Below are 55835 nucleotides of genomic sequence, written 5' to 3'. Positions count from 1 at the left end.
AGCCCGAGCAGGACGTACGCGGCGAGGACGGAAACCAGCCGGGCGGTCCAGCCGGACTGGGCGCCGCCCGGGCCGGCCGGGGCGAGCAGCAGGTGGACGCCGATGTCGCCGGGGCGGACGTCGTAGCACTCGCTGACGCGGTCGGCCTCCGGCTCGTAGGTCTGCAGGAGCGCGACCGGCTCGCCGTCCCGGACCACGAGGTGGGCGTGGTGGGTGTCGAGAGTGGCCATGTGGGCGTAGACCGCGGCGACCTGGCGTTCGGTCAGCTCGGTCATGCCCCAGAAGGCGGCCCGCTCCTCGCCGGCCCAGCGGTGGATCACGGCGGCGTCGGCCCCGGGGTCCAGCGGCAGGACGCGGACGGTGCCGAAGCCGTCGACCACCTGTTCGTGGACGGGCGTGCGGGAGGCGTAGGGGTCAGACATCGCGTTCCTTCTTCATCTTGGTCCAGTCGGTGACGACCGGGACGAGGTCTCCCACGAGCCACAGGGGGAGCTGGTCACGGTGGTGGGGCGAGCCGGGGACGCCCGAGGCGCCGAGCGGGACGACCCAGCGGCTGTCCTCGCGCCGGGCCAGGTCCCAGACGTACCGGGCGGCCGGGCCCCGGGCGGCGCGGTCGGTGAGGCCCGGCACGCCCGAGGTGCACAGCACGCAGTCGTGGTCACCGGACAGCCCCGGTTCGTCGTACGGCTGCTCCGGTTCCAGCGCACGCCAGGGGGCGAGGCGGTGGGTGTCGCCCCAGACACCGGCCGGCGGGAGCAGGGCCACTTCCTCGATCGCCGCGCGGACGGCCGCCGGACGGTCGATGCCGAACAGGTCCTCGGCCCGCAGCAGGTGTTCGAGTGCGAAGCCGACCCGCGGGACGAGGGCCAGCCAGGGCTGGAACACCTCCGGATACACCGGCGGTGTGGTGAGCGCGGCGAACGCCGGGTGCGCCGCGAGCCGCCGTACGACCGCTGCGCGCACGGCCGCGTAGAGGGCCGCGTCGGCGCTGCCGGCGTCCATGCGGCGGTCCCAGCCGAGGAGGCGGTCCTTCAGGGCGGCGGCCTCGGGGGTGAGGTCGTCCAGGGCGTCGAGGCGGTCCAGGAGGGTGGACGCGGAGGCCAGGTGGGTGTCCGTGTGGATCGCGGGCATGCCGGCGGCGGACCAGCGCTCCTTGCCCGCGAGCAGCTCGGTGATGCGGTCGGCGCGGTGCGGCGGGGCGAACTCGACGCCGAGGGGTGCGGCCGGACCGCGCTGGTTGGCCATGACGGCGACGCCGCCGGTGAGCCCGGCGCGCGGTGTCGCGTGCCAGCCCTGCCACTCGTGCCCGGGCTCCCACGCGGGCACCACCCGCAGGGAGTTGGCCCCGGCGCGCAGCGGCACCCGCCCGGCCACGCGGTGCAGGACGCCGCCCTCGGTGTCGGCGGCCTGGACGACGTTGACCGGCTCGGCCCAGCGGTCGAAGGCCCGGTCCACGTCGGCGACCCGGCGAGCCCGCAGCAGCGGCAGCAGGGCGGCGAAGCCGAGGTCGCCGGTCACGCGGGGCGGGTAGCGCAGGCTGATCGCCACGGGCACGCCGGAGGGGTCCGACGGGTCGGCCGGGTCGCCGTCGAGCCCTTCGGGGCCACCGATGATCACCGGCCCGCGGCCGGTCTCGATCACCTCCACCTCGACCGGGTCCTCGCCCGCCAGCTCGACGGTCTCCGTGTGCCGGGCCGCCCGCCGCCAGAGCCCGTCCGGGTCGAGGGCCTCCACCCCGGCGCCGGTGCGCCGCAGCCGCTCGCGGTAGAGGTCCTGGTAGTCGGACATGGCGTTGGTGATGGCCCAGGCGACCGTGCCGGTGTGCCCGAAGTGGGCGATGCCGGGGACACCGGGGACGGCCAGGCCCACGACGTCGAACTCCGGGCAGGACAGGTGGATCTGCTGGTAGACGCCCGGGTCCTCGATCCAGCGGTGGGGGTCGCCGGCGATGACCGCCTGCCCGGTGACAGTCCGCTCGCCACCGACCAGCCAGCCGTTGCTGCCGGAAGTGCCGGGGCCGTCGGCGGCGAAGAGACCGACGGCGTCCGCGCCGAGGTGGGCGGCGACCTGCTCGCGCCAGAGCTTGGCCGGGAACCCGGCGAAGAGGATGTGGGTGGCGAGCCAGACGCCGAGGGGGGTCCAGGGTTCCCAGCGGCCGGGGGTGAGGCCGGTGCGGGCGAACTCGGGTGCGGTGGCGTCGGCCAGTGACGCGTTGACCCCGTCGACGTACGCGCTCACCCACCGCGCCGTCCCGGGGTCGCGTCTCTCCAGGTCCGCGAAGCAGCGTCTGGCGGTGTCGGCGAGTCGGGCCCGTCTCGCGAACCGGTCCCAGGCCAGGGCGCTACCGCCGAGGAAGGACGCCGTGGTGCCCTGCGCCCGGTGGCGCTCGACCTCCAGCTGCCAGGCCCGGTCGCTTGCGGTGACGAGGCCCTGTGCGCGGGCGAGTTCGGCCGCGCTGCCCGCGCGCAGATGCGGGATGCCCCAGGCGTCACGGTAGATCTCGGTGGCCACGCGGGACCCTCTCATTCCTTTAGGTTAGCCTTGCCTAAGTCACAACAGTGGCCGGAATCGTACGCGAAGGGGCGGAAAAGCGATGGGGCAGGGGCGGGGTTGGGAGGGCGCGGTCCTCAAACTGCTGCGCGGCAAGGACTTCGAGTTCACGGTGACGGACGTGGAGGACGTCACCCCGGACTACCGGCGGCTGCGCTTCACCGACGGCGGTCTCCTGGCCGCGACCGGAGTCCACCCCACCATGTGGGTACGGCTGTGGTTCGACAACGCGGGCAAGCCGCACCAGCGGGCCTACACCCTGGTCGACCCGGACGCCGAGACCGGCACCTTCCAACTGGAGTTCGCCCTGCACGAGGGGTGCGCCAGCGACTGGGCCAGGGCGGCGAAGCCGGGCGACACCATCGGGGCGACCGTCCAGGGCACCGGCTTCGAGCACCCGAGCCCCGCGCCCTCGCACGTCTTCGCCGTCGGCGACCCGGCCTCGCTCCCGGCCATCAACTCCCTCCTGGACGCCCTGGGCTCCGCCCCGGCCACCGTCTGGTTCGAGGGCGGCGACGACGACCTGCCGTTCCGCACCGACCCGGACCGGCACGAGGTGCACAAGGTGCCGCGCCAGGACTCCGGCGCGCACCTCGTCGAACGGGTGAAGTCGGACCTGCCCGGCCTGCTCCAGGGCACGGCCGACCCGTACGTCTGGATCGCGTGCGACACGGCGACGACCCGGGCCCTGACGGCGTACGTCCGCAAGGAACTGGGCCTGCCCAAGCAGCGGGTGCACGCGCTGGGGTACTGGCGGGCCACCTGAGCAGCGGCCGGGCCCGCCCCGGGGGATGATCGAGGCATGGACGTCACTCTTCACCTCGCCCAGGATCCCGAGGCCGACGCGTTGCTCGGCCGCAGCCCGCTCGCCGCGCTGGTCGGCATGCTGCTGGACCAGCAGGTCCCGATGGAGTGGGCGTTCAAGGGCCCGGCGACGATCGCCCAGCGGCTCGGCGGCGACGACCTGGACGCCCACGAGATCGCCGCGCACGAGCCGGAGGCCTTCGCCGCGCTGCTCTCGCAGAAGCCGGCGGTGCACCGCTACCCGGGCTCCATGGCCAAGCGGATCCAGCAGCTGTGCCAGTACCTCGTCGAGCACTACGACGGCGACGCCGAGGCCGTCTGGAAGGACGCCGGCACCGGCAGGGAACTGCTGAAGCGGCTCGCGGAACTCCCCGGCTTCGGCAAGCAGAAGGCCCAGATCTTCCTCGCCCTGCTCGGCAAGCAGCTCGGGGTGCGGCCCACGGGCTGGCGCGAGGCGGCGGGCTCCTACGGCGAGCCGGACTCGTTCCGCTCGGTCGCCGACATCACCGGCCCCGAGTCCCTGGTCAGGGTGCGGGCGCACAAGCAGGAGATGAAGGCGGCAGCCAAGGCGTCGAAGGCCACCGGAAAGTAGCCGCGCCCACGCGCCTTCGGCGGGTAGGACGCGAGCACAGCGTCAGTCGCCTGGCCCGGCTCAGGTGGCGGCTGCCTGCGGGGCGATCCCAGCATGAACCATGAGCGAGCCACCTGGCGGCTCCCCCTGGGACCCGGAGCACGACGCCTCCGACGCACGCCCCGCGCCCTCGGCCCCGCGTCTCGCGAGAGCGCTGGGCATACGGTCCTGTCGTCGCGGCATCACCGCCCGGACCGCGGCCCCGTCCCGGGCCGGCAGGGGCCGGGCGAGCGGATCTCACAGCCGGCGGGAGAAGCGGCGCGGACGGCGGGCGGACAGCGGGGGGAATGACGTCCCGTGACCCCCGAACCGCAGCAGGAACCCCGCGGTCCCCGCCGGCACGTCTGGCCGCGGGTGCTCGTCCTGCTGCTCGCCCTGCTCCTGCCGGGCACCCACGCCGAGGCCCTGACAGGGCCGACGGCGACCGTCCCCGGGGAGAACACCACCGTCGAGTACGACCTCTTCGACACCGCCCCGCGCCCACCGGCCCGGGCCGTCCGCCGCACCGCAGCCCCGCCGGGTCCCGCCCCGCTGCCGGAGCCCGTGTACGCCCCACGGCGCCCCGTGCCCGTACCGGCGAAACCGTACGACCCTCGTCCCCTGTGCTCCGAGGTCCTCCGCTGCTGACAGGACCGGCCCGCCACCGGTCCGTCCGTCTCGCACGGAACCAGAACGACGAGGAACGACGAGGAACCCAGCCATGCTCCAAGACCCGTACGCGGTCATGCGCGCCCTCCTGCGGGCGGAAGCCGCCCGCAACGCCCCCAAGCCCCACTCCCAGCCGGACACCCGGAAGCCGCCGCAACCCTCGAAGGGGCGAGGGCAGGGAGAGGGCGAGGGACGAGATCGCGGCTGACCGGACCGCGCGGCGGAGGCCCCCACGCCTCCGCCGTCCCCACCGCCTGCGCTTCCGCCGCCCCCACCGCCTACGCCTCCGCCCTTCCCCACCGCCTGCGCCTCGGCCTCCCACCGCCTACGCCTCCGCCCTCCCCACCGCCTGCGCCTCCGCCCTTCCCCACCGCCTACGCCTCCGCCCTCCCCACCGCCTACGCCTGGCCCTCCCCACCGCCTACGCCTCCGCCCTCCCCACCGCCTACGCCTGGGCCTTCCCTACCGCCTGCGGCGCCCCGAACGCCGTGCCGTGCCGAACAGCGACCGTGTGATCTCCCGCCCGATCTGCTTCCCCACCGACCGGGCCAGCGACCCGAAGACGCCGCTCTCGACCACCCGCTCCGCCCTGGACGGCTGTTCTTCCGCCCGCTCACCCCGCCCCTGGGCGGCGTCCCGCATCTCGTCGGGCCCCTTCGCCCCGCGCCCCCGCTCCAGCCGCTCGTACGCCGACTCCCGGTCCACGGCCGGCGCGTACCGCTCGTACAGCGGCGACCGGGCCACGGCCCGTTCCAAGGCCTCCTGGCCGAGCGGCCCCATCAACGACTCGGGCGCCCGCAGCCGGGTCGCGGCGACAGGGGTCGGCGCGCCCTTCTCGCTCAGCACCGTCACCACCGCCTCGCCGGTCCCGAGGCCGGTCAGCACCTCTTCGAGGTCGTAGGGCGACTTCGGGAAGGTCTTCACCGTGGCGTTCAGGGCCTTCTGGTCGTCGGGGGTGAAGGCGCGCAGCGCGTGCTGGACGCGGTTGCCGAGCTGGGCGAGGACATCGGCGGGCACGTCCTCGGGAGACTGCGTCACGAAGAAGACCCCGACCCCTTTCGACCGAATCAGGCGCACGGTCTGCGTGATCGACTCCAGGAACGCCTCGGAGGCGTCGTCGAAGAGCAGGTGCGCCTCGTCCAGGAAGAACACCAGGCGCGGCTTGTCGACGTCGCCCAGCTCGGGCAGGTCGTGGAAGAGATCGGCGAGCAGCCACATCAGGAAGGTCGAGAACAGCTGCGGCCGATCCTGCACGGCGCTCAGCTCCAGGACGGAGACCACGCCCCGCCCGTCCTCCGCCGTGCGCAGCAGCTCACCCGTGTCGAACTCCGGCTCCCCGAAGAAGCCGGACGCGCCCTGCGCCTCGAAGGCGGTCAGGGACCGCAGGATCACCCCGGCCGTGGCCGCCGACACACCGCCCACCGTCTTCAGCTCCGACTTGCCCTCGTCCGAGGTCAGGAAGGTCACGACCGCCCTGAGGTCCTTGAGGTCGATCAGCTCCAGGCCCTTGCTGTCGGCGTAGTGGAAGACCAGCGCGAGGGACTGCTCCTGCGTGCGGTTCAGCCGCAGCACCTTGGCCAGCAGCACCGGACCGAATCCGGTGACCGTGGCCCGGACCGGAATGCCGCGGCCGATGCCGCCGAGGGCGTAGTACTCGGCCGGGAACCCGCTCGCCGTCCACCGCTGGTCGACGTCCGCGGCCCGGCCCTCGACCCGGGCGTCCGGGCGGCCCGGCGCGGCGATTCCGGACAGGTCGCCCTTGATGTCGGCGAGGAAGACCGGCACTCCCTGGGCGGACAGCTGCTCGGCGATCAGCTGAAGCGTCTTGGTCTTGCCGGTGCCCGTGGCGCCGGCGACCAGCCCGTGGCGGTTGAGCATCGCCAACGGCACCCGGACCTGCGCGTCCGGCAGGCACTGCCCGTCCCACAGCAGGGCACCCAGATGGAGTACGGGACCGGGGAAGGCGTAGCCGGAGGCGATCCGCAGGGCCTCCTGGGGAAGAGCGGCGGCACGTGCGGACACCTCCGGGGAGGAGGCCGACGGCATGGTCTCGCGGTCCGGCATATTCACGCACCTTTTTCCGGTTCATACCGCCTTGTGGGGTTTTTTTCAGCGTCGCACTGGGCCGCCATGGCTGCGCCCGGAAGGTCTTGACCGGTAGGCTTTCCGTGTGATCTTCAAGCGCATCGGAAACGGCCGGCCGTACCCCGACCACGGCCGGGAAAGCACCCGGCAGTGGGCGGACGTCGCACCGCGCCCGGTCCGCCTCGATCAGCTCGTGACGACCAAGGGTCAGCTCGATCTGGAAACACTGCTCGCCGAGGACTCGACGTTCTACGGCGACCTCTTCGCGCACGTCGTGAAGTGGCAGGGCGACCTCTACCTGGAGGACGGGCTGCACCGTGCGGTGCGGGCGGCACTCCAGCAGCGCCAGGTGCTGCACGCGCGCGTGCTCGAACTCGACTGATCCCGCCGGTCGCGGGTTGGCCCTTTCGGGTTCCGCTGGGCGACGTCGAATGATCATCTAGTAGGCATCGTCGCCCGAGCGCACTACGCTGCGCTCATGAGCATGCTGACTCCCCCCGGCATGGGCCGCAAGTACCGCATCAAGGGCAACAAGTACCCCCGGATGCGCCGGCCCCGGCGGCGCGGCAGGCTCGTCGTCCTGACCGTCGCGTCCGTCGTCGTCCTCGGCGTGGGCGGCTGGGGCACGCTGCAGCTCATCGACGTCTTCACCGGCGGCGGCAGAAAGGCTTCGGCGGCCGGCGACGGGACGGACTGCGGCAACACGACCAAGGCGAGCCCCTCGCCCAGCGCCAAGCCCCTGCCCGAACCGCGCACGATCACCGTGAACGTCCTCAACGCCACCACTCGCGCCGGTCTGGCGAAGAAGACCGCCGACGAACTCAAGAAGCGCGGCTTCACGATCGGCGACGTGGGCAACGCGACCAAGCAGTACGACAAGAAGGTCAAGGGCACCGGACTGCTGCTCGGCCCCACCGCCGCGCTCGACACCTCACTGCCCGTGCTCGGCACCCAGCTCCCGGGCGCCGAACGGCGCACCGAGGCGGCCCGCAAGGGCGCCGCCGTCGACCTCGTCATCGGGGACGGCTTCAAGGAGCTGGCGAAAAAGCCGGACGCCGACCGGGCACTGACCGAACTGGCCAGGCCCGAGCCGGCGCCCACGACGAAGAAGGGCTGCTGAGAGGCCCGTCCGGCCTACTCGGCCGCCCCGTACATCCGGTCCCCCGCGTCGCCGAGGCCCGGCACGATGTAGCCGTGCTCGTTCAGGTGTTCGTCGACCGAGGCGGTCACGACCGTCACCGGCGTGCCCGCGAGCTCGCGCTCCATGATCTCGACGCCCTCCGGGGCGGCCAGCAGGACCACGGCGGTGACGTCGTCGGCTCCGCGCCGGATCAGTTCCCGGATCGCCGCGACCAGTGTGCCGCCGGTGGCGAGCATCGGGTCGAGCACGTACACCTGACGCCCCGACAGGTCTTCGGGCATGCGCGTCGCGTACGTGGAGGCCTGCAGCGTCTCCTCGTTGCGGATCATGCCGAGGAAACCCACCTCGGCGGTCGGCAGCAGCCGGACCATGCCGTCCAGCATGCCGAGCCCGGCCCGCAGGATCGGCACCACCAGCGGCCGCGGGTGGGACAGCTTGACGCCCGTGGTCCGCGCGACCGGCGTCTGGAGGTCGACCTGTTCGGTGCGCACGTCCCGCGTGGCCTCGTAGGCGAGCAGGGTGACCAGCTCGTCGGCGAGACGGCGGAAGGTCGCGGAGTCGGTGCGCTGGTCGCGCAGCGTGGTGAGCTTGTGAGCGACCAGAGGGTGGTCGACGACGTGGAGACGCATGTCCACAACATTAACCGGGCGGGGTACCACCGACGGCACGGCAAGCCCGCCGTCCGGCCCTCGCCCGGTCACTGGCGTCAAACCGCCCGTCCGGGGGAAAGCGGAAAGGACGGACTGGGGGTGGTGAACCTGATGCCCGACCGGACATTCCGAAACGATCCGCCGCCGCGCACGCGGCCGGGGGCCGGCCCGGAGCCCGGCCTGACGAACGGGACCGACGAGTCCGACGCCGAGCGCCGCCGTCGTCGCGCCCGGTTCCTGCGCGATCTGGCCGAGGCCCGGGAGCTGCGCGACCGCGTCCAGCCGCGCCGCGCCAAGACGGCCCGGCTGCGGCACGCGATGCGCATGCGCACCTTCCGCTGGTAGGAAACGGGCGGGAGAACCCCCGGCGAAGATCACGAACCGCGCGGAGATTCGTCGCGGGTGACCGTGCGTGGAACGGGGCAAAGCCGCGTACGATCCGCAGGTGGCGGCAACGAGCGTGCGAGCAGAACTGCCGGACACAGGGAGCGGAAGACGTCCCCTGAACGCCTTGTTTCTGCCACGATTCCGAGTGGGTGGGGCTCGGACGAGCACTCCCCGCCCGTAACCTCCGCCGGGGGGACCCCCAACCGGCACGCCTAAGACCAGTGGGAGAGTCACGGTGTACTTCGCCGCACTGCTCGCGCGCACCGAAGACGGGTGGGAAGCGAGCGATACAGAGCTCGACGATGTGGAAACCCTGTCTGATCTGGCCGACCTGGCCCGTGAAGCCACCCCGGACGAGGACACGGTGCTCGTGCTCATCGAGCAGGAGGACGCCTGGTTCGGCGTCGTCCGCGTGGACGGCGAGGAGGACCCTCGCATCTACGTCTCGGACGCCGCCGCCGCTGCCCGCAGCAGCTACGGCGAGATCCTGCTCACCGACGAGTTGCTCGGCCGCGATCCGGACGACGACGTCCTCGCCGCCCTCGACCTCGACGGCACCGAGGACGGTGAATCCGACGAGGACGACGATGACGATGACGCCGAGGACGGCGCCGGGCCCACCGGCTCCGCCGAGTCCGTGCCGCACGGCCCGGTCGGCGACGCGCTGATCCTCGACGACCTCGGCGTGAGCGAGAAGGAACTGCGCCTGATGTCGACGGACGCCGTCACCGAGATCGCCGAGTCCCTGGGCGCCTCGGAGACCCTGGAGACCGTCCGCTGACCGGTCGTACCACCGCGGGGCCGCCGGATCCGGTCCGGGACCCCTGGCGGCCCACGATGCGACTCGCCCTGGACGAAGCCGCCGAGGCCGTCCGGGGCGGGGACGTGCCCGTCGGCGCCGTCGTCCTGGCCCCGGACGGTGCGACCGTGCTCGCGGCCGGGCACAACGAACGCGAGGCCGGCGGCGATCCGACGGCCCACGCGGAGCTCCTCGCCCTGCGGCGGGCCGCGGCCGCCCTCGGCACGTGGCGGCTCGCCGGCTGCACCCTCGTGGTGACGCTGGAGCCCTGCACGATGTGCGCGGGCGCGATCCAGCAGTCACGCGTCGACCGGCTCGTCTACGGCGCCCGCGACGAGAAGGCCGGCGCGGCCGGATCCCTCTGGGACCTGGTCCGCGACCGGCGGCTCAATCACCGGCCCGAGGTGATCGAGGGAGTGCTCGCGGAGGAGTGCGCCGGGCTGCTCACGGCGTTCTTCCGGGACCGCTGAACCGTCGCCGAATCCGATTTCAAAGCACGCGGCACCTTGCTGTAAGGTCTCCCTCGGTAGCGTGTCCGAGCGGCCGAAGGAGCTCGCCTCGAAAGCGAGTGTGGCGCAAGTCACCGAGGGTTCAAATCCCTCCGCTACCGCTTGAGAAGGGCCCCGTCGTCAGACGGGGCCCTTCGTGCGATCAGCCTCTTCGTGTGATCGGTCCTTCGTGCGATCATGTGCGCTGTTTGAGACACCAGTGACAGGGGAGGCCGCGATGGCGGTGAATGCGAAGAAGGTCGCCGTCTATGCCCTCGTGGTCTTCGCGCTGTACGTGATCATCACGGACCCGAAGAAGGCCTCCGACTACGTTCTCATAGGATTCCAGGGTGTATCGGACGCCGCCGGGGCCCTCGGCGACTTCGCCACGTGGGTTGCGAACGGAGCAAAGTGATGATCCGCCACCTGGTGCTCTTCAAGCTCAACGAGGGCGTCGAGCGCGACGACGCCCGGGTCGCCAAGGGCGTCGAGGCCTTTCGCGCGCTCGAGGGCACGATCCCCGGGATCCGCTTCTGGGAGCTCGGCTGGAACGTCAGCGACCGCCCCATCGCGTACGACTTCGCCATCAACTCCGCCTTCGACGACGCGGACGCGCTGCGGCGGTACGTGGAGCACCCGGACCACCAGGCGGGTGTCGCGCTGTGGCGGGAATTCGCCACGTGGGTGATCGCGGACTACGACTTCTGAGACCGGTTCCGAGACCGGCCGCTTCACGCCCCCTGTCCCTGGGACAGGGGGCTCCTGCTTTGCGTGGGTTGATTTGTGCGGCTTTCATCCCTCAACACGTAGTTATGGGGTGCTTGCACACAGTGCACATGTCTTGTGATGCTATGACCGCTTTTGATGGAAGAGTTGACGGATGAGTTGACGATGACGAGGTGGAGTTGACCGTGCTGGCCAGTACCGCACCTCAGGCACCGTCCCCACCAGCCTCGTCCGCCCAGTCACCGCCCCCTCGGACTCAAGCCGAGCCGGCTCCGGCCGCGTCGCCGGAAACCGCCCCGGCCCCAGTGCCGGAAACCGCTCCCGCCGCGGCCCAGCGGAGCAGCCGTGGCGCGGACACCCGGGCGCTCACCCAGGTTCTCTTCGCGCAGCTCAAGGAGCTCCAGCCGGGCACCGCGGAGCACGACCGCGTACGCGGGGCGCTCATCGAGGCCAACCTCCCACTCGTGCGCTACGCGGCCGCCCGGTTCCGCTCCCGCAACGAGCCGATGGAGGACGTCGTCCAGGTCGGCACCATCGGTCTCATCAACGCCATCGACCGCTTCGACCCGGACCGGGGCGTGCAGTTCCCGACGTTCGCGATGCCGACGGTCGTCGGCGAGATCAAGCGGTACTTCCGCGACAACGTCCGCACGGTCCATGTGCCGCGCCGGCTGCACGAGCTGTGGGTGCAGGTCAACAGCGCGACGGAGGACCTGACGACCTCCTTCGGGCGCACCCCGACGACCTCGGAGATCGCCGCGCGCCTGCGCATCACCGAGGGCGAGGTGCTGTCCTGCATCGAGGCGGGGCGGTCCTACCACGCGACCTCCCTGGAGGCCGCGCAGGAGGGCGACGGGCTGCCGGGGCTACTGGACCGGCTCGGTTACGAGGACCCCGCGCTGGACGGCGTGGAGCACCGGGATCTCGTACGGCACCTGCTCGTTCAGCTGCCCGAGCGGGAGCAGCGGATCCTGCTGCTGCGGTACTACAGCAATCTCACGCAGTCCCAGATCTCCGCGGAGCTCGGCGTCTCACAGATGCACGTGTCGCGGCTACTCGCGCGTAGCTTCCAGAGGTTGCGGTCTGCGAACCGCATCGACGCGTAACCGCAAACGCGAGCGAGAGGTCACCGCGAGGAGCGAATCGCTCATCAGGGCGGTTGCCGACAGTTGAGAGCCGAAAAGCCGTCAGACCCCTTGTTTGCAGGGCGTATTCGCGTCTCAGATGTCGACATGTCACTACAGCGTGTTGCCGACATGTGACATTCTCCGGGAAGCGCGTTTGCCGAAGCTCCGGCGCCGGTATTCAGGTGAAGGCTGCGTTCCTCAGACGGGGGCGTTCGCCGCGACCGTCCGCGACCCAAAGGGGGTGGCATGTCCGTAGAACAGGGCAGCTCGAAGGTGCTCACGCTCGCGGAGAGCGAGACAGCTCCCCATGCTCTCGACTCACTCGGCCCCATCGATGACGTACCGGCCCTCCCGGCCGAGCCCGTCCCGGTCCTTCCGGCTGCGGGCGCCATCGACACCCGCACCTTGTCCCGCTCCCTGTTCCTGCGGCTGGCCGCGCTCGACGAGGACAGCCCCGAGCGTGCGTACGTCCGTGACACGCTCATCGAGCTCAACCTCCCGCTCGTGCGGTACGCCGCCGCGCGGTTCCGGTCCCGGAACGAGCCGATGGAGGACATCGTCCAGGTCGGCACGATCGGGCTGATCAAGGCGATCGACCGGTTCGACTGCGAACGGGGCGTCGAGTTCCCGACATTCGCGATGCCGACGGTGGTCGGGGAGATCAAGCGGTTCTTCCGGGACACCTCGTGGTCGGTGCGGGTGCCGCGCAGACTGCAGGAGCTGCGGCTCGCTCTGACCAAGGCCAGTGACGAGCTCTCACAGAAGCTGGACCGGTCGCCGACCGTGCCCGAACTCGCGGCCGTCCTCGGGGTGTCCGAGGAGGACGTCGTCGACGGGCTGGCGGTGGGGAACGCCTACACGGCGTCCTCGCTGGACTCGCCGGCGCCGGAGGACGACGGTGGCGAGGGGTCACTGGCGGACCGGCTGGGGTACGAGGACACCGCGCTGGAGGGTGTCGAGTACCGGGAGTCCCTGAAGCCGCTGCTGGCGAAGCTGCCGCCCCGTGAGCGGCGGATCATCATGCTGCGGTTCTTCGCGAACATGACGCAGTCGCAGATCGGCGAGGAGGTCGGCATCTCGCAGATGCACGTCTCCCGGCTGCTGACCCGGACGCTGGCGCAGCTCCGGGAAGGTCTGATCTCGGACTGACCGAGGGCAGACCGAGGGCTGGCCGAGGGCTGCGACGCACGTGCGGCGCGAGGGCTGCGACGCACGTGCGGCTGGGCGGGGGCTTGTGCCGCGCCCAGCCGCGAGTGGTCGGTCGGGGCCGCGCCGGGGGGTGTCCGTCCTCGGAACGGCGCGATGGACCTCCATACCGACTGACCGGCGTTGACGCACCAACCGCTGCGGGCGGACAACCCCGACACGGCCCCTTGCGTACGACGGCGACTGCGGGCCGCCCCAGCTGCGGGCATGGACCCCTAAGGGCGATGGGGGTCCCCTGCTCGAGCGGAGCCGAGAGCTTCGGGGAGGGTGGGCGCTGGGGTCCCCCCTGCTCGGAGAGCTTGGGGAGGCACCTCGTCGCGCCGACTTGCGCACGCGCCCGGCCTCAGCACCAACGCCGGGCACCTGCAAAGGACAGCCAGGCGCCAAGTGGAGTTACGCCAGCGCCAGCCAGGCCACCGCCGCGATGACCGCTACGGCGACTACGACGCCGAGGATGAGACCGGTGCGCGGCCCGCCGCCGGACGGGGCCGCCGCCTGACGGCCCTGCGGGGCCTCGTCGACGAACGCGCGGAACATCTGGGTGCTGCCGGCGGGGTCGTGATTGCCCTGCGGGGCCTGGTTGTTAGCCATGGCCCGAGACCCTAGCGAAAACGCCGGGACTCCCCAAGTGGGGGTTGCGGTTCCGTTTGGTCCGAGCGACCCCCTACCGCCGGGCTCGCCACCAGCACATTTACTCCCGCAATACTTGCCTTTGCCAACTTTTTGTTCCGCACCCCCCTCTTTTATTTGCCTTCAGCAACCAACAGATCCTACGGTTGCCCTAAGCAACGAAAGCGGGAGGTGTCATGGCCGAACAGGCGCAGTACGAAGAGCTGGTCCGTCAGTTCAGCGCCTTCGGCGCCGTGAAGCGGGAGCTCGGCCGGATCATGCCCGCCGAGTGCCCCGGCGGGTCGGCAGCCGTCCTGACGCTGCTGGGACGACACGGCGACATGCGCATGAGCAAGCTCGCCGAGCTGCTGGCGGTGGACATGTCGGTCACCAGCCGCCATGTCGCGCACGTCGTGGCCCGGGGCTGGATCGAGCGCTCCCCCGACCCCGCGGACAAACGCTCACGCATTCTGCGGCTCACCCCCGCGGGCCAAACACAGCTCGACGAGCTGTCGCGGCGGACCACCGAGGTTCTCGCCGAGCGCCTGAGCGACTGGTCCGACGACGACGTCGGCCGGCTCACCAGCCTCATGGCGCGGCTGAGGGAGAGCTTCGACTGCCGGCCCGGAGGCCGGGCCGCACCGGCCGCTCTCGACGAGACCACCCGTACACCCGTAAGCACGTAAGAGAAGGAAGCCCATGGCAACGACCACACCAGCCGGTGTGCGGGCTCATGCCAAGCACGGGGGAGGCTCCCACGGCTCCTCCGGTGACGGCGCTCCGATGACGCACCGGCAGATCATGGAAGCCCTCACCGGCCTCCTGCTCGGCATGTTCGTCGCGATCCTGTCGTCGACGATCGTCTCCAACGCCCTGCCCCGGATCATCAGCGACCTCGGCGGCGGCCAGAGCGCCTACACCTGGGTCGTGACCGCGTCCCTGCTGACGATGACCGCGTCCACCCCGCTGTGGGGCAAGCTCGCCGACCTGTTCTCCAAGAAGCTGCTGATCCAGGTCGCGCTGGTCATCTTCGTGCTGGGTTCGGCGGCGGCCGGCATGTCCCAGAACCCGGGCACGCTCATCACCTTCCGCGCGGTCCAGGGCATCGGCATGGGCGGTCTGTCCGCACTGGCCCAGATCATCATGGCGGCGATGATCTCGCCGCGTGAGCGCGGCCGCTACAACGGCTACCTCGGCGCCACCTTCGCCACCGCCATGGTCGGCGGCCCGCTGGTCGGCGGTGTCATCACCGACACCGACTGGCTCGGCTGGCGCTGGTGCTTCTACGTCGGCGTGCCCTTCGCCGTGATCGCCCTGATCGTGCTGCAGAAGACCCTGCACCTGCCCGTCGTCAAGCGGAAGGTCAAGGTCGACTGGGCCGGCGCCTTCTTCATCACCGCGGCGGTGTGCCTGCTGCTGGTCTGGGTCACCTTCGCGGGTGACAAGTACGACTGGGTGTCCTGGCAGACGTACGCGATGGTCGGCGGTTCCCTGGTGCTGCTGGCGCTGTTCGTCCTCGTCGAGGCGAAGGCGAGCGAGCCGATCATCCCGCTGCGGCTGTTCCGCAACCGCACCATCGCGCTGGCCTCGCTGGCCTCGCTGTTCGTCGGTGTCGCGATGTTCGCGGGGACCGTCTTCTTCAGCCAGTACTTCCAGCTGGCCCGCGACAAGTCGCCGACGATGTCCGGCGTCATGACGATCCCGATGATCGCGGGTCTGTTCATCTCCTCCACCGTCTCGGGCCAGGTCATCACCCGGACCGGGCGCTGGAAGGGCTGGCTGGTCGGCGGCGGTGTGCTGGTGACCGCGGGCATGGGCCTGCTGGGCACGATCCGCTACGACACCGAGTACTGGCACATAGCGATCTTCATGGCGCTGCTGGGTCTCGGCATCGGCATGATGATGCAGAACCTGGTGCTGTGCACGCAGAACCAGGTGGCGCCCGGCGACCTGGGCGCGGCCAGCTCCACGGTGACGTTCTTCCGGTCCCTCGGCGGTGCGGTGGGCGTCTCCGCCCTCGGCGCGGTCCTGGCCACCCGTATCACCGACTACGTCAAGGACGGCCTCACCGACCTCGGCCCGAAGGGCGCGGCCCTCGGCCACGCCGGCACGGGCGAGGGCAACATCCCCGACCTGAGCGCGATGCCCGCGCCGATCCGCACCGTCGTGGAGAGCGCCTACGGCCACGGTGTCGCGGACGTGTTCCTCTACGCGGCCCCGCTGGCGCTGCTCGCGCTGCTGGTGTCGCTGTTCATCAAGGAGGTCCCGTTGAAGACGAAGGGCGGGCTGGCGCAGGCCACCGACCCGGAGACGCCTGCCACGGTTCCGGCCGAGGCCGCCGCCGAGGCGCCCGAAGGGGAGAAGGCCGTGCCGAACTGGGCCGTGGCCGAGGCATCCGACGGGGCCGGGCCGGAGGGGACGCAGCGGCTCGCCGCCGTCGCGACCGTGGCCCGTGCCGCCGAGCCGGCCTCCGGTGGGGGCGGTGTTCCGGTCCGCGGTTTCGTCCGCGGGAACGAGTCCGCGCCCGTGCCGCAGGCCGCCGTCACGCTGATCTCTCTGGCCGGGCGTCAGCTGGGCCGGTCCGTGGCGCAGGCCGACGGATCGTACGCGGTGGACGCCCCGGGCTCCGGTTCGTACGTGCTGATCGCCTCCGCCGACGGCTTCCAGCCGCAGGCGTCCACGGTCGTGGTGAACGGCGAGCCGGTCGCCTACGACATCCTGCTCAGCGGCACCAGCGGGCTGACGGGCCTGGTGCGGGCCGCCGAGAGCGGGCAGCCGGTCAAGGACGCCATGGTCATCGTGACGGATGTGCGCGGGGACCTGCTGGCCAACGGCACCACGGGTGAGCAGGGCGAGTTCTCCTTCGCCGAGCTGGTGCCGGGGGCGGTGACCGTCGCGGTGAACGCCGCCGGGCACCGGCCGCGCGCCCTGCCCGTCGAGGTGGGCGGCACCGGGGTCACCCGGGTCGAGATCGACCTGGAGTCGGGCGCCCGCGTCCAGGGTGTCGTCCGCGCCCCGCACGGGCCGCTGGCCGACGCCCGGGTGACGCTGGTCGACCAGGCGGGCAACGTCGTCGGCTCGGCCACGACCGGGACGGACGGGGCGTACGCCTTCACCGACCTGGACGGCGGCGAGTACACGGTCATCGCCACGGGCTACCCGCCGGTGGCCACCGCCCTGACGGTCGGGGGCGCGGGCACCGACGCCCACGACATCGAACTCGCCCACCCCGGCGAGTAGCGACGACCCCGGCCCGTGACAGGTGGGCGCGCTCCGAGCGGAGGTGCGCCCCCTGTCGCGGGCCGGTTTCTTTCTGAGGAGCAGTTGAGATGGGACTGACCGCGAGGATCCGCACCCGGGACGGATGGGCCGTGTCACACGCGGTCGTCACGGTGGCGGACATGACCGGTGCGCAGGTGCTGCGGGCCGAGGCCGACGCGGAGGGCGCCGTGCGGGACGCGACGCCGCTGGAACCGGGGGCGTACACCGTCATCGTCACCGCCGTCGGGTACGCGCCAGCGGCCTCCAGCGTGATCGTCACGGCGAGCCGCAGGGCCGAGGTCGGCCAGGTGACGCTGGCGCGGCAGGGCGGCACCGAGCTGCCGCCGCCCGGCCCCTGGACCGTCGACCCGGTTCACTCCAGCGTGGCCGCCGTGGCGCAGCACCTGGGCATCTCCAGCGTGCACGGCCGCTTCACGGAGTTCTCCGGCTCGATCGAGATCGCCCCGGACGACGTCACCAAGTCACGCGTGGATGCGGTCATCCGGGCCGCGTCCGTCGACACCGGCAACGGCATGCGCGACGGGCACCTGAAGTCGCCGGACTTCCTGGACGTCGAGCGCTTCCCGGAGATCACCTTCCGGTCGACGGGTCTGACGGCGACCGGGTCCGACCGGTGGACCGTCCACGGCGAGCTGGGCATGCACGGGGTCGTACGGCCCGTGGACCTGGATCTCGCCTACCTCGGCACGGGGCCGGACCCGTGGGGCGGTACCCGGGCGGCGTTCCGCGCGACGACCGAACTGCACCGCGAGGACTTCGCGATGAACTACAACCAGGTCCTGCAGGCCGGCATCGCGGCCGTCGGCACGACGCTGAAGGTGGAGCTGGACATCCAGGCCGTGCAGGGCGAGTCACTTCCGGCGGCGTGAGTCCGGGGCGGACACCCGCGCCACCAACTGGCTGCACAGGTCCCGGAGCTTGACGTTCCGGTCCTGCGAGACCCGGCGCAGCCGCTCCAGCGCGATCCGTGCGTCGATCCGCTCCCGGGCCATCAGGATGCCGACCGCCTGATCGATGACGCTGCGGGAGAGCAGCGCGGTGCGCACGTCGGCCGCCGACTGGCGCCGGCGTTCGATCCGCAGTGCCACGTCGATCGCGTCCCCGGTCCGGGCCGCGAAGGCCCGGGCCGCGTCCCGGCCCGCGTCCAGCGTCCCGGCCCGCACTCCGTAGAAGTTGAGCGCGGCGCCGCTCTCGCCCTCGACGGCGATCGGCACCGCCAGCACACACCTGACGCCCGCCGCGAGCGCGTACTGCGTGTACGACGGCCAGCGGGACTCCTCGGCGAGATCCGGGGTGTACTGCTCCTCGCCGGTCTCGGCCGCGTCGACGCAGGGCCCGGAGCCGTTCTCGTACTGGCGCAGGTCCAGGCCGCTGGGCAGGCCCTCGCTGCCGGCCAGGGTGAGCAGCCGGTCGGCGCGGCGCACGGTGATGCTGCACGCGTCCGCGCCGGGCACCTCCTGCACCGCGCGGTCGGTCAGGTCGCGCAGCAGGATGTCGAGACCGCTGCTGCGCACCATCGCCTGGTCCAGCGTGTCGGACGCTTCGGAGCTCATGACCGTACGGGTATCCCGTCACCGGCCGGACACGCCTCCGGCGTAATTCACCTCACGTCAGGGGGCGTTGGGCGCACCGACGATCCGGCGGGCGAGGTCGCGCAGTTTCACGTTCTCCCGCTGGGAGGCCCGCACCAGGCTCTCGAAGGCCGCGGACGCGTCGATGCCCTGGCGTTCCATGAGGATGCCGGTGGCCTGGCCGATCAGGTCCCGGGTGTGCATGGCCTCGGTGAGCTGCTCGCGCACGGTCGCCGAGTCCAGGGCGATGCTGACGTGCGCGCTGAACAGCCGGCCGACGCGCGTGGCCTCCTCGTCGAAGACGCCCGGCTTGCGCGCGTACACCGTGAGGACGGTCAGCCGACGACGGTCGGCGCGCAGCCGCAGCGACAGCGCGGAGCGCAGTCCGAGCGCGGCGAGCACGTCCCAGCCGTCGTCCGCCTCGCTGTCCGCTATGCGCGCCACCGGGCTGTTCCACAACTGGTCCCACAGGCCGTGCTGTTCGCGGCCGGTGTGCCGGGACTCGGCGGAGCGCACGACCTCGTCGGTCCAGGCGAGCGTGTTGAGTTTGTTGCCGCGCTCGATCACGGAGATGCCGGCGTGCTCGGCGCCCGGCACCAGATGCACCGCGAGACGGACCGCTGTGCGCAGGGCCTTGTGAGGCGTGAGGGTTTCGTGCAGCTGCTGAGAAGCCACCGTCAAGGCCTCGGCCAGCTCGGCGCCGACCGGAAAACGGGGCAAATCAGGAAACTCGGACGCAGCCACCACGAACCTCTTCGGCATGCACGGCCATGGCCGTGCGCAGGAGAGCTCCGCAGCACATTCCCGACTGCGAGCACAGGACGAACAGCACTCTAACTGTTCGGTTGCCTCCAAGTGACGCCCGGCCGACGCCGCTGCGGGACGCTTCCACCACCGGCCCCCCGCATGGTGGAATGGCCCACGGGTCAGGAAGCGGCCTTACCGGAAACCGGACGAACGTCTGCCAGGTGAGTGCCGTGACCTTCTTCACGAATCCCACAGAACCGCGCGACCTCCCCGGTCGCGTCCACCTCACGATGCCCGCCGAGATCGACTTCTGTAACGCGGCGGAGCTGCTGCCGCTCGTCCTGTCCGCGGCCAGGGCCCGGGGTGACCGGCTGGAGGTCCTCGTCCTCGACCTGAGGACGACCTCCTTCATGGACTCCCAGGGCATCCGCCTCGTCAACGACGTACGGCGCCGGCTGCCGCCCGGGGCCGTGGTGCGTCTGGTGGCCCGGCCGGAGGGGATCACGGGCCGCGTCCTGGAGCTGACCGGCCTGCGCCGGGACGTCCCCGTGTACGACGACCTCACCGAAGCCCTGGCGTCGTAGGCTGCCGCACATGGCACCGAACATCGCGACGAACACCCGCGTCTCCCTGGACGAGTTGCTCGACTTCGTCCGGCCCAGGCACCACGCGATCCTGCTGACCCGCAGGGCCGACGGCGGCCCCCAGGGCTCCCCGCTGACCTGCGGTGTCGACGACTCCGGCCGGATCGTGGTCTCCACCTACCCGGAGCGCGCCAAGACCCGCAACGCCAAGCGGGACCCCCGCGTGAGCCTGCTCGTGCTCAGCGACGACTTCAACGGCCCCTGGGTCCAGATCGACGGCACGGCCGAGGTCGTCGACGCCCCCGACTCCGTCGAACCGCTCGTCGAGTACTACCGGAACATCGCCGGGGAACACCCCGACTGGGACGAGTACCGCGCGGCCATGCGCAAGCAGGGCAAGTCGATCATCCGGATCACGCCGGAGCGGTGGGGGCCGGTGGCGACCGGGGGGTTCCCGGCGCGACTGGTGGAAGGGGAGTAGGTCAGCTCTCCCTGGGGGGTCCGGGAGTTTCGGGGGATCCCGGAGGTCCGGGGGATCCCGGAGGTCCAGGGGTTCCGGGAACCCCTGGAGTCCCGGGAGTTTCTTCCCCTCCGGAGGCTGCTCCCTCGCGGGCGACCATCGCGTCGATGCCCGCGATCAGCAGCTCCAGCGCGAACTCGAAGTCGCGCTCCAGCATCTCGGCGACCGTGTCGCCGCCGCGCGCCGCCATGATCTCCTGGGACTCCTTCACGACATCGGCGGCCTGCGGGGCGGAGGTCACCGTGCTCAGGGCCTGCTGGAAGTACTCGTCCACGCTCATTCCGCCGGCCGCGGCCCGGGAGGCGAGATGCCCCTCCAGGGTGCCGTAGCCGTAGACGAACTGGAAGACGGCCGAGATCGTGCTCGTCATGCGTTTCGCGGGCAGTCCGGTCCTGCGGACGACGCGCTGGACGACCCGGGAGAACGCCAGGTTGTTGGGGCCGATGTTGAGGAAGGCCCCGACCAGCGCGGACACCCAGGAGTGCCGCACGAGCAGCGTCCGGTACTCCCGGGCGAGCGCCCTCACCTGGTCCCGCCAGTCCTCGTCGGCGTCCGGATCGGGCAGCCGCATCCCGCCCATGACCTCGTCCAGGGCGAGTTCGAGCAGGTCGTCCTTGGTGTCGACGTACCAGTAGACGGACATCGCGGTGACGTTCAGCTCGCCGGCGAGCCGCCGCATCGAGAACTTGGCCAGTCCCTCGGCGTCCAGCAGCCGCACGGTGACCTCGATGATGCGCGCCCGGTCCAGCCCCGAGGGCTGCCCCCCGCCGCGCCGCCGGTGCGCCTTGCCCTCCAGCCAGACACTGGACCGCGGCTGATCCTGCCGGGCCGCTCTCGCCATGGCGCACCTTCCTCGATCTTGCGACGCCGCTCATGCTAGACGCGCCGTTTTCAGGAGCGCGGGGCCGTGTCGATGTGCGGCTCCGCCGCGTGGGCGCGATCAACCCCGGCGGACCCGCATTCGCGCGCTACGACCGTCCCGGATTCCTAGGCGGATTCTGCCCGCTCGGCCCGCCGCAGCAACCCGGCCGCGACCAGTCCACCGGCCAGCACCGCAACCGCCCCTACCAGCTGACTGGTCTCCAGGCCGGAGGCGAACGCGTCGGAGATCCTCACCTTCTCCTCGGCCGAGTCGGCGGAGGCCAGCGCGGCCGGCAGCGACGCCGCCGACACGGCCACCAGCGAGGCGAACCGGGAGTTGAGCACGGCACCGAGGACGGCGACGCCCAGACCGTTGCCGAACTCCGCGAGCGTCCCGTTGATGCCGGCTCCCACACCCGCCTTCTCGGGCGGGATCGCACTCATGATCGCGTTGGCCATGGCCGGCATGGACAGCGCCACACCGGCCCCCATCACGACCAGGCCGAGCAGCATGCCCTCGTACCCGTGCCCTCCGAGCAGCGCGATCGCCGCGAGCCCGGCCGACACCAGGGTCATACCGGCCGCGATGGCCCCCGGGGTGCCGATCTTGAGGACCAGCTTCGCCCCGACCCCCGTGAAGTTGAGTGCGACGACGGTCAGCGCCAGCGGCGCCGTCCGCAGCCCGGCGTCCAGCGGCTCGTAGCCGAGGACGAACTGCAGATGCTGGGTGAGCAGGAACAGCGACCCCGTCATGCCGAACGCCACGAGGATCGCGCCCGCGACCGCGCCCACGAACCTCTGGTTGCGGAAGAAGTGCATGTCGAGCATCGGGTGCTCGGTGCGCAGCTCCCACAGCACGAACAGGCCGAGCACGGCCGCGCCGACCAGTGCGGAGACCAGCACCTGCGCGGAGGTCCAGCCGTGCTCGGGTCCGGTGATGATCGCGTACACGACGGCCGTCATGCCGATGGTCGAGAGCACCGCGCCGAGCAGGTCGGGCCGGTCACCGGCCTTGTGCTTCGACTCCGGCACCAGCGCGGCGACCGCGACCAGGCCGAGCAGCGCGACCGGGATGTTGATCAGGAAGATCGCGCCCCACCAGAAGTGGTTCAGCATCACGCCGCCGATCAGCGGGCCGGCCGCGAAGCCGAGCGAACTGACCGTCGACCACAGCGCGATGGCCTTCACCCGCTCCTGGTCGTCGAAGATCTGCACGACGACCGCGAGGATCGTGGTCATCAGCAGCGCGCCGCCGACGCCCATGCCCGCGCGGGCCGCGATCAGCTGGGCGGGGCTCTGGGAGAGCCCGGCCGCCAGCGAGCCCACGCCGAAGATCGCCAGGCCCGACATCAGCAGCAGCTTGCGGCCGTAGCGGTCGGCGGCGTTGCCCGCGGTGAGCAACAGGCCGGACTGCACCAGTGCGTAGGCGTTCATCATCCACTGGACGTCGGCGGTCGTCGCGTCCATCTCGCGGGTGAGCGAGGGGATCGCCACGTTCAGGATCGTGTTGTCGAGCAGCACGGTGAGCTGCGCGAGGCAGATGACACCGAGGATCAGCCAGCGTTGCGGGTGGCTTCCGTGGGCCGTCTGCGGCGGGGCCGTTTCCTGGGGGGACGTCGTCATGCTGTACACCGTAGAACAGTTCCTATACGGCGTACAACAGAGTTTCCGCGGAGACGGTACGGGGCGGTGGCTTTCGGCCACCGCCCCACGTCCGGTCAGGGACGGGTCAGCTGCTCGCCTTCTGGGTGAGGTCGTAGAACGTGGTCGAACCGACCGTGACCTTCGCGAAGGTGGCTTCGACCCAGGAGGTGATCCGGGACGAGGTGCCGTCGCTGCCGCCGCCCATGCCGCCGGAGGCGACGAAGTAGTGGATCTTTCCGTCCGCCACGTACTTCTTGAACTGGGCCAGGGTCGGGGACGGGTCCGTGCCGTTGAAGCCGCCGATCGCCATCACCGGGTCGCCCGTGGCCAGCTGGTAGCTCGCGGCGTTCTGGGCGCCGATGGCCGCCGCGGCCCAGGTGTACTGCTCGGCGTCGGTCTCCAGCAGCTTCTTGGCCTCGGCACTGACGCCGGCGCCGTTGAGCAGGCCTCCGACGCCGCCGCCCATACGGCCGCCTTCGGCGTTCTGCTGGTTCTGGTTCTGGCCCTGGCCCGGTTGGTTCTGGCCTTGGCCCTGCTGGTTCGGGCCGCCGCCGGGGGAGCCGTTGCCGGGGGAGCCGTTGCCCTGCCGGCCCTGGGCGTTGCCGGTGCCGGTGCCGTTCTGCTGGTTCTGGCCCTGCTGGTTCGGGCCCTGGCCCTGCTGGTTCGGGCCGCCGCCCGGTCCCCCGCGGCCGCCCGCGACCGCCGGGCCCGCTGTGACGATCGAGCCGGTGTGTCCCTCGTTCACCGTGGTGAGGGAGTACGCCGCCGGACCCGCCAGCGCGGCGACGAGGCCGAGCCCGGCCACTCCCAGGGCCAGCCGGCGTCCGAGACGGCCGGCGAAGACCAGGCCGAGGGCAGCCGTCAGACCGCCGACCAGGACGAGCCACTTGAGCCAGGGCAGGTAGTCGGAGGAGCGGTTGAGCAGGACGTATCCCCAGGCCGCGGTCGCCGTCATCGCGGCGGCCAGGGTCAGCGACGCCCACGCCTTGCCGCGCTTCTCCCAGAGCAGTGCCGCGCCCATGCCGATCAGCGGGGCGATGTAGGGGGCGAGGGCCACCGTGTAGTATTCGTGGAAGATGCCCTGCATGTAGTTGAAGACCAGCATGGTCGTGAGCAGCGCGCCGCCCCACACCAGGAACGCGCCGCGGGTCGCCGAGGTCCGACGGGCCCTGCCCGTGGCCACCAGCCCGGCGACGAGCAGGATCAGCGCGGCCGGGATCAGCCAGGAGATCTGGCCGCCGACGGACGAGCCGAACAGCCGGTCCCAGCCCGTCTCGCCCCAGTTGCCGCCACCGTTACCGCCACCGCCACCGCCCACACTGCCGGTCTCGTCGCCGTTGAGGCGGCCCAGGCCGTTGTAGCCGAAGGTCAGTTCGAGGAAGCTGTTGTTCTGCGAGCCGCCGATGTACGGACGGGAGGACGCGGGCCAGAGTTCGACGATCGCGACCCACCAGCCACCGCAGACGACGATCGCGGCGAGCCCCGCGGCGAGTTGACCGATCCGCTTCCTCACCGTCACCGGGGCGCACACGCCGTGGACGAGGGCGAGCGGCGGCAGGATCAGGAAGGCCTGGAGCGTCTTCGCGAGGAAGGCGAAGCCGATCGCGGCACCGGCCCACAGCAGCCACTTCGTGCGGCCGTCCTCCAGGGCGCGGATGACGAACCAGCAGGCCGCCGCCATCAGCAATGCCAGCATCGCGTCAGGGTTGTTGAAGCGGAACATCAGCGCCGCGACGGGGGTGAGCGCCAGCACGGCGCCCGCGATCAGGCCGGCCGCGGGGCTGAACCGGCGGCGCACGGCCGCGTAGACGACGGCCACCGTGCCGACGCCCATGAGGACCTCGGGCGCGAGGATCGCCCAGGAGCTGAGGCCGAAGAGCCGCACGGACAGGGCCATCGGCCACAGCGCTGCCGGGGGCTTGTCGACGGTGATGGCGTTCGCCGCGTCCAGCGAGCCGAAGAAGAACGCCTTCCAGGACTGGCTGCCCGCCTGAACGGCCGCGGAGTAGAAGGAGTTGGCGTAGCCGGAGGCGCTCAGGTTGCAGAGGTAGAGCGCGGCCGTCGCCAGCAGGAGGGCGAGGAAGGCCGGGCGGGCCCAGCGGGGGTCCTCGGGCCGGCCGCGCCACAGCCGCTGCGGGAAGGGCCGGCCGGGGGCACCGGCCTGCCCGGCCGGCGCGGGGTCCGGGGGCCGGGTCCACGTGCCGGGGCCCGCGTCTTGGCCGATGGTCTGCTGGTCGTGGTGGACGGTCATCGGAAGTCCCTCGCATCGGTGTCGTGCGGGCGCACCGGCAGCAGCTGCACGGTGGCGTCCCGCCAGGAGTCCGCGACGTCACCGGCGCGGAAGGGGGTGGTGTCGTACGGGGACGGGGACGGGGACCGGGACGAGGACGAGGCGGCGCGCGCCGGGTCGTCCTCGCGCCGGTCCGGGAACACCCACCCCCGGAAGAGCAGGAAGCGCAGCACGGTCGCGGCGAGGTTGGCCGCGATGAGGACGGCCAGTTCGGTCGAGTGGGCGGGCTCGGAGGCCGCCGCGTTCAGGGCCGCGAGCGAACCGCTGGTCAAGGCGAGTCCGATGCCGAAGACGACCAGACCCTGCGCCTGGTGCCGTACGGCCCCGCCGCGCCCGCGCACCCCGAAGGTGAGCCGCCGGTTGGCCGCGGTGTTGGCGACCGCCGAGACCAGCAGGGCCAGGGCGTTGGCGATCTGGGAGCCGGTGAACACCCGGAAGCCGCTGTAGAGCAGCAGGTAGAAGAGGGTGGACAGGGCGCCGACCACGCAGAACCCGACGAGCTGGCGCGCGAGGCCCTTGGGCACGTCCTCGATGTCCCGGTCGCGCGGGTCGTCGCCGAACGGCCGGGCGATCCGGTCGAGCGGCAGTGAGCCGGTGGCCAGGGCCCTGCCGACCCGCCACACGCCCTTGAGGTCGTCGGTCGCGGTCTTCACGATGTGCACGGTCGAGTCGGGGTCGTCGACCCAGTCGACCGGCACCTCGTGGATCCGCAGCCCCGCCCGCTCGGCGAGCACCAGCATCTCGGTGTCGAAGAACCAGCCGGTGTCCTCGACGAGCGGCAGCAGTGCCTGCGCCACGTCCCTGCGGATCGCCTTGAAGCCGCACTGGGCGTCCGAGAACCGCGCCTGGAGCGATCCGCGCAGGATGAGGTTGTAGGCCCGGCTGATGAACTCCCGCTTGGGTCCGCGCACCACCCGGGAACCGCACGCCAGCCGGGAGCCGATCGCGAGGTCGGAGTGGCCGGAGATCAGCGGCGCCACCAGCGGGAGCAGGGCGTTGAGGTCGGTGGACAGGTCCACGTCCATGTAGGCGAGGACCGGGGCGTCCGAGGCGGACCAGACGGCCCGCAGGGCCCGGCCGCGCCCCTTCTGCTCCAGGCGGAAGGTGCTGACCTCGGGGATCCGCGCCGCCAGTTGCCGCGCCACCTGCGGGGTGGTGTCCGTGGAGGCGTTGTCCGCGATCGTGATGCGGAACGCGTAGGGAAACGTCCGGACGAGGTGATCACGCAGTCTGCGGACGCAGGGCTGGAGGTCCTTCTCCTCGTTGTAGACGGGGATCACTACGTCCAGGACAGGCGTTCCGGCTGGTGCGGCCGGGAGGTGCTCCCGCGCCGGCAGCGTGCCGGGATAAGAGTCGGTTCGCATGGAACCGACTTTCGTCAGGCGCCCTGTTGTACCCATGTGGTGAGGCTGTGGCGTGCCTGTGAGTGCCCCTGCCGGCTCGGGTCCGGCCCCGGCTGCGGCGGCAGGGCGGGCAGACGCACGGTGAACACGGTCCGCCCGGGCGCGCTGTCGACGCTCACGGCACCGCCGTGCGCGGTCGCCACGGCCTGCACGATGGCGAGGCCGAGACCGGTCGAGCCGGTGGCACGGGAGCGCGCGGAGTCACCCCGCGCGAACCGCTCGAAGACATGCGGGAGCAACGCGGCCGGGATGCCCTGCCCGTCGTCCTCGACGTCCACGCACAGCCAGGCCCCCCGCCGCTGGACCCGGGCGGTGACGGTCGTGCCGGGCGGGGTGTGGGTGCGGGCGTTGCCGAGCAGGTTGACCAGCACCTGTTGCAGCCGGGCCGCGTCCGCCGACACGAGCGCGGGATCGTCGGGCAGGTCGAGGCGCCAGTTGTGGTCCTGGCCGGCCGCCCGGGCGTCGCTGATGGTGTCCACGACCAGCGGGACGAGGTCGGTCTGCTCGAACTGCAGCGGCCGTCCCGCGTCGAGCCGGGCCAGCAGCAGCAGATCCTCCACGAGGAGGGTCATCCGGCCCGCCTCGGACTCGATCCGGCCCAGCGCGTGCCGGGTGTCGGGCCCGACCTGCTCCCTGCCGCGCCGGGTGAGCTCGGCGTACCCGCGGATGGACGCCAGCGGGGTACGCAGTTCGTGACTGGCGTCGGCGACGAACTGCCTGACGCGCGTCTCGCTCTGCTGCCGCGCGTGCAGCGCCCCGTGGACGTGGTCCAGCATCCGGTTGAGCGCCCCGCCGACCCTGCCGACCTCGGTGTGCGGGTCGGTCTCGGAGTCGGGGACCCGCTCGCTGAGGTTCACCTCGCCCGTGTGCAGGGGCAGTTCGGAGACCCGGGTGGCGGTGGCGGCGACGCGGCGCAGAGGGCGGGTGGCCACGCCGACCAGCACGGAACCCGCGAGACCGGCAGCGGCGAGACCTGCTCCGGTGACGCTGATCTCCACCAGGACGAGTGTGTTGATGGTGTTGGTGACGTCCGTGGTCGGGATGGCCACGTAGTAGCTGCCCTTGTCACCGCTCTTGTACTCGACCCGGTACTCGCCGAGGCCGGGGATGTCGACGGTTCTCGGCGGTCCCTCGGCCTGTGGCACGGAGGCGAGGGCGGCTGCCTGGGCGGAGTTCAGCGCCCGCGCGCTCATCTGGTAGTTGTCTTCGGAGACGCCGTACGCGGACTCCGTGATCCGGCCGCCCTCGATCTTGGCGGCGACCGTACCGCCCGGCTGCGGCCCCTTCGTGACGAAGTCGGTGAGGCTTTCCTCCTTCTTCTCCGCGAGCCCGTCGGCCCTGCCCTCGCCGGGAACCCGGGGTGGGCTGGACGCGGCTCTGGACGCGGCTCCGCCGAGCTGCCCGTCCAACTGCTCGTACAGATGGGAGCTGAGGGCGAGTGTCGTCACGGTCCCGATCACCGCACACACCACGGCGATCAGCACCACGGACGCGACGACGAGCCGTGTCCGCAGCGTGCGCGGCTTGCCTGCCCACCGCCTGCCCGCCCGCTGCTGCGTACCCGGCCGCCGTCGGCCGCTCATGGCGCGGGCTTGATCAGGTACCCGGCACCGCGCCGCGTGTGGATCATCGGCTCGCGCCCGGCGTCGATCTTCCGCCGCAGATAGGAGATGTAGAGCTCGACGACGTTGGCCTGACCGCCGAAGTCGTACGACCACACGCGGTCGAGGATCTGCGCCTTGCTGAGCACGCGCCGGGGATTGCGCATCAGGAACCGCAGCAGCTCGAACTCGGTGGCGGTCAGGTGGATGCCGTCCCCGGCCCGGGTCACCTCGTGGCTGTCCTCGTCGAGGGTGAGGTCGCCGACGACCAGCGTGGAGTCCGAGTGCCGGTCGGCGGCACCGGCACGGCGTATGAGCCCGCGCAGCCGCGCGACGACCTCTTCGAGGCTGAACGGCTTGGTGACGTAGTCGTCACCGCCCGCCGTCAGCCCGGCGATCCGGTCCTCGAGGGCGTCCTTCGCGGTGAGGAAGAGCACCGGCACGTCCGGCAGTTCCCGGCGCAGCCGCCCGAGCACGGCCAGCCCGTCCATGTCGGGCAGCATCATGTCGAGGACGACGGCGTCGGGCCGGAAGTCCCGGGCGGCCTGTATCGCGCCCGTGCCGTCACCGGCACTCCGGATCTGCCATCCCTCGTAGCGCAGCGCCATGGACAGCAGCTCGGTGATCGACATCTCGTCGTCCACCACCAGCACGCGGACGGGGCTCCCGTCCGGCCTGAGCAGTTCGGTGCGCCCCTGGGGCGAGGTCGTGGTCATGTGAACACGATGTCGAGGGGCTCTGAGAACACGCTTTCGGCAACCTGTGATTTCCCTGAGAAACACACAGGCATCTCCCAGGCAGTGCCTGGGAAGCGCCGCCAGGTCAGAACAGCCCGTCCTGCACGCCCGCCGCCTCCTTGAATTGCCTTGTCGGCACGGTCAGTTCACCGGCCGTGGCGGGCACCAGCCCCCAGCCGGTCATCAACCGTGTGTCCAGCACGACGACCCCGCCCCCGGTCGCCAGATGCAGATCGGGCCCGGCGGCCGCGACCAGTTCCCCGCCGACCACGCCCCCGGCGACGAGCTCGCTCACCTGCCCGACGGCGACGGGCAGCCCCCCGAGCCCGAACACGCCCACGTGATCGACGACCCGCAGCGGCTCCCGTACGAGCGACTCCGGCCACGCGGGGAGCGCGACCGCCCGCTCGTGCAGCTCGGCCACCTCACGGCCCCGGTCGGCGGCGGTCTCCGGCAGCGCGGCCCGGACCGCCCGCTTCTCGGCGTACGGAATCCGGTCGGGCACCCGCAGGGCGGCTCGCAGCAGCTCCTCCGTACGCCGAGCGGCCATGAGCGGCCCGACGCCGAGCCAGCTGAAGCAGACGGCCCCCTGTTCCAGCAGCCGCGCGGACCCCCGCGCCTCTCCCGTGATCCCCACCTTGACCATGCCGGGCCCGAACCACGCCAGATAGACGCGGTACGGCCGGGGATCGTCGGCGATGGTGTCCGCCGCCACGGAGTGCGCCCGGTCCAGCCGCGCACACTCCTCGCACCGCGCCCCCGTACTGCGCCCCGGCACGACTCCGCCGACCGGGCACGCATGCCCCCGCGCCCCCACGCAGGTGCGCACACCCCCCTCCGCGACCCCGAAGGCCACGCGTTTCCCCCAGGTCAGCGCACTGCGCCGCCCGCCGTCCCACACCAGCACGGGACCGTCCGCCGACCACCGCAGCCCCGAGCACTTCCACGCCTGTGCCATCTCTGCCGAGAGTAGGGGGCACCACTGACAAGGCGGGGCGGCCGGTGAGGAGCGGCCTCAGCACACGGAGCCGGCGTCAACACGGGGCGACCGCGCAGGAGCGGCCTCAGCGCACGGAGTCGGCCCCGGCGACGACGGTCTCCGGCTCGCTCTCGCGCTGCGCCGGCATGACCGGCACCACCGCACGCGCGCCACGCCCGCGCCCGGCCAGCCGGCACGACAGGCACTCCCCGTGCCCGCCCGGCGCCGCCGAGTCCCGCACCCGCCACCCCCACTCCGCCCGGGGCCGCAGTCCCGGCCCCTTCCCCCACCCGGAGAGATGCAGGGCCCAGGTGACGAGCAGGCTCACGACCCCGATCGCCAGCCCACCGGCGATCAGGAGGCCGGAGACCGTGCAGACTCCCAGCCCGGCCACTCCTGCCCCGACGGTGGCGATGCCGAATCCGACCCACCCCGCGACCGTGTGCCCGTGGTCATACTGATGTGCACTCACGTGTCACTCCCTCGCGCCCAAGGGCTCCTACTCGCCGAACCCTTCATGTGCTAAGACTTTTACGGCCCAAACATCTCACGAACTAAGGGATCTGGGTATGCCAGCCAAGCCGCGTCCGGCCGCCACGCCGGAACAGGCCCTGACGGCGATGGACCGGCTCATCGCGACTCACCTGGTCGGGCAGCACGAGATCGCCCAGCAGGTGGGCCTCAGTGTGACCGACCTCACCTGCTTCGCCTATGTGATCGAGGCCGGCGAGAACCTCCCCACGGCTGGCGACCTCGCGGCCCGCGTCCACGTCACCACCGGCGCGGTCACCGGCATCCTCAACCGCCTGGAGCGCGCCGGCTACATCACCCGCCACCCCGACCCCACGGACCGCCGCCGCATCCGCGTGGCGGCCCAGCCCGACGCGGTCGCCCGCGTCCGAGAGGTCTACGAGCCGTACTACGCCCGCCTCACGCACCTCTTCGCCGACTACACCCCGGACGAGATCGCCGTCCTGAACGACTGGTTCAACCGCGCGAGCACGCTGGCGGCGAACTACCTGGAAGAGCACTGCCGCCCGGACTGAGCGAACGCCCCGGGGCCACGCGACTCGCCTGCGGGACTGCCGCCCCCGCTACCTGGACTGCCGAGAGTGCCGGCTCGACCGTCGGCGCATGGCGAGGACGCAGGCGAGCATGCCGAGAGCCCAGGCGATCAGGAGGGCTCCCCACAGCGGCATGGTCACGACCGGCACGAGAAGGCGGATCTCGACGTCCGAGCGGTTCTCGAAGATGAAGATCAGAGCGACCGCGGTGATCAGAACGAACGGCACGAGGCGGCGAACGCCGGGCCGGGCGAGGAACGGCTGGCGCGCCTTGTGGTCGGGGCCGGTCTGAGCCATGGAGCACCTCTCCCTCACGTCGCCCCCGACTCCAGCGTCCCCTTCCCCGACGCGGCCCGCCACCGACAAGGCGGACGAGGGCAGCGGCAGACGGCAGGGCCCGTGGGGTGACGGGGCGGCGGCCTCTACCGCCACTCCAGGACGTCCCCCACGCTCAGCGCCTTGTCCGCGCCCCCTGCAGCGATCTTCTTCGGGGTTGCGCCGGAGGCGATGGCGGAGATGAAGAACTCGAGCCGGGTGCCCTGGAGCGAGGCGAAGATCAGCTGCTTGCCGTCCGGCGAAATGGCCCGCACCGTGTTCTTCCGATCCGTCGCCGGGATGATCGGATCACCCAGGGCACCCCTCGGGAGATCCGCCGTGCCGTCGAGCCGAGAAGTGTCCAGCGTCCAGAAGGAGTTCTTCCGCTCCGGGTCTTCGGCCTCGCCGAGTCGGGGGCCGCACAGCACGGTCATGTCGTCGACCCAGCCATAGGGCTGGCAGTCGGCGTCGTAGGGGGTGCGAGCCGCCTTCACACGCTCGGCCTTGAGCAGCGCACTGCGCTGTGGCACGTCGGCCACGTTGTAGCCCTGCCAGGTGATGAAAGCCGTCGCCTTACGCCCGTCGGGACTGACCCGGACTTCCTTGCCGAAGAGCCCGCGCACCGGGTCACCCGCGAGCGCGAGGCCGGCCCCGTCCATGTAACTTGCATCACCGTCCGCCTGTTCGGTCACCGCGTGGTCTCCCGCGACGGAGCGGCTGGCGATCCGCACATGCTCCGAGGAGTCCTTCTCGGTGAACCAGACAGCATTGCCGTCCTGGGCGAAGACGGCGTTCTCCTCTCTGGGCGCGTCACCGAAGTCCTCGCTGCGTTCACCGGACAGCTTGGTCAGCTTGCCGCTGGTGTCGACGTAGCCCACCCCTGTCGCCTCGGTCTCTCGATCGATGAGAACGACGGCCATCCGGGAGAAGTCCTTGTCGAAGAGCTGCCGCAGCCGGGTGGCGGCGACAGCGCGGGGCCCGTCCTCGGACGTGCCGGCACCAGGGAAGTTGTCAGCGCACAGCTCCACGAGCGGGGAGGCCACATCGTCGGCCTCCGCGACCACGGCCTCGGCCGGGACGGTGAAGGTCCGGGTGACCGTCCTTTCCCACGTTGTCGGGTCCCAGCCCGTGACCGTCACGACCGCCGGCTTGCTCGCGGGCACGGAACACGCGGCAGTGACGATCACACCGCTGTCCGGGAAGATCCCGCTCCCCTGGTCTGTGTTCTTGCGCCCACCCTGCTGTCCGGCAGTCGCCTTGGCGCCCTTGGTACCGGACCCGGCGTCGTCCTGGCTCCCGCCACACCCCGCGACGAGCGGAAGCAGCACCGTGGCGACAGCCAGCGCAGCCATGCCCCCACCCCGGCGGCTGCCTCCGTGACCCTCGGTTCTCCTCACGCCCGTGTCCCCCTCGCGATGTCCTGCCCGGCAACGGCCACGTGATCGTAGTGCGAACTGACGCGAGTCATGGTGGAGTTGACGGTCGAGAAGCCGTTGGACATGCAGAAGCCCCTGTCCGTCGTGATCAGCGGGGCGAGGCCCGTCAGCAATGCCCGTGTCCACGATGACCTTTGGTTCATCGAAACAGGTCACCCAAGCGTCATTGGGCACAGCACGATCACGATGACGCTCGACACCGATGCGCACGTCACGGCACGACGCTCAGAGCCGCCGACGACCGGATGGACGATGCGTTGGGTGAGGACCCACGAGAGGACGTCTTTCAGTCGGACGCTCCGATGACGTCGTCAGCGCGTCCCCTGTATGCGTTGATGTCAGTGGTTGATGTCAAAGGCCCCCTGGGATGATCCCAGGGGGCCTTCGCTCTGTGTGCACTCGGCAGGATTCGAACCTGCAACCTTCTGATCCGTAGCTCTATGTGGATCGGTCGCTGGCGGTCATACCGGTCGCGGTACGGCTGGGTGAGTACTCAACGGGCCGCACCCGGTTGCTGCGGTTGCTGTACTTCGCTGCTGTACAGCACCAGCTTGGAAGATCGCGTATGTGGATGGCCGCTGACCTGGCAAGAGGGTCACCTGCACGTTGCCCCGGCGGCTCGCCGACGCTCCCCGTTGTTCCCCGCCGCGAACCATCTGACCGGGCACGTTGGGGGCATGGTCAACGGGCACCCTTGCGGTCAGCCTGGTCCGGCATCGGTGAACCTGAGATCATGCCGCGTGCACTGGTGTGGACAACCTGTCCATCTCCGTGGTGCTTTCGACCGCAGACACTCCTGAGGAGAGGCTCTCGTGAAGAAGAACAGTATGACCACTGGCTTACCCCTTGTCATCGGTACCGTGATTGCCGCTGGCGTCCTCGTTCAGGACAACTACGGCGGCGCCGTCTTCGCCGTCGTGGCTGGTGCCGGCGCCTCGCTTGTCCTGCACTTCAGGTCTAGCCGCAACCAGGGGCGCGCTGAGTAGCTGCGAGCCGGGCAGCGCGAAGCCCAGGACAAGGCACGAGGTCGGCGGAACGGCTTTGGGCGGGAGCTGCTTTGGGGCGAGTGATCATGGCCCCGTAAGCTTCCGGCGCGTCGGGCAGTCTGTGGACCTGAACGTGGCCTCGCTCGTGAAGGTGCCGAAGCCTCGTCGCCGTCGGAACAAGCCGTGGTCCGTGGCCGAGGCGAGCCAGTTCCTCACCGATGCCGCCGCCCGGGATGACCACCTCTTCGCGGCCTGGGTCCTGGTGCTCTGCCTCGGCCTGCGCCGCGGTGAGGTCCTGGGTCTCACGTGGAAGTCCGTCGACTTCGAGCGGGGAGAGCTGTACGTCGATCACCAGATCCAGCGCGCGGGGCGGGAGATCCTCCACCGCGAGACCAAGACCGAGGACTCCGACGACTTCCTCCCTCTGCCGGCACTCTGCCTCAAGGCGCTGCGGATGCGTCGCGCTCAGCAGATCGGCGACCGGAAAGCCGCCGGGGAGCTCTGGCAGGGCAGCCATGATCTGATCTTCACCACTAAGTACGGCACGCCGATCGAGCCGGGCAACATGACCCGCATGTTCGCCCTCCGAGCTCGTCGCGCCGGGCTCCGGGTCATCCCGCTACGGAACACGCGACACACGTGCAGCTCGCTCCTGGTCGCGCTCAAGGTCCATCCGAAAGTGGCCCAGCGCATCCTCCGGCACTCGCAGATCGCCATGACCATGGAGGTCTACGCCGAAGCGAGCGAGGATGAAGTGCGCGCCGCGATCGGCCAACTGTCCGACGCCATGGGCGGTACCGGTTGACGCGGTTGCTGTACTTAGCTGCTGTACGCCCCTGAAACGCCGAAGGCCCCGGAGTGATCCGGGGCCTTCGACCTGTGTGCACTCGGCAGGATTCGAACCTGCAACCTTCTGATCCGTAGTCAGATGCTCTATCCGTTAAGCTACGAGTGCTTGTTCTGTTTTTTCGCCGCTCTCGGGCCTTTCGGCTCGCTCGCGGCGACAGGAAGAACATTACATGACTGCCGCCGCCATGTGAAATCCGTTAGCCGCACCCCTTGTGAGCTGCGAAAACGGCACTTCCGGCCACCCTTCCGAAGGGCAACGACAACGAAGCCCCGGTCGGGTGACCGGGGCTTCGTGATCGAGTGCGGAGGCGGAGGGATTTGAACCCTCGATGGGCTTGAAGGCCCAAACCGCATTAGCAGTGCGGCGCCATAGACCGGACTAGGCGACGCCTCCAGCATCACTCCCGCGCGAGCGCGAGCGCTGCGTGCCGATGATGACACAGTCGAGCGTGCTGTCACCAATCGACCCCCACGGTACTAGGCGGGAAGGGCGCAGGGCAAAGGCCTTGTCAGGCCCGTGCGTGCCCCCGCTCGCGTGGCCGCGCGCAACGTCCTGGGCCGCTTCGCGTTAGTCAGGCATGTTGCGTGCCACTCCCCGGGCCACCGCCCGCCCCGTCCTGCGGCGCCTCCTCGTCGGTGCCGCCGCCTCCGTCGCCGCCGCCGGGTCGCTGACCGCGGTCCCCGCTGCCGCGTATGCCCAGGCCGACGGAACCGGTCTGCTGTCCCCGGCCGGGCTCGGCGGCGGCCCGGACCGCGATCACCTCACCGTCACCGTGCGGAACGCCGGCCCCGGAGCCGACGGAACGTTCGAGCTGTACTGCGGCCCCGACGGCGGCAGCCACCCCGACCCGCGCGGGGCCTGTGCCGCCCTGGAGCGGGACACGCGGTGGGGGCAGGACGTCTTCGCACCCGCCCCGGAAGGCGGCTTCTGCACCATGCAGTACGGCGGCCCGGCCACCGCGCACGTCACCGGCACCTGGGAAGGGCGGCCCGTCGACGCCACGTACGACCGCCGTGACGGCTGCCAGATCTCCCGCTGGGACCGGCTCGTGCCGCTCCTGCCAGGTGTGGGCGGCGAACGAGGCGCCAGGGCCTGAGCCGCCCGCCGGCTGGGGTGCGCGCACAGAGGGCGGGCCCGTACCGGCGCCTTCTTCTGCGCCACTCTCCGCCCTCATCACGCCAGTCTGGCCAAAAGGTACAGAAACGCCGTCGTCGTAAAGGTCCCGCGAAGGTCCCGCGACGTCATCGCAGGAGGACGGGCGTTTGGCGGTTACTCGGTCGTCAGTTCGGGGTCACTTCCTCGTGGGACCTCGCTCTCATCCGGCGTCGCGAGCGCAACCGCAGCCCTTAGACTCCCTCGCGTGACACGCCGCGGGACGGTTGGCAAGATGGCCCGAGCGGTCGGCAAGGTGCGGTAACAGGGAGGAAGCGTCTCGTGAGCAGCAGGCCATCCCGAGGCGCTGCTCGCCTCGCAGCCATACTGGACGCGCTTCCGGACGCGTTGGTGCTGGTCAACGCCAACGGCACGGTCGTCAACGCCAACACCATCGCCCTGGAGGCCTTCGAGACTCCGGGGACGGCTCTGGTGGGGCGCGGGCTGCTCGATCTGCTGCCGCAGTTCGACTCCAAGCTCATTCCCGGCTCCATGCGGCGGCCGGAGCACCTCGATCCGCATGCCCGGACCAAGCCGACCCGGATGATCGCGCGCAGGACCGACGGGACCGAGTTCCCCGTCGAGGTCACCAGTGCGAATCTGGAGAACGGGCAGCAGGCCTACGACGGTTACGGGTACAGCGGTGACGAGCTGCTCATGCTCGTCGTGAGGGACCTGACCGGGACCGTGGACACCGAGGCCGAGCTCGCGCGGTCGCAGCGGCAGACCGAGATGATCCTGCGGGCCGCGTCCGAGGGCGTCGTCGGGACCGACACCGACGGGCGGATCGTGCTCGTCAATCCGGCCGCCGCCCAGATACTGGGATTCCGGGCCAGCGATCTCGGCGGGCGCGAACTGCACGATCTCGTGCTGCACTCGCGCGCCGACGGCTCGCCCTTCCCGTACGACGAGTCGGCGCTCGCCGACACCCTCCGCTCCGGGCGCAAGCACCGGGTGCGCAGCCAGGTGCTGTACGCCAAGGACGGCGGCAAGGTACCGGTCGACCTGACGACCGCGCCCGTGCGCGACGGCGACCAGCTCGTCGGCGCCGTGATGACCTTCACCGACCGGCGGCCGTACGACGCCGTCGTCGAGGAGAAGGAGGCGGCGGACAAGCGCCACGCCGAGGAACTGGAGCGGATCGCCGAGGAACACGCCTCCGAGCTCACCGCACTGCGCCAGCAGCACGTCACCGAAGTGGAGGAGCTCACCGAGCGGCACGCCGAGGAGCTCGCCGCCAACGAGGACCGGTACGCCGCCCTCGGGGAACGGGAGAAGGACCGTTTCGAGGCGCTCGCCGCCCGCCACGAGCAGTTGCTGACCCTGCTCGGCCGGTCGCTGCGCGGCCCGCTGGACGAGCTGCGCCGCGAGCTGGCCGCGCTGGCCGCCGACGACGCCGGGCAGCTGTGGCCCGAGGCCAACCAGGTGCTGCACCACCTCTCGGCGGGCTATGCGCGCATCACGACACTGATCGACAACGTCCTCGGGTATCAGCGGCTCGACGCGGGCAGCGAGGACGTGTCCCGTACGAAAGTGATGCTGGACGCCGTCGTCGCCGCCGGGGTGGACGGGGCGGTCGAGCTGATCGGGCCCGGGCGGGTGCAGTTCGCCGTGCACGCGCCGCCCATCGAGGCCGAGGTCGACCCCCGGCTGCTCGCGACCGCTCTCGCGCATCTCGTCGCGGACGTGGCGGGGGTCGACGCGACCGGCAACACACCCGTGTCGGCGGGCGGTTACCTGGACAACACCGTCGTGGTGGCGGCGGCGCAGCGCGGCGAGGTCGTCCGCATCGAGGTGCGCGGGCCGTACGCCGGTGGCGACACCGTGCACGAGCCGATCGTGCGCGGGATCGTGCGGGCCCACGGCGGTGTGCTGCAGACGCACGACGTGCCGGGGATGAGCGGGAACGCGTACGTCCTCGAGGTGCCGATCGGGGGCGGGGCCGGAGCGGTCGCCGTCCAGCCGGTGGACGAGTCCGCCGCGCTCGCTCTCGTCGACCCGGCTCTCGTCGACCCGGCTGCCCTCGACCCCGCTGCCGTCGACCCCGCCGGGCAGACGTCCGGTGGGGGGCGGCGCCGGGCCCGGCGGGCCACCACCGACGCCTTCCTGGACGGAGACGTTCCGGGTGGTGAGGGCGAGGCGGCCGGTGGTCCCGGAGCCGACGGGGCCGCGCCCACCGGGCGGCGCAGGCGCCGGGCCGCCCGGGAGCAGGCAGCCCTTCCGGCGCAGGCGTCCGGTGAGGGCGGCGCGTCGGGCGGTACCGGACGGCGGCGGCGCGCGGCCGAGGACGCCGGTGCGGATGCCGTCGGCAGCGCCGTCCAGGGTGTCGCCGAGGGGGCCGTGATGACGGCCGCCGAGCATGCGGCGGGTGCCGCCGCCTCGAACACAGGGCTCGGCGGGACCGTGCCACCGCAGGGTGTGCCCGGGCCGTCCGGGCAGCGGGGCCGGAGTGAAGCCGGTGAGCAGGCGGCGCTGCCGCCCGGACGGCCCGCGCTGTCGTCCGGTGGTGGGGCCGCCGGTCCGTCCGAAGCGGCTCAGGGGCAGTCCCAGCAGCCGACAGGGCGCCGACGGCGTGCGCTGGCCGCCGCCAACGAGCGGGCGGCGGCGGCTCAGGAGGCGGCCGGGCCGCGGCCGGTGTTCGCGCTGCCGCCGGCAGAGGCGGATCAGGCCCCGGTCCAGGCCTCGGCCCCGGTCCCGGCCCAGGTCCCGGCCCCGGTCCCGGCCCAGGTCCCGGCCCCGGTCCCGGCCCAGGTCCCGGCCCAGGTCCCGGCCCAGGCCCCGGCCCAGGCCCAGGCCCAGGCCCAGCAGGAGGTTCCGGCCGAACCAGGGCAGCAGGTCGCCGACGGGCCCGCGGGTGCGCCGGGTGTGGTGCACGCTCAGGGGCAGGGGCAGGTGCCGGTTCCGGGGCAGGTGCCGGTTCCGGAGCACGGCGTCGTGGCGGTCCCCGGTGCGGCTGCCGCCGGTGCCGGGCCGGTCGAGGAGGGGCGGCACGACGCCGTCCCGCACGACCAGTCCGCCGATCACACACCGCCGCAGCCGCATCCGACCAGCGCGCCGACCGGCCGCCGGCGACGGGCCGTCGCCGCGCCGCAGCCGGCCGAGGGGGCCGGAGCGCAGGTGCCGGTGAGCACCGACCAGACGGGTCCGGTGCCTGGCGGTTCCGTGCCGACGGGTCCCGTACCTGCCGGTTCCGTTCCCACGGGCCCCGTACCTGCCGGTTCCATCCCTACAGGTCCCGTGCCTGCGGGTTCGGTGCCTGCCGGTTCCGTGCCGGGCGCTCTCGCCCAGGCCGGCGTCGCCGCTCCCCCCGGCGCGCCGGGTACGGCCGTGCCGCCGCAGGGAGTGCCGGATCCGGCGCAGGGGGCCGTCCCCCACGTGAACGCCCCGCAGGGCACCCAGCCGCAGGGCGTGTCCGTCCCCGCTCCGGGCGGCCTGGGGCAGAGTGTGCAGGCGGCCCTGCCGGGGCAGGCAGTGCAGCCCGCCGCCCCGGCCCAGCCCGTGCCGCAGCAGGGTGTCGCCGCACCGGGTCAGCAGCCCGCCGCAGGGCCGCTCCCCGCGGAGGCCGCTCCCGGGCAGGGCACGCCGCCCCAGGGCACACCCACTCAGGGAACCGGGGCACCCCAGCCCGACTCCCGGCAGCCCGGTGCCCAGCCCTGGCCCGCCGCCGACGCCACGTCGGGGGCCGGTACCGCACACCCGGCGCCTTCGAACGGCACGCCGCCCCGGGCCCCGCAGCAGCACACGCCCGCGCCGGGCACCCCGCTGCCGCCGGAGGGCTCGCCGCGGGCGGCTCAGCCGTTGCCCGCCGAGGCCGCTGCGCCCGTCGACCCGAACTCGACGCAGGGACGGGCCATCAGCGTGCGGACGCTGGGCCAGGGCGTGCCGTTCAACCGGCAGGCGCTCCAGGTCCAGCAGCCCTCGGCCGTGCCCGCCCCGCAGTCCGTCCCGTACCCGCAGCAGACGGCGACGCCTCCCCCGCACCAGTCGGGTGGATCGGGGCGGCGCCGCAAGCTCGGCACGCCGCCCGACCCGGCGTCGCGTACGGACCAGGCGGGCCGCCCGGAGCAGCAGGGGCAGCCGCGTCAGGCACCCCGGCCGGAGCAGGCGGCGCGGCCGCATCCGACGGCCGAGCACACGCCGCCCCCGGTCGCCGCGCAGGTCCCCGCCCCGGCCACCGCCCCCGTTCCGGCGCAGCCGTCCCTCGCCGGTCAGTCGCGCCTGGCGCAGATGACCGAGGGCGGCGGACGGTCGTACGCCATAGGCGCACCGGACGAGAACGCCGCCGAGGGGCCGGAGCCGCTGGACGGGCCCGGCGGGGCCGTCGAGGTGGCCGATCCGCCGCGGCCGCAGCCGATGGACGACGAACTGCCGCCCGAGCCGCTGGACAACCCGCGGCGGCTGCTGGTGTGGCCGGCGCCGGACGTCAGCACCCAGCAGGCGCTGAGCGACCGCGGCTACCGGCCGGTGATCGTGAACTCGCGCGAGGAGGTCGACGCGCAGATCGCGGCCTTCCCCGCCGCGCTGTTCGTCGACCCGCTGACCGGGCCGATCACGCGGACGGCACTGCAGTCACTGCGGCAGGCCGCCGTGGCCGCGGAGGTGCCCGTCCTCGTCACGGCCGGGCTCGGGCAGGCCTCGCGGGACGCGGCGTACGGCGCCGATCCGGCCGTGCTGCTGAAGGCGCTGGCGCCGCGCGACAGTGAGCAGCACCCGCCGCGGGTGCTGCTGGTCGAGGAGCACGCGGAGATCGCGCTGGCGCTGACGGCGACGCTGGAGCGGCGCGGTATGCAGGTCGCGCGGGCCGCGAGTGACGCGGACGCGGTGACGCTGGCGGGGCAGTTCCGGCCGAACCTGGTCGTGATGGATCTGCTCCAGGTGCACCGGCGGCAGGAGGGATACGCCGGGATCATCGACTGGCTGCGGGCGAACGGGCAGCTCAACCGCACTCCGCTCGTCGTGTACACCGCCGCCGTCGACCAGGCGGACCTGCCGCGGCTGGCGTCCGGGGAAACGGTGCTGTTCCTCGCGGAGCGGTCCACCAGCCCGGAGGTGCAGTCCAGGATCGTCGAGCTGCTCAGCCGGATCGGGACCAACTGAGCACCGGGCAGTAGTCCTACCGAGCCGCAGTCAGCCGGGGTACGTCATACCTGGCCGTGAGCCGGGGCGAGTCCAGCCGGGCCGTCAGACCGGGGCGCGGCCTACCGAGCCGTCTGGCTGGCGCGCGGCCTACCGATCCGTCTGGCTGGCGCGCGGCCTACCGAGCCGTCTGGCTGGCGCGCGGCCTACCGAGCCGTCTGGCTGGCGCGCGGCCTACCGAGCCGTCAGACGGGGCACGTCCAGCCTGTCCGTCAGCCCGCGCGAGTCCTGCCTGTCCGTCAGCCCGCGCGAGTCCTGCCGAGCCGTCAGCCGGCTCGCGGACTACGGGGCCGTCAGCCGGCGCGCGGCCTCCTTCACCGAGGCCCGCAGACGGTCCCGCTCGGGCTCGCCGTCGCCGACCAGGATGCGCCGCATCTGGGGGACGACGGCGGTCCAGTTGGCCAGGGCCGTCAGCAGGAACAGCAGGTCGGCCGCCGGAATGGCGTCCGTGACGGCTCCGCGCCGCTGCCCCTCCCGCAGGGCGGCGACCTTGCGGGCGTAGTGCTCCTGGCGGTCGGACTCGTGGGGCAGCTCGGTGCTGCCGTACTCCAGGCCCTCCCAGAAGAGCAGGCGCAGCAGCTCCGGGTGGGCGGCGTGATAGTCCATCAGGCGGTCGACCCAGCTCTCGATGTCGTCCGGGTCGACGGGGACGGCCTCGGCGAGGTGGAGCATCTTCTTTTCGAGGACGATCGCGAACAGCTCGGCCTTGTTGCCGAAGTAGGCGTAGATGAGCTGTTTGTTGGCCTTCGCCGAGCCGGCGATGCGGTCGATGCGGGCGCCGGCGATCCCGTGCCGGGCGAACTCGGCGACCGCCGCCTCGAAGATCCGGGCCTTGGTGGCCTCGGGGTCCCTTGCTGCCATGGGGGAGAGGGTAGCGCGCCAGGGTAACCAACTGTTTGGTTGACAGTGGAGCGCGGGGCGGCCCAGACTGTTCCCTCATCCGCCAACCAACCAGTTAGTTGCTGGAGCCGACTCCAAGGAGTCCCCCTCCCATGTCGTCAGCGACCACCACCACCGCCCGCGGCACCGAACCCGTACGGCAGGCCCGTACGCCCGCCCCCGGCCTCTTCCTCTCCCTGCTCGCCGTGTGCAGCGCGGTCACCGCCGCCAACATCTACCTCGCCGCGCCACTGCTCCCGCTCATGGCCCGCGACTTCGGCTCGGCGCCCTCGGCCATCGCCTGGATCGCCTCGGTCGCCCAGCTCGGCTACGCGGTCGGGCTGCTGTTCTTCGCCCCGCTGGGCGACCGTGCGAACCGGCGCCGGCTGGTCGCCGGGCTCACACTCGTCACCGCGCTCGCGCTGGGTGCCAGTGCGGCGGCCCCGGGCGCCGCCGCCCTCGCGGCCGCGGTGTTCGTCGCCTCGGCGGCGACCGTGATCCCCCAGCTGCTCGTCCCGCTGGTCGCCGAGCGGGCCCCGGCCGAGCGGCGGGCCCGGCATGTCGCGGCGGTCATCGCGGGCCTGTTCACCGGCATCGTCGCGGCCCGGGTCCTGGGCGGGCTGGCCGGGCAGGCGTTCGGCTGGCGGTGGGTGTTCGCGGGCGCGGCCGTGCTCACGCTCGCCCTGGGTCTCGCGACCGCGGTGGTCCTGCCCTCGGGGCAACGCCGGGCGGGTCCGCTGTTCGCGGGGCTCGTCGCACTGCCGTCGGTGCTGCGGAGCTCGCCGGAGCTGTGGCGGGCGTGCGTGCGACAGGCCGGGATGTTCGGTGCGTGGAGCGCGCTGTGGACCTCACTGGCCCTGCTGCTGACCGGGCCGGAGTACGGCCTGTCCATCGCGACCGCCGGCCTGTTCGGGCTCTTCGGGCTGACCGCGAGTGCGGTGGCGCCGTTGGCGGGCGGGCTGGTGGACCGGTTCGGTGCGGCGCGGGTCGTGCGCTCCGCGTATCTGGTCGCCGCCGTGTCGGTGCCCCTGTTCTGGCTGGGCGGGCACGTGCTCTGGGCGCTGTTCGCCGCCGCGGTCGCCGTGCACGCGGCCTTGGTCGCCTCCCACGTGGCCAACCAGACCCTGGCCCTGACCACGACATCCACCCCCGCCACGGCCAACACCGCCTATGTGGTGGCCGGCTTCGCGGGCGGCGCCGCCGCATCGGCCCTCGCGGGGACCGCCTTCAGCCACTTCGGGTGGGACGGGGTGTGCGGGGTCGCGGGCCTGTGGCTGGTCCTGGGGTGGGGCGTGACCGCCGTACGACGGTGAGGTGCTGCTGCCGTACGGCGGTCCGGGGCGGGTCAGAGGCTGGTGACGTCCAGCTCCCCCTGCGCGTACTGCCTGCGCAGCACCTTCTTGTCGAACTTTCCTACGCTCGTCTTCGGGACCGTCTCGACGATCGTCCAGCGCTCGGGGAGCTGCCACTTGGCGATCCTGCCCTCGTCGGCGAGGAAGGTGCGCAGCGTCTCGAAGGTGGCGGTGGAGCCCTCCTTGAGGACGACCGTGGCCAGGGGGCGCTCGCCCCACTTGTCGTCGGGGACGGCCACGACGGCCGCCTCGGCGACGTCCGGGTGGGACATCAGCGCGTTCTCCAGCTCCACCGACGAGATCCACTCGCCGCCGGACTTGATGACGTCCTTGGCCCGGTCGGTGAGGGTGAGGTAGCCGTCGGCGGAGATGGTGCCGACGTCGCCCGTCTTGAGCCAGCCGTCCTCGCTGAACTTGTCCGCGGGGCGGAGCAGTTCGCCGTCGGGCCCGTTGTAGTAGGCACCGGCGATCCAGGGGCCGCGCACCTCCAGCTCGCCGGCGGACTCCCCGTCCCAGGGGAGGCGTTCGCCGCCGGGGCCGGTCAGGCGGCCCTCGACGCCGGCCGGGAAACGGCCCTGGGTGAGGCGGTAGGCGAACTCCTCCTCCGTGCCGGCCACAGCGGCAGGCGGACGGGCGATCGTGCCCAGCGGGGACGTCTCCGTCATGCCCCAGGCGTGGCAGACCCGCATGCCCAGCTTGTCGAAGGCCTCCATCAGCGAGGGCGGGCAGGCCGAGCCGCCGATGGTGACCTGGCCGAGGGACGAGACGTCGCGGGGGTTCGCGGTCAGCTCGGCGAGCAGGCCCTGCCAGATGGTGGGGACGGCGGCGGCGTGGGTCGGCCGCTCGCTCTCGATCATCGCGGCGAGCGGGGCCGGCTGGAGGAAACGGTCCGGCATCAGCATGTTGACGCCGGTCATGAAGGTCGCGTGCGGCAGGCCCCAGGCGTTCACGTGGAACTGGGGCACCACCACCAGGGAGGTGTCCTCGTCGGTCAGGCCCATCGACTGGGCCATGTTGACCTGCATGGAGTGCAGGTAGACGGAGCGGTGGCTGTAGACCACGCCCTTGGGGTCGCCGGTGGTGCCGGAGGTGTAGCACATGGCGGCGGCCTGGCGTTCGTCCAGCTCGGGCCAGTCGTAGGAGGTGGGCTTGCCGGCGATCAGGTCCTCGTACTCGTGGACGCGGACGGCCGCGCCGGCGAGGAGCGAACGGTCTCCGGGACCCGTGACGACCACGTGCTCGACCGGCTTCAGGTGCGGGAGCAGCGGGGCGAGCAGCGGGAGCAGCGAACCGTTGGCGATGATCACACGGTCGGCGGCGTGGTTGACGATCCAGGCCAGCTGCTCTGGCGGGAGGCGGAGGTTCAGGGTGTGGAGGACCGCGCCCATGGAGGGGATCGCGAAGTACGCCTCGACGTGTTCCGCGTTGTTCCAGGCCAGGGTTGCCACGCGCTCGTCGCCGGTGACGCCGAGGTCGTCCCTCAGCGCGTGGGCCAGCTGGGCCGCGCGGGCGCCGATCTCCGCGAAGGAGCGGCGGTGCGGCTCGTCCTCACCGGTCCAGGTGGTCACCTGCGATGTCCCGTGGATCGTCGACCCGTGGGTCAGGATCCTTGAGATCAACAGCGGTACGTCCTGCATGGTGCTCAGCACGGCGTCCTCCCGGGGGCGACTTTGCCTACGCGGTGGTAAAGGTTGCGCTGATTCTGCGCACATACCGCGTGGTATGTCACTAGAACCGGGTGATCGATCAGATCACGCCATGCGGAAGGGTCGGCTCACAAGCGGGCGGGGCACCGCCTCACTGGCGGACAAGCCCCAGCTCAGCATCCTCGCGGAGCTTGCCGAGCGCCCGGGAGACGGCCGACTTCACCGTGCCCACCGAGACGCCGAGCACCTCGGCTGTCTGGACCTCACTGAGATCCTCGTAGTACCTGAGGACCAGCATCGCCCGCTGCCGGGTGGGCAGCCGCATGATCGCCCGCCACATCGCGTCGCGCAGCGCCTGCTGTTCGGCCGGGTCGGCACCGCCGGGCACCGGGTCCGGCTCGGGCAGCTCGTCGCAGGCGAACTCGTCGACCTTGCGCTTGCGCCACTGCGAGGTCCGGGTGTTCAGCAGCGCCCGGCGCACATAGCCGTCGAGGGCGCGGTGGTCCTCGATGCGCTCCCAGGCGACGTACGTCTTGGTGAGGGCGGTCTGCAGCAGGTCCTCCGCGTCGCTCGGGTTGCCGGTGAGCGAGCGGGCGGTACGCAGCAGCACCGGCTGGCGGGCCCTGACGTACGACGAGAACGACGGGTACGGAAGGGTCTGCGCCGCTGGTCCGGCCGCCTTGGAAGCGCTCGTGCAGACGAGTGTGGTCATGGCTCAACGCTATGAGCGCGAGCAGGGCCGGCGGATCGGCCGCAGGTCCCGAAGCGGGGTCCCCCTCAGGTTGTAGGGGTGGGGCCCGCCGCACCTCCTGTAGGTGGAGCGGTGGGCCCGGGGTACTGCGGGTTCACCCCTGGGGGGCGGCGGTCAGTACGAGTCCCGACGTGGGCACGCCCGTCCCGGCCGTCACCAGGACCCGTTCCGCCCCGGGCACCTGGTTCACCGCCGTGCCCCTGATCTGCCGTACGGCCTCCGCGATGCCGTTCATGCCGTGCAGGTACGCCTCCCCCAGCTGCCCGCCGTGCGTGTTGAGCGGCAGGCGCTCCTCGGCCACGAAGTCCGCCGCCTCGCCGGGTCCGCAGAAGCCGTACTCCTCCAGCTGTGTCAGCACGAATGGCGTGAAGTGGTCGTAGAGGATCCCCACGTCGATGTCGGCGGGCCCGAGCCCCGAGGCGCGCCACAGCTGCCGGGCGACCACCGCGGCCTCGGGCAGGCCGGTCAGGTCGCCGCGGTAGAAGCCGGTCATCTGCTCCTGGGCGCGTCCGGCGCCCTGGGCGGCCGCGGCGATCACGGCGGGTGGATGGGGCAGGTCGCGGGCCCGTTCGACGGAGGTGACGACGAGGGCCTGGCCGCCGTCCGTCTCCTGGCAGCAGTCGAGCAGCCGCAGCGGTTCGGCGATCCAGCGCGAGGCGGCGTGGTCGGCCAGGGTGATGGGCCGGCCGTGGAAGTGGGCCGCCGGGTTGGTCGCCGCGTACTTCCGGCCGACGACCGCCACGTGCCCGAACGCCTCCGGGGTCAGCCCGTGGGTGTGGAGGTAGCGCCGGGCCGCCATCGCCACCCACGAGGCCGGGGTGAGCAGGCCGAACGGCAGGGACCAGCCGAGGGCCGCGCCCTCCGCCGTCGGCTCCCGGTGCCGCACCCCGGAGCCGAAGCGGCGGCCCGAGCGCTCGTTGAACGCCCGGTAGCAGACGACCACGTCCGCCACGCCCGCGGCGATCGCCATGGCCGCCTGCTGCACGGTCGCGCAGGCCGCGCCGCCGCCGTAGTGGACGCGGGAGAAGAAGGACAGCTCCTCGATGCCCGCCGCCTGGGCGACGGTGATCTCGGGGCTGGTGTCCATGGTGAAGGTGACCATCCCGTCGACGTCGGCCGGGGTCAGCCCGGCGTCCGCCAGGGCCGCCCGCACCGCCTCGACGGCGAGGCCCAGTTCGCTGCGGCCCGAGTCCTTGGAGAAGGCCGTGGCCCCCGCACCGACGACGGCCGCGCGCCCCCCGAGACCGCCCTGCTCTCGTGCGCTCATGCCGGGATCCTCACCGTCACCGTGCCCGTGACGTGCGTGCCGACGCCGTTCGCGCCGACGACGACCGCGTGCCCCCCGAAACCGCCCCGCCCTCGCGCGCTCATCCCGGGATCCTCACCGTCACCGTCACCGTCCCCGTGACATGCGTGCCGACGCCGTTCGCGCCGACGACGACCGCGCGCCCCCCGAAACCGTCCCCCGCTCGCGCGCTCATCCCGAGATCCTCACCGTCACCGTGCCCGTGACATGCGTGCCGACGCCGTTCGCGCCGACGACCCGGACGGTCACCGTGTCGCCGTCGGCCGCCTCGACCGTGCCCGTGAGCACCATCGTGTCGCCGGGGTGGTTGGGCGCGCCGAGCCGGATGGCGACCCGGCGCAGCTCCGCCCGCGGGCCGAAGTGGTCGGTGATGTAGCGGCCGACCAGGCCGTTGGTCGTCAGGATGTTCATGAAGATGTCGGGGGAGCCCTTGCGCCGGGCGAGCTCCGGGTCGTGGTGGACGTCCTGGTAGTCCCGGGAGGCGATCGCCCCGGCGACGATCAGGGTCCGGGTGACGGGGACCTCCAGGGGCGGGAGGCGGTCACCGGCCTTCACGGGCGCACCCCCTGGAACACCGGCAGTTCCAGCTCCTGGTCGAACGGCCGGAACACCGGCAGTTCCAGCTCCGCGTCGTACCGCCGGAACTCCAGCCGCACCGGCATGCCGATCCGCACCTGGTCGTACGGCACCCCGACCACGTTGCTGACGATCCGCACTCCCTCCGCGAGTTCGATGAGGCCGACCGCGTAGGGCGGCTCGAAGGCCGGGAAGGGCGGGTGGTGCATGACGACGTACGAGTAGACCGTGCCCGCGCCGCTCGCCGCCACGGTGTCCCAGTCCGGGGAGCCGCACCCGTTGCACCCCGGCAGCCAGGGGAGACGCAGGGTGCGGCAGGCGGTGCAGCGCTGGATGAGAAGCTCGTGGCGGGCCACGCCCTCCCAGAAGCCGGCGTTGTCGCGGTTGACGACCGGGCGGGGGCGGCGTTCCACCGGTTTCGAAGGCCGGTGTGCGGGGGCGTACTTGAGGATGCGGAAGCGGTGGGTGCCGGCGAGTTCGCCCCCGGCCCGGACGTCCGTGCGGGTGGTGACGAAGTAGCCGGTGCCGAGCTTCGTGGTCTTGCGGCCGGACACCGACTCGATCACGGAGTCGAAGGTGACCTGGTCGCCCGGGCGCAGCGGGCGCAGGTACTCCTGTTCGCAGTCGGTGGCGACGACCGCGTCGTGGCCCGACGCGTCGAGCAGCGTGAGGAGTTCGTCGTAGGCGGCCGTGCGTTCCGGGCGGTGGGTGAGGCCGGCCATGGTCCAGGCCTGGAGCATGGTGGGCGGGGCGATGGCGTCCGGTCCCGTGTACGCGGGGTTGGTGTCGCCCATGGCCTCGCACCAGTGCCTGATCATCGGCTCGTTGACCGGGTCGCGGCCGACTCCGGTGGCGGCGGCCGGCCGGCCCTCGTAGGCCCTCAGGCGCGCCTCGAACTCCTCCGCGGGCGGCGGAACGGTCCGGGAGGCGTGCTTCGTCTCCCGGCCTGCGTGGACCTTCGGCTCACCACTCACGATTTCTGACTGTCCGTCAGATCTGACGTTTCGTCAAGACTTGGCAGACGCGAAAACGCCTGCGCGGCGGTACCGGAGTACCGCCGCTCAGACGTTGTGACCCCATGAAGCACACCCCGTCGCACCCGGGCCGATGCCGCCGCACCGGCCCGCTCAGCTCACCACCACAGCGGGGCGAAGCTGATGGCGGTGTTGGCGTTGCCCTGATTGACGGCCGTGAACTCCGAGCCGTTGACCTGGGCGGTGTTGCTCTGGTTCGAGGCGCCGTCACCGACGGCCTGCTGCTGGGTGGTGGCCGCCGTGCCGAAGTTGTCGCCTCCGACGCCGCTGCCGAGGATGCCCTGCTCGGCCTCCGTGACGGACGCGATGGATCCGTCGTCCGCGAAGGCGCCGTTGTCCGCCGTCGCGACACCGGTGAAGAGGGCGGCTGCGAGCGGCAGGGCGGAGACGGCTGCGATGACGCGGGCGGTACGGATGCTTGCCATGTTCTTGTCCCTCCAGGACTGATCGAACCGAGGACGCACCGGCTCTTGGCCGTTTCGTGCGTGAACCACTGCTGTCACCAGGGAGGTTGGCCGACCGCCCCGGTGCGGTGCTCGACGTCGCGCTTCCAGAGTTGCCCACCGAATCCCCGGCGAACCACACCGGAAGCCGCTATTCGCACGCAAGCGTGAGGACAAGTCGATAAACCCCTGTGCGTCACTTCCGTACCGAATGGGAGCGAAAGGGGGCGTTCGAACCCGGGTGCCGCAAGGGACGAAGCGTTACGGCGTCCTTCCCGGCCGCCGTCCGGCCCCGGCGCGTCGCACCCGCTCCCTCTTTCCTTTTTCGAACGTACGTACGAAACTAGAGTCATGGCCACCACCGACCGGCAGGCCACGACGCTGGCCCTCGCACACGCCCTGTCAGCCGCCGAACGCGGGCTGGCCGTCATACCCCTGTCCCGCTCCAAGCTCCCGGCCCTGCGCTCACCGCACCGAGACGACCCCACGCCCTCCCCCTGCCACGGCGCGTGCGGCCGCCTCGGGCACGGCATCTACGACGCCTCCAGCGACCCCGACCGCATCCGGGAACTGTTCGCCGCCGCTCCCCGGGCGACCGGCTACGGCATCGCCTGCGGGCTGCCCCCGCACCACCTGATCGGCCTCGACCTCGACGTGAAGACCGGCACGGACTCCTCGGCCGCCCTGCGTGAGCTGGCACTGCGGCACCTGTTCACGATCCCGCCGACCGTGGTCGTCGTGACACCGTCCGGCGGGCGGCACCTGTGGCTGAGCGGACCGCCCGAGGTCGTCGTCCCCAACTCGGCGGGCCGGCTCGCCCCCGGCATCGACATCCGGGGCGCGGGCGGCTACCTGGTCGGCCCCGGCTCCCGCACGGACCAGGGCGTGTACGCCGCCGCCCCGGGCACCGCACACCTGGCCCCCGCCCCCTGCCCCCGCTCCCTCCTGCGGCTGCTCCTTCCACCGCCCCGCGCCCACCACCCGGTGCCCCCTGCCGCCGCCGGGCACGGCCAGGGCCTGGTCCAGTTCGTCCTGGCCGCGCACGAGGGCCAGCGCAACACCCGCCTGTTCTGGGCCGCCTGCCGCGCCTACGAGGACGGCATCGGCCCGGCGCTCGTCGATCCGCTGACCGACGCGGCCCGGGCCACCGGCCTGTCCGAACGGGAGGCCCGGGCGACGATCGCCTCGGCGGCACGGCTGACGGGGCACCGGCCCTGAACCCGGTTCCGCCCATGACCACCACCGAAAGACCTCGATGCAACTGCACGCGAAAAGGCCGGCCCTGGCGCTCGCCCGCCTCGTCCTGGCCTCCGGCCGCCCGGTGGACCTCGCCGAGCTGCGGTTCTCCTCGACGTACGGCGACCTGCAGGACGGCTACCCCTGCAAGCCGCTGAACGACCTGCGCATCCGCAGCCTCCTGCACGCCGCCGAGCGGTCCCGCCCGGGCACGCCGGTGCACCTCCTCCCGCCCCGGCGCGAGTACCCCGACCAGTACGCGGGCGGCCTCGGGCCGGTCGAGGTGCTGCCCGCCGTGGCCTGCCTCGGCACGTTCCACTCGGCGGCCCTGGACCCGGCCCGCGACCCGGTCGCCTACCGCTCGCGCCTGACCGTCGTCTGGTTCCAGTCCACGGCCCGCCTGCCGTCGGGCTGCGACGCCGAACCCGCGCTGCGGGACCTCGACTGGCCGGTACTGGCCCGGGACGCCACGGCCCCCGTAGGGTCGGCCCGATGAGCGCTTCCCGCACGGAACTGCCGCGTTGGCAGTTCGAGTTCACCTGGTCGCTGTTCGAGTACCACCTGGAACGGCTGGAGCCCGGGGACTTCCTCTGGGAGCCCGCCGAGCTCTGCTGGACGATGCGCCGGGGCCCCGACGGCACCTGGGTCCCGGACTGGGCGGACACCGAGCCCGACCCGGTCCCCGTCCCCACCCTCGGGTGGGTGAGCTGGCACATCGGATGGTGGTGGAGCGTCGCCCTCGACCACACACAGGGCCGCCCGCCCCGCGACCGGTCGGACATCGTCTGGCCCGGCGAGGGCGCCCCGACGGTCGAGTGGCTGCGGGGCCTGCGCACCCAGTGGCTCAAGGTCCTCGACGACCTCACCGACCAGGACTTGGACGCCACGGCCCCGTTCCCCTGGCCGAACGATCCCGAGCACACCGTCGCGCACATGGTGGCCTGGGTGAACGCGGAGCTGATGAAGAACGTGAGCGAGATCGGCCAACTGCGGCTGCTGCGGGCGGCGTCCGTCTAGCCCGTGCCGGGGCCACGAGCACGGCGTTCTCCGGAGCGATCTCTGCTCGGTCAGCTGTGCCGACGAGCGTACCGGTACGTCTACATCACTAACGGCAAGCCTGTGACCTGCTGCGCAGCGGTGCGTTGGAGGATGCAGCGATTCCATCTGCTCTCCCGTGCCGCTGCTCTGCTCGTCGCGCTCGTCGTCCTGCAGGGCGGTTCGTCCGCGCTGGCCGCCGAAGGCGGAGGAGGCGGTGGCGGTGGCGGTGGCGGTGGCGGTGGCGGTGGCGGTGGCAACGGCCCGACAGGGGCGATCGATCCGATCACCCCGTTCGCACAGGGCGCCTCCGTGCTCGCCGGGATGGCCCAGCCGTTCTACGACGCGTTCGCCCAGGCCGTGTCCACGGCTCCCGGGGCGCGGCCGCCCGGGGCGTGACATCGTGGGGGCATGAGCATCGAGGTGCGCCCGGCCACGGACTTCGAGGACGTCCGTGCCGTGCTCGGGCCGAAGTCGCCCGGGGCGAACGTCTGCTGGTGCCTGAGCTACCGGATCCCCTCCCGGCTCAACAACGAACTGCGCGGTCCGGATCGCGGCGCGTACGTCGCCGATCTGTGCCGCGCGGACCCGCCCCCGGGCGTCCTCGCCTACGACGGTGACGAACCGGTCGGCTGGGCCGCCGTCGCCCCGCGCGCGGACACGTCGTTCGCCCGCAACCGCAAGATCCCCCACATCGACGACCTGCCGGTGTGGTCGCTCTGGTGTGTCCGGGTCCGCCCCGGCCATCGCAAGCAGGGCATCTCGCACGCCCTCATCGCCGGCGCGGTCGACTTCGCCCGCGACCGGGGCGCCCCGGCGATCGAGGCGTACCCGCTGGACAACGGCGACGCCAAGGTCGATCTGACGATGGCCTACGCGGGTCTGCGGAAGAACTTCGAACGGGCCGGCTTCGCCCAAGCGGCGGACACGACCTCGGTCCTGGCCGGTCACCCGCGCGTTCTCATGCGCCTCGACCTGCGCTGAAAGGGCTGGGCCTTGCTGAAAGAGGCTCGACCTGCGCCTGAAGAAGGCTCCGCCCTGCGCTGGAAGGCGCTCTGGCCTGCGCTGAAGAAGGCCCCGACCTGCGCTGAAAAAAGGCTCGACCGCTGGCGACGGGGGATGCACCAGCGATCGAGCTATGGCCAAGGGTAACAAGCGCTTGCCCACCCCGAGCCGACTGACCGTCAGGAAAAGCCCGGTTGTGACTGGTATCACTGAACTACCGTGTATGCCGGGCCTGTTGGGCGAGACGGCCTCGTCAGCTGTCGCACGGCGGATCGTAGGAGAGCCGGGGCAGGTACTCCCGCCAGGTGTCCGGCGTCAGCACGCCCCGGGTCATCGAGCAGATACGGCGGACGGCAGTGTCGACGTCGAGATCCCAGAGCCGGATCGTGTCCGCGCCGCTCGACACCCCGAGCATGTGGCTGTTCGGACTGAAGGCCAGGAAGGTGCCGGTCTTGGCGTTGGGGCTCATCGACGGGCCGATCGCGGTGGCGTGCGCGGGCTCGGAGACGTTCCACAGCCGGACGGTGCTGTCGTTGCCGCCGCTGGCCAGGGTGCGGCCGTCCCGGCTGAACGTCAGCGACACGACCGCCTCCGTGTGGCCCGTGAGCCGCGCCTGCTCGGAGGCCTCGGCGGGGTCGGTGATGTCCCAGAGGCGGACCGAGTTGTCGTCGCCCGCGCTGGCCAGGGTGTGGCCGTCGCGGCTGAGGGCGAGCGCGTTGACCGCTCCGAGGTGGCCGCGCAGAGGGGCCCCGATCAGGGTCACCCGGCCGGGGTCGGTCGTGTTCCACAGGCGGATCGTGCCGTCCGCGCTGCCACTGGCGAGGGTCCGGCCGTCCGGGCCGAACACCAGGTGGTTGATGTAGCCCTTGTGGCCCGTGAGGGGGATGCCGAGCGGGCGTGGCCGGGCCGGGTCGCCGATGTTCCACAGCTGGACGGTGCGGTCGTCGTAGGCCGTGGCCAGGATCCGCCCGTCGGGGCTGAAGGCCAGCGGGTCGGCGTACCGCACGCGCAGGCGGGCGGGAGAGCCGTGACGGACCGGGCGTTCGGGGTCGCCGAGGTTCCACAGCTCCACCACCCGGTCGCCCGTCACGATCGCGAGGGTGCGGCCGTCCGGGGAGAAGTGCAGGGAACGCACGTCGCCCTGGCCCGGGCGAAACGGTTCTCCTATCCGGATCGGCCTGCCGGGCGTCCGCACGTCCCACAGCCGGATCCGCCCGTCCCGGGCCGCCGTCGCGAGAAGCCGCCCGTCCGGTCGGAACACTCCGGTCCGGCCGGTCATGTCCGACGTGGGCAGCGACCACAGGCGGACCCTGTTGTCGCCCGCACCGGTGGCGAGCGTGCGCCCGTCGGGGCTGAAGCCGAGCGCGTACATCTCGCCGCTGCTGCCCGCTAGGGGCCCGCCGACCTGCGACGCGTGCTCCGGATCACCGACCTTCCACAGGCTCGCGGTGCTGTCCGCGCTGGCCGCGGCGAGCATGTTCCCGTCCGGACTGAAGGCCACGGACCAGACCGGCCCGGTGTGGCCGGTGAGCGGCGCGCCGACCGCGGCCGGGCGGCCCGGACCGGCCATGTTCCACAGGTGTACGGTGCCGTCCGCGCTGCCGCTGGCGAGCGTGCGCCCGTCGGGGCTGAAGTCCACGGAGTGCACGGTGGCGGTGTGGCCGGTCAGCGGCGCCCCGGCCGGCTGCGGACGCCCCGGGCCGGACACGTCCCACAGCCGGATCGTGCCGTCGTCACCGCCCGCGGCCAGCGTCCCGCCGTCCGGGCCGAACGCCACCGAACGCACGGCTGCCGTGTGTCCGGTCAGGGGCTCGCCCAGGGCCCGCGGCCGGCTCGTGTCGGCCATGTTCCACAGCCGCACGGTGCGGTCGTCGCCGGCGGAGGCCAGCGTGCGGCCGTCCGGACTGAAGGCGATCAGGTAAATCGTGCCGTCGTGGCCGGTCAGGGGCTCGCCGAGCGGCTTCGGGCGGCCGGGGTCGGTCACGTCCCACAGCCGGATCGTGCCGTCGTCGGACGCGCTGGCGAGCGTACGGCCGTCCGGGCTGAAGACCGCGCTGCTCACCCAGCTCGTGTGACCGGTGAGGGGCCTGCCCAGGGCCTTCGGGCGCTTGGGGTCGGCGACGTCCCACAGCCGTACGGTCCGGTCGTAGCTGGCGGTGGCCAGTACCCGTCCGTCCGGGCTGAACGTCGTGAGGTAGACGGCGCCCGTGTGGCCGGTGAGGGGTCTGGAGAGCGGGGCGTTCACGATGGAGATCAGACGGCTGTTCGCGCCCTTGTCGTCGGGCCGCAGACCGTGCGCCACGAGGTCGAGCTGCGCGGACAGCGACGGATCGGTGTGCTGGACGCGGTCGGACTGGGCGAGCACCTGCTCGAAGACGGCTGCGTCCCGCTGCTTCCAGGCCACGACGGCGGACCCGCCGGCCAGCACCGCCAGTACGACCAGCGCCGCCACCGCGCCCCGGCTGATCCAGATGATCCGCCTGCGCAGCCGGACGGACGCGGCCAGGAACTCCACGGCGCTGCGGGTCAGGAACGTGTCCCCGGCGGATCTCGCCCAGCCGTGGGCCTGCTCCAGCCGGGAGCCCCGGTAGAGCAGTGAGGTGTCGTGGTTCGACTCCTCCCACGCCCGGCCGTCCTCCTCCAGGCGCTGGCGCAGCAGATTGCCCTGCCGGTCCTCGTCGATCCAGTCGCGCAGCCGTGGCCAGGCGTGCAGCAGTGCCTCGTGGGTGATCTCCACGGTCTCCGCGTCGAGCGTCACCAGCCGGGCGCGGACCAGCGCTTCGAGGGACTCCTCGGTCTTGCCCGGGTCGGCCGACTCCTGCGCCAGCTGACGCCGGGTCCCGCGGCGCCGCGTGGCCTGGGTGTCCTCGCCGAGGCGGACCAGACGGAGCAGGAGCAGCCGGGCCGCCGTGCGCGCGGCCGGATCGAGACCGGCCCAGGCCCGTTCGGCGGTCGCCGCGACCGCGCCCTGGATGCCGCCGGCCGCGCGGTAGCCGGCCAGCGTGAGCCGGCCCCCCTTCCTGCGCTGCCAGGTGGCGAGCAGGGCGTGCGAGAGGAGCGGCAGCACACCTGCGTCGTGCGCCGGGCGCAGGCCGTCGGCACTGACCTCCCGGACGATCAGCTCCGCGAGGCCCGGTTCCAGCTCCAGGCCGACGGCCTTGGCCGGGCCGGTCACCGCCTCGCGCAGCTCCGTGGTGGTCAGCGGACCGAGCACCATGTGCCGGTGCTGGAGCGCGTCGGGCAGCTCGGGGTACCTCAGGCAGCGGTAGTAGAAGTCGGCGCGTATGCCCAGCACCACGACCGCCGGGGCCGGTTCGCCGGGGCCGCCGGGCGAGCAGGCGGCGTGCAGGACCTCGATGAAGGCGCGCCGCTCCGCTTCGTCGGGGCAGAGCGTGAACGTTTCCTCGAACTGGTCCACGATCACGACCGGACGGGCCCCGGAAGGAGCCACGCGCCGTGCCCAGGCGGCGACGGCGGCGCGGGCGGAAGCGGCGGAGGGCGGGGTGTCGGGGACTCCCCGGGGAGAGGTGCCGGTGCCCGGGGAGGCGGTGGAGGGTGGGGAG

52 protein-coding genes, 3 tRNA genes and 1 pseudogene (1 of these 56 only partly in view) are annotated in these 55835 nt (G+C 72.1%); 29 read left to right on the top strand and 27 right to left on the bottom strand.

Annotated elements, in window-relative coordinates:
* Positions 1–422, bottom strand: partial view of a GNAT family N-acetyltransferase gene (locus ACFY9S_RS07655; protein WP_391124046.1) — the 5' portion only. It extends 187 nt beyond the left edge of the window; the window shows 422 of its 609 coding nt (coding positions 1–422); the start codon lies at positions 420–422; its stop codon lies beyond the left edge, outside the window.
* Positions 415–2511: a penicillin acylase family protein gene (locus ACFY9S_RS07650; RefSeq protein ID WP_391124267.1), complete on the bottom strand. Its 2097-nt coding sequence runs from the start codon at positions 2509–2511 to the stop codon at positions 415–417. Before ACFY9S_RS07650 ends, ACFY9S_RS07655 begins: the two co-directional genes overlap by 8 nt.
* An 82-nt stretch (positions 2512–2593) precedes the next feature.
* Here ACFY9S_RS07650 and ACFY9S_RS07645 point away from each other — a divergent pair, with 82 nt between their 5' ends.
* The 3 genes from ACFY9S_RS07645 (at position 2594) to ACFY9S_RS07635 (ending at position 4612) form a co-directional block, all read left to right on the top strand.
* A complete protein-coding gene (locus ACFY9S_RS07645; RefSeq protein WP_391124044.1) occupies positions 2594–3316 on the top strand; it encodes an SIP domain-containing protein in 723 nt (240 codons plus the stop codon).
* A gap of 36 nt (positions 3317–3352) precedes the next feature.
* Positions 3353–3946: an HhH-GPD-type base excision DNA repair protein gene (locus ACFY9S_RS07640; RefSeq protein WP_391124042.1), complete on the top strand. Its 594-nt coding sequence runs from the start codon at positions 3353–3355 to the stop codon at positions 3944–3946.
* 336 nt (positions 3947–4282) lie between these two features.
* Positions 4283–4612, top strand: a complete 330-nt coding sequence (locus ACFY9S_RS07635; protein WP_391124040.1) for a hypothetical protein — start codon at positions 4283–4285, stop codon at positions 4610–4612.
* 483 nt (positions 4613–5095) lie between these two features.
* Here the strand turns inward: ACFY9S_RS07635 and ACFY9S_RS07630 are convergent, their stop codons facing one another.
* Positions 5096–6697 (bottom strand): helicase HerA-like domain-containing protein, encoded by a 1602-nt coding sequence (locus ACFY9S_RS07630; RefSeq protein WP_391124039.1) that lies wholly within the window; start codon positions 6695–6697, stop codon positions 5096–5098.
* Positions 6698–6803: 106 nt separating this feature from the next.
* Between ACFY9S_RS07630 and ACFY9S_RS07625 the strand changes: the two genes are divergently transcribed.
* Both ACFY9S_RS07625 and ACFY9S_RS07620 read left to right on the top strand, forming a co-directional pair.
* Complete coding sequence (locus ACFY9S_RS07625; protein ID WP_003999914.1) at positions 6804–7100, top strand: type II toxin-antitoxin system VapB family antitoxin; 297 nt, start codon at positions 6804–6806, stop codon at positions 7098–7100.
* Positions 7101–7220: 120 nt separating this feature from the next.
* Positions 7221–7838, top strand: a complete 618-nt coding sequence (locus ACFY9S_RS07620; RefSeq protein WP_391124264.1) for a LytR C-terminal domain-containing protein — start codon at positions 7221–7223, stop codon at positions 7836–7838.
* 14 nt (positions 7839–7852) lie between these two features.
* Here ACFY9S_RS07620 and upp read toward each other — a convergent pair whose 3' ends face one another.
* Positions 7853–8488, bottom strand: a complete 636-nt coding sequence (gene upp, locus ACFY9S_RS07615; protein WP_102910421.1) for a uracil phosphoribosyltransferase — start codon at positions 8486–8488, stop codon at positions 7853–7855.
* A 132-nt stretch (positions 8489–8620) separates the two neighbouring features.
* Between upp and ACFY9S_RS07610 the strand changes: the two genes are divergently transcribed.
* The 8 genes from ACFY9S_RS07610 (at position 8621) to ACFY9S_RS07575 (ending at position 13185) form a co-directional block, all read left to right on the top strand.
* Positions 8621–8854, top strand: a complete 234-nt coding sequence (locus ACFY9S_RS07610) for a hypothetical protein (RefSeq protein WP_391124037.1) — start codon at positions 8621–8623, stop codon at positions 8852–8854.
* A gap of 277 nt (positions 8855–9131) precedes the next feature.
* Positions 9132–9677, top strand: a complete 546-nt coding sequence (locus tag ACFY9S_RS07605) for a hypothetical protein (protein ID WP_391124035.1) — start codon at positions 9132–9134, stop codon at positions 9675–9677.
* A 56-nt stretch (positions 9678–9733) separates the two neighbouring features.
* Positions 9734–10165 (top strand): tRNA adenosine(34) deaminase TadA, encoded by a 432-nt coding sequence (tadA, locus tag ACFY9S_RS07600; protein ID WP_102910419.1) that lies wholly within the window; start codon positions 9734–9736, stop codon positions 10163–10165.
* Between the two features lie 55 nt (positions 10166–10220).
* Positions 10221–10305: transfer RNA gene (locus tag ACFY9S_RS07595), tRNA-Ser, on the top strand.
* A 116-nt stretch (positions 10306–10421) separates the two neighbouring features.
* The gene (locus ACFY9S_RS07590; RefSeq protein ID WP_391124033.1) at positions 10422–10598 is read left to right on the top strand and encodes a hypothetical protein; all 177 of its coding nucleotides are present in this window, start codon (positions 10422–10424) and stop codon (positions 10596–10598) included.
* Entirely contained in the window at positions 10598–10891 is a 294-nt protein-coding gene (locus tag ACFY9S_RS07585; RefSeq protein WP_102910417.1) for a Dabb family protein, read from the top strand. The genes ACFY9S_RS07590 and ACFY9S_RS07585 overlap by 1 nt, the downstream gene beginning before the upstream one ends.
* Before the next feature lie 191 nt (positions 10892–11082).
* Positions 11083–12015 carry a SigB/SigF/SigG family RNA polymerase sigma factor gene (locus tag ACFY9S_RS07580; protein WP_391124031.1) on the top strand — a complete coding sequence of 311 codons (933 nt, stop codon included), beginning with the start codon at positions 11083–11085 and terminating at the stop codon, positions 12013–12015.
* A gap of 267 nt (positions 12016–12282) precedes the next feature.
* Positions 12283–13185, top strand: coding sequence for an RNA polymerase sigma factor SigF (locus tag ACFY9S_RS07575; protein ID WP_102910416.1), 903 nt, complete (start codon positions 12283–12285; stop codon positions 13183–13185).
* Positions 13186–13635: 450 nt separating this feature from the next.
* On the opposite strand, the gene ACFY9S_RS07570 is transcribed toward ACFY9S_RS07575, so the two are convergent.
* Positions 13636–13833: a hypothetical protein gene (locus tag ACFY9S_RS07570; protein ID WP_391124029.1), complete on the bottom strand. Its 198-nt coding sequence runs from the start codon at positions 13831–13833 to the stop codon at positions 13636–13638.
* A gap of 215 nt (positions 13834–14048) precedes the next feature.
* On the opposite strand from ACFY9S_RS07570, the gene ACFY9S_RS07565 reads away from it, so the two are divergent.
* From ACFY9S_RS07565 to ACFY9S_RS07555, 3 genes are all read left to right on the top strand, one after another.
* Positions 14049–14537: a MarR family transcriptional regulator gene (locus ACFY9S_RS07565; protein ID WP_391124027.1), complete on the top strand. Its 489-nt coding sequence runs from the start codon at positions 14049–14051 to the stop codon at positions 14535–14537.
* Between the two features lie 13 nt (positions 14538–14550).
* On the top strand, positions 14551–17091 hold the full coding sequence (locus tag ACFY9S_RS07560) for an MFS transporter (RefSeq protein WP_391124025.1): 2541 nt from the start codon (positions 14551–14553) through the stop codon (positions 17089–17091).
* An 89-nt stretch (positions 17092–17180) separates the two neighbouring features.
* Positions 17181–18002, top strand: coding sequence for a YceI family protein (locus tag ACFY9S_RS07555; RefSeq protein ID WP_391124023.1), 822 nt, complete (start codon positions 17181–17183; stop codon positions 18000–18002).
* On the opposite strand, the gene ACFY9S_RS07550 is transcribed toward ACFY9S_RS07555, so the two are convergent.
* Both ACFY9S_RS07550 and ACFY9S_RS07545 read right to left on the bottom strand, forming a co-directional pair.
* Positions 17985–18686, bottom strand: coding sequence for an ANTAR domain-containing protein (locus ACFY9S_RS07550; RefSeq protein WP_391124021.1), 702 nt, complete (start codon positions 18684–18686; stop codon positions 17985–17987). The genes ACFY9S_RS07555 and ACFY9S_RS07550 overlap by 18 nt on opposite strands.
* Before the next feature lie 57 nt (positions 18687–18743).
* On the bottom strand, positions 18744–19466 hold the full coding sequence (locus ACFY9S_RS07545; RefSeq protein ID WP_391124019.1) for an ANTAR domain-containing protein: 723 nt from the start codon (positions 19464–19466) through the stop codon (positions 18744–18746).
* Positions 19467–19672: 206 nt separating this feature from the next.
* Here ACFY9S_RS07545 and ACFY9S_RS07540 point away from each other — a divergent pair, with 206 nt between their 5' ends.
* Both ACFY9S_RS07540 and ACFY9S_RS07535 read left to right on the top strand, forming a co-directional pair.
* The gene (locus tag ACFY9S_RS07540) at positions 19673–20035 is read left to right on the top strand and encodes an STAS domain-containing protein (protein WP_281262763.1); all 363 of its coding nucleotides are present in this window, start codon (positions 19673–19675) and stop codon (positions 20033–20035) included.
* 10 nt (positions 20036–20045) lie between these two features.
* The gene (locus ACFY9S_RS07535; protein ID WP_102910408.1) at positions 20046–20516 is read left to right on the top strand and encodes a PPOX class F420-dependent oxidoreductase; all 471 of its coding nucleotides are present in this window, start codon (positions 20046–20048) and stop codon (positions 20514–20516) included.
* 1 nt (position 20517) lies between these two features.
* On the opposite strand, the gene ACFY9S_RS07530 is transcribed toward ACFY9S_RS07535, so the two are convergent.
* From ACFY9S_RS07530 to ACFY9S_RS07495, 8 genes are all read right to left on the bottom strand, one after another.
* Positions 20518–21396, bottom strand: coding sequence for a TetR/AcrR family transcriptional regulator C-terminal domain-containing protein (locus ACFY9S_RS07530; protein ID WP_391124017.1), 879 nt, complete (start codon positions 21394–21396; stop codon positions 20518–20520).
* Positions 21397–21542: 146 nt separating this feature from the next.
* Positions 21543–23039 carry an MFS transporter gene (locus ACFY9S_RS07525; protein WP_391124015.1) on the bottom strand — a complete coding sequence of 499 codons (1497 nt, stop codon included), beginning with the start codon at positions 23037–23039 and terminating at the stop codon, positions 21543–21545.
* Between the two features lie 106 nt (positions 23040–23145).
* Positions 23146–25311, bottom strand: coding sequence for a glycosyltransferase family 39 protein (locus tag ACFY9S_RS07520; RefSeq protein WP_391124013.1), 2166 nt, complete (start codon positions 25309–25311; stop codon positions 23146–23148).
* Positions 25308–26714, bottom strand: a complete 1407-nt coding sequence (locus ACFY9S_RS07515; RefSeq protein WP_391124011.1) for a glycosyltransferase — start codon at positions 26712–26714, stop codon at positions 25308–25310. The genes ACFY9S_RS07520 and ACFY9S_RS07515 overlap by 4 nt, the downstream gene beginning before the upstream one ends.
* 14 nt (positions 26715–26728) lie before the next feature.
* Positions 26729–28336, bottom strand: a complete 1608-nt coding sequence (locus ACFY9S_RS07510; RefSeq protein WP_391124009.1) for an ATP-binding protein — start codon at positions 28334–28336, stop codon at positions 26729–26731.
* Complete coding sequence (locus ACFY9S_RS07505; protein WP_102913683.1) at positions 28333–29070, bottom strand: response regulator transcription factor; 738 nt, start codon at positions 29068–29070, stop codon at positions 28333–28335. The genes ACFY9S_RS07510 and ACFY9S_RS07505 overlap by 4 nt, the downstream gene beginning before the upstream one ends.
* Before the next feature lie 106 nt (positions 29071–29176).
* Positions 29177–30049, bottom strand: a complete 873-nt coding sequence (locus tag ACFY9S_RS07500) for a DUF2797 domain-containing protein (RefSeq protein WP_391124007.1) — start codon at positions 30047–30049, stop codon at positions 29177–29179.
* A 106-nt stretch (positions 30050–30155) separates the two neighbouring features.
* Complete coding sequence (locus ACFY9S_RS07495) at positions 30156–30542, bottom strand: HGxxPAAW family protein (RefSeq protein ID WP_391124005.1); 387 nt, start codon at positions 30540–30542, stop codon at positions 30156–30158.
* A gap of 97 nt (positions 30543–30639) precedes the next feature.
* Between ACFY9S_RS07495 and ACFY9S_RS07490 the strand changes: the two genes are divergently transcribed.
* A complete protein-coding gene (locus ACFY9S_RS07490) occupies positions 30640–31116 on the top strand; it encodes a MarR family transcriptional regulator (RefSeq protein ID WP_391124003.1) in 477 nt (158 codons plus the stop codon).
* A 48-nt stretch (positions 31117–31164) separates the two neighbouring features.
* Here the strand turns inward: ACFY9S_RS07490 and ACFY9S_RS07485 are convergent, their stop codons facing one another.
* Both ACFY9S_RS07485 and ACFY9S_RS07480 read right to left on the bottom strand, forming a co-directional pair.
* Positions 31165–31431 carry a hypothetical protein gene (locus tag ACFY9S_RS07485; RefSeq protein WP_391124001.1) on the bottom strand — a complete coding sequence of 89 codons (267 nt, stop codon included), beginning with the start codon at positions 31429–31431 and terminating at the stop codon, positions 31165–31167.
* Positions 31432–31556: 125 nt separating this feature from the next.
* Positions 31557–32801 carry a hypothetical protein gene (locus tag ACFY9S_RS07480; RefSeq protein ID WP_391123999.1) on the bottom strand — a complete coding sequence of 415 codons (1245 nt, stop codon included), beginning with the start codon at positions 32799–32801 and terminating at the stop codon, positions 31557–31559.
* Positions 32802–33697: 896 nt separating this feature from the next.
* Between ACFY9S_RS07480 and ACFY9S_RS07475 the strand changes: the two genes are divergently transcribed.
* Together ACFY9S_RS07475 and ACFY9S_RS07470 are read left to right on the top strand one after the other, a co-directional pair.
* On the top strand, positions 33698–33871 hold the full coding sequence (locus ACFY9S_RS07475) for a hypothetical protein (protein WP_159030674.1): 174 nt from the start codon (positions 33698–33700) through the stop codon (positions 33869–33871).
* Positions 33872–33998: 127 nt separating this feature from the next.
* Positions 33999–34676: pseudogene (locus tag ACFY9S_RS07470) on the top strand (site-specific integrase); the annotation flags it as partial.
* Positions 34677–34753: 77 nt separating this feature from the next.
* On the opposite strand, the gene ACFY9S_RS07465 reads toward ACFY9S_RS07470, so the two are convergent.
* Positions 34754–34826 (bottom strand) — tRNA-Arg (locus tag ACFY9S_RS07465).
* A 197-nt stretch (positions 34827–35023) separates the two neighbouring features.
* A tRNA-Ser gene (locus ACFY9S_RS07460) sits at positions 35024–35114 on the bottom strand.
* Positions 35115–35298: 184 nt separating this feature from the next.
* On the opposite strand from ACFY9S_RS07460, the gene ACFY9S_RS07455 reads away from it, so the two are divergent.
* Positions 35299–35817 (top strand): SSI family serine proteinase inhibitor, encoded by a 519-nt coding sequence (locus tag ACFY9S_RS07455; RefSeq protein ID WP_391123997.1) that lies wholly within the window; start codon positions 35299–35301, stop codon positions 35815–35817.
* 338 nt (positions 35818–36155) lie between these two features.
* On the top strand, positions 36156–40970 hold the full coding sequence (locus tag ACFY9S_RS07450) for a PAS domain-containing protein (RefSeq protein WP_391123995.1): 4815 nt from the start codon (positions 36156–36158) through the stop codon (positions 40968–40970).
* 321 nt (positions 40971–41291) lie between these two features.
* Here ACFY9S_RS07450 and ACFY9S_RS07445 read toward each other — a convergent pair whose 3' ends face one another.
* Entirely contained in the window at positions 41292–41870 is a 579-nt protein-coding gene (locus ACFY9S_RS07445) for a TetR family transcriptional regulator (RefSeq protein ID WP_391123993.1), read from the bottom strand.
* A 131-nt stretch (positions 41871–42001) separates the two neighbouring features.
* Here ACFY9S_RS07445 and ACFY9S_RS07440 point away from each other — a divergent pair, with 131 nt between their 5' ends.
* Positions 42002–43201 (top strand): MFS transporter, encoded by a 1200-nt coding sequence (locus ACFY9S_RS07440; RefSeq protein ID WP_391123992.1) that lies wholly within the window; start codon positions 42002–42004, stop codon positions 43199–43201.
* 32 nt (positions 43202–43233) lie between these two features.
* On the opposite strand, the gene ACFY9S_RS07435 is transcribed toward ACFY9S_RS07440, so the two are convergent.
* The 6 genes from ACFY9S_RS07435 to ACFY9S_RS07410 all read right to left on the bottom strand — a co-directional run bounded on the left by ACFY9S_RS07435 (position 43234) and on the right by ACFY9S_RS07410 (position 48978).
* Complete coding sequence (locus ACFY9S_RS07435; protein ID WP_391124261.1) at positions 43234–44877, bottom strand: long-chain-fatty-acid--CoA ligase; 1644 nt, start codon at positions 44875–44877, stop codon at positions 43234–43236.
* A 160-nt stretch (positions 44878–45037) separates the two neighbouring features.
* Positions 45038–45598, bottom strand: a complete 561-nt coding sequence (locus tag ACFY9S_RS07430) for a SigE family RNA polymerase sigma factor (protein WP_102912780.1) — start codon at positions 45596–45598, stop codon at positions 45038–45040.
* 133 nt (positions 45599–45731) lie between these two features.
* Positions 45732–46904, bottom strand: a complete 1173-nt coding sequence (locus ACFY9S_RS07425; protein WP_391123991.1) for a lipid-transfer protein — start codon at positions 46902–46904, stop codon at positions 45732–45734.
* Between the two features lie 210 nt (positions 46905–47114).
* Positions 47115–47498: a MaoC/PaaZ C-terminal domain-containing protein gene (locus tag ACFY9S_RS07420; RefSeq protein WP_391123990.1), complete on the bottom strand. Its 384-nt coding sequence runs from the start codon at positions 47496–47498 to the stop codon at positions 47115–47117.
* Complete coding sequence (locus tag ACFY9S_RS07415; protein ID WP_391123989.1) at positions 47495–48493, bottom strand: OB-fold domain-containing protein; 999 nt, start codon at positions 48491–48493, stop codon at positions 47495–47497. Before ACFY9S_RS07415 ends, ACFY9S_RS07420 begins: the two co-directional genes overlap by 4 nt.
* Positions 48494–48651: 158 nt before the next feature.
* On the bottom strand, positions 48652–48978 hold the full coding sequence (locus ACFY9S_RS07410; protein WP_391123988.1) for a hypothetical protein: 327 nt from the start codon (positions 48976–48978) through the stop codon (positions 48652–48654).
* A gap of 369 nt (positions 48979–49347) precedes the next feature.
* Here ACFY9S_RS07410 and ACFY9S_RS07405 point away from each other — a divergent pair, with 369 nt between their 5' ends.
* The 5 genes from ACFY9S_RS07405 (at position 49348) to ACFY9S_RS07385 (ending at position 52251) form a co-directional block, all read left to right on the top strand.
* Complete coding sequence (locus tag ACFY9S_RS07405; RefSeq protein WP_391123986.1) at positions 49348–50214, top strand: bifunctional DNA primase/polymerase; 867 nt, start codon at positions 49348–49350, stop codon at positions 50212–50214.
* Between the two features lie 37 nt (positions 50215–50251).
* Positions 50252–50728: a hypothetical protein gene (locus ACFY9S_RS07400; protein ID WP_102913277.1), complete on the top strand. Its 477-nt coding sequence runs from the start codon at positions 50252–50254 to the stop codon at positions 50726–50728.
* Positions 50725–51249, top strand: coding sequence for a DinB family protein (locus ACFY9S_RS07395; protein WP_391123984.1), 525 nt, complete (start codon positions 50725–50727; stop codon positions 51247–51249). The genes ACFY9S_RS07400 and ACFY9S_RS07395 overlap by 4 nt, the downstream gene beginning before the upstream one ends.
* Before the next feature lie 132 nt (positions 51250–51381).
* The gene (locus ACFY9S_RS07390) at positions 51382–51666 is read left to right on the top strand and encodes a hypothetical protein (protein ID WP_391123982.1); all 285 of its coding nucleotides are present in this window, start codon (positions 51382–51384) and stop codon (positions 51664–51666) included.
* A gap of 12 nt (positions 51667–51678) precedes the next feature.
* Entirely contained in the window at positions 51679–52251 is a 573-nt protein-coding gene (locus ACFY9S_RS07385) for a GNAT family N-acetyltransferase (RefSeq protein ID WP_391123980.1), read from the top strand.
* A gap of 274 nt (positions 52252–52525) precedes the next feature.
* On the opposite strand, the gene ACFY9S_RS07380 is transcribed toward ACFY9S_RS07385, so the two are convergent.
* Positions 52526–55835 (bottom strand): hypothetical protein (locus ACFY9S_RS07380; protein WP_391123978.1); only part of this gene is annotated, 3310 nt, incomplete at its 5' end.

The sequence above is a fragment of the Streptomyces sp. NPDC012474 genome, assembly GCF_042955185.1.
Classification (GTDB): Bacteria; Actinomycetota; Actinomycetes; order Streptomycetales; family Streptomycetaceae; genus Streptomyces; species Streptomyces cahuitamycinicus.
This window is presented reverse-complemented; position numbering and strand designations above follow the sequence as displayed.

Bases quoted from the DNA above. Each gene is read 5' to 3' on its own strand.
- ACFY9S_RS07645 (WP_391124044.1), top strand. From the start codon at position 2,594: ATGGGGCAGGGGCGGGGTTGGGAGGGCGCGGTCCTCAAACTGCTGCGC.
- ACFY9S_RS07640 (WP_391124042.1), top strand. From the start codon at position 3,353: ATGGACGTCACTCTTCACCTCGCCCAGGATCCCGAGGCCGACGCGTTG.
- ACFY9S_RS07630 (WP_391124039.1), bottom strand. From the start codon at position 6,697: ATGCCGGACCGCGAGACCATGCCGTCGGCCTCCTCCCCGGAGGTGTCC.
- ACFY9S_RS07620 (WP_391124264.1), top strand. From the start codon at position 7,221: ATGGGCCGCAAGTACCGCATCAAGGGCAACAAGTACCCCCGGATGCGC.
- upp (WP_102910421.1), bottom strand. From the start codon at position 8,488: ATGCGTCTCCACGTCGTCGACCACCCTCTGGTCGCTCACAAGCTCACC.
- ACFY9S_RS07610 (WP_391124037.1), top strand. From the start codon at position 8,621: ATGCCCGACCGGACATTCCGAAACGATCCGCCGCCGCGCACGCGGCCG.
- tadA (WP_102910419.1), top strand. From the start codon at position 9,734: ATGCGACTCGCCCTGGACGAAGCCGCCGAGGCCGTCCGGGGCGGGGAC.
- ACFY9S_RS07590 (WP_391124033.1), top strand. From the start codon at position 10,422: ATGGCGGTGAATGCGAAGAAGGTCGCCGTCTATGCCCTCGTGGTCTTC.
- ACFY9S_RS07585 (WP_102910417.1), top strand. From the start codon at position 10,598: ATGATCCGCCACCTGGTGCTCTTCAAGCTCAACGAGGGCGTCGAGCGC.
- ACFY9S_RS07575 (WP_102910416.1), top strand. From the start codon at position 12,283: ATGTCCGTAGAACAGGGCAGCTCGAAGGTGCTCACGCTCGCGGAGAGC.
- ACFY9S_RS07570 (WP_391124029.1), bottom strand. From the start codon at position 13,833: ATGGCTAACAACCAGGCCCCGCAGGGCAATCACGACCCCGCCGGCAGC.
- ACFY9S_RS07565 (WP_391124027.1), top strand. From the start codon at position 14,049: ATGGCCGAACAGGCGCAGTACGAAGAGCTGGTCCGTCAGTTCAGCGCC.
- ACFY9S_RS07560 (WP_391124025.1), top strand. From the start codon at position 14,551: ATGGCAACGACCACACCAGCCGGTGTGCGGGCTCATGCCAAGCACGGG.
- ACFY9S_RS07555 (WP_391124023.1), top strand. From the start codon at position 17,181: ATGGGACTGACCGCGAGGATCCGCACCCGGGACGGATGGGCCGTGTCA.
- ACFY9S_RS07550 (WP_391124021.1), bottom strand. From the start codon at position 18,686: ATGAGCTCCGAAGCGTCCGACACGCTGGACCAGGCGATGGTGCGCAGC.
- ACFY9S_RS07545 (WP_391124019.1), bottom strand. From the start codon at position 19,466: ATGCCGAAGAGGTTCGTGGTGGCTGCGTCCGAGTTTCCTGATTTGCCC.
- ACFY9S_RS07535 (WP_102910408.1), top strand. From the start codon at position 20,046: ATGGCACCGAACATCGCGACGAACACCCGCGTCTCCCTGGACGAGTTG.
- ACFY9S_RS07530 (WP_391124017.1), bottom strand. From the start codon at position 21,396: ATGGCGAGAGCGGCCCGGCAGGATCAGCCGCGGTCCAGTGTCTGGCTG.
- ACFY9S_RS07525 (WP_391124015.1), bottom strand. From the start codon at position 23,039: ATGACGACGTCCCCCCAGGAAACGGCCCCGCCGCAGACGGCCCACGGA.
- ACFY9S_RS07520 (WP_391124013.1), bottom strand. From the start codon at position 25,311: ATGACCGTCCACCACGACCAGCAGACCATCGGCCAAGACGCGGGCCCC.
- ACFY9S_RS07515 (WP_391124011.1), bottom strand. From the start codon at position 26,714: ATGCGAACCGACTCTTATCCCGGCACGCTGCCGGCGCGGGAGCACCTC.
- ACFY9S_RS07510 (WP_391124009.1), bottom strand. From the start codon at position 28,336: ATGAGCGGCCGACGGCGGCCGGGTACGCAGCAGCGGGCGGGCAGGCGG.
- ACFY9S_RS07505 (WP_102913683.1), bottom strand. From the start codon at position 29,070: ATGACCACGACCTCGCCCCAGGGGCGCACCGAACTGCTCAGGCCGGAC.
- ACFY9S_RS07500 (WP_391124007.1), bottom strand. From the start codon at position 30,049: ATGGCACAGGCGTGGAAGTGCTCGGGGCTGCGGTGGTCGGCGGACGGT.
- ACFY9S_RS07490 (WP_391124003.1), top strand. From the start codon at position 30,640: ATGCCAGCCAAGCCGCGTCCGGCCGCCACGCCGGAACAGGCCCTGACG.
- ACFY9S_RS07485 (WP_391124001.1), bottom strand. From the start codon at position 31,431: ATGGCTCAGACCGGCCCCGACCACAAGGCGCGCCAGCCGTTCCTCGCC.
- ACFY9S_RS07480 (WP_391123999.1), bottom strand. From the start codon at position 32,801: ATGGCTGCGCTGGCTGTCGCCACGGTGCTGCTTCCGCTCGTCGCGGGG.
- ACFY9S_RS07455 (WP_391123997.1), top strand. From the start codon at position 35,299: ATGTTGCGTGCCACTCCCCGGGCCACCGCCCGCCCCGTCCTGCGGCGC.
- ACFY9S_RS07445 (WP_391123993.1), bottom strand. From the start codon at position 41,870: ATGGCAGCAAGGGACCCCGAGGCCACCAAGGCCCGGATCTTCGAGGCG.
- ACFY9S_RS07440 (WP_391123992.1), top strand. From the start codon at position 42,002: ATGTCGTCAGCGACCACCACCACCGCCCGCGGCACCGAACCCGTACGG.
- ACFY9S_RS07435 (WP_391124261.1), bottom strand. From the start codon at position 44,877: ATGCAGGACGTACCGCTGTTGATCTCAAGGATCCTGACCCACGGGTCG.
- ACFY9S_RS07430 (WP_102912780.1), bottom strand. From the start codon at position 45,598: ATGACCACACTCGTCTGCACGAGCGCTTCCAAGGCGGCCGGACCAGCG.
- ACFY9S_RS07425 (WP_391123991.1), bottom strand. From the start codon at position 46,904: ATGAGCGCACGAGAGCAGGGCGGTCTCGGGGGGCGCGCGGCCGTCGTC.
- ACFY9S_RS07410 (WP_391123988.1), bottom strand. From the start codon at position 48,978: ATGGCAAGCATCCGTACCGCCCGCGTCATCGCAGCCGTCTCCGCCCTG.
- ACFY9S_RS07405 (WP_391123986.1), top strand. From the start codon at position 49,348: ATGGCCACCACCGACCGGCAGGCCACGACGCTGGCCCTCGCACACGCC.
- ACFY9S_RS07400 (WP_102913277.1), top strand. From the start codon at position 50,252: ATGCAACTGCACGCGAAAAGGCCGGCCCTGGCGCTCGCCCGCCTCGTC.
- ACFY9S_RS07395 (WP_391123984.1), top strand. From the start codon at position 50,725: ATGAGCGCTTCCCGCACGGAACTGCCGCGTTGGCAGTTCGAGTTCACC.
- ACFY9S_RS07390 (WP_391123982.1), top strand. From the start codon at position 51,382: ATGCAGCGATTCCATCTGCTCTCCCGTGCCGCTGCTCTGCTCGTCGCG.
- ACFY9S_RS07385 (WP_391123980.1), top strand. From the start codon at position 51,679: ATGAGCATCGAGGTGCGCCCGGCCACGGACTTCGAGGACGTCCGTGCC.